Consider the following 46,611-nt stretch of genomic DNA (forward strand, 5'->3'; position numbering starts at 1 on the left):
AACGGGAGATCGGCACGGACTACCCGCCGCCCGGCGACCGGGTCGACCTGCTGAGGTCGGCGGACCTGGTGGTGCACCTGCACGAGATCCGGCCGAGTCTGAGACTCGCCCGTGAAGCGGCCGGACAGCGGCCCCCCGCATCGGCGACGTCCACCGGCCTGCTGCCCGCCCTGGAGAAGGCAGCCCATCCGCTGCGCGCCGTGGAGCCCACCGGCCCCTTCGACGACCTGCGCCCCCTGGGCGAGGCGGTGGGCGACGCCCGGCTGGTCGGCGTCGGGCAGGCCGTCCACGGCTCCAGCGACTTCCTCGCCCTCCAGCACCGGGTGTTCCGGTACCTGGTCGGGGAGAAGGGCTTCCGGACCCTCGTCCTCGAAGCCCCCTACAGCGCGGGCCTCCGTCTGGACGACTACCTGCTCACCGGGCGCGGCGACCCCGCCCGGATCATGGCCGAGGAGTTCCAGAACGCCTACCTCTTCATGCGGACCGGCGAGGTACTCGACCTGATCCACTGGATGCGCGCGTACAACGTCGCCCACCCCGACGACCCGGTCAGGTTCGCCGGCAACGACCACGGCTACGCCGGCCCGGAGCTGTACGACCGGGTCGTCGACCACGTCCGGCGCGCCCACCCCGGCCTGCTGCCCGCCGTCACCGAGCTGTACCGGGGGCTGCGCCCCACCCTGCCCGCTGGCGAACACATGGTGGCCTCCTTCGAGCTACCCGTGGCCGTGCGGCGGGAGAAGGCCGAACGCACCGGACGCGTCCTGCAACTGCTGCGCGCCCGGGACTCAGCCGGGCGCACCGTGGCCGGGGACGACCACGTCCGGGCGGTGCAGAACGCGGAGATCGTCCACCAGGTCACACGCCAGGACGCCTTCGACTACGACGACCCGGCCGACGAACGCGAGGGCCTGGCCTACCGCGACACCGTGATGGCGGAGAACACCCTGTGGTGGCTCCGGCAGACCGGCGCCCGGACGATGCTGGCCGCCCACAACGGCCACGTGTACCTGCAGGGCTACGACCCGGACTACCCGGTCATCCAGGGCGGTTTGCTCCGCCGCGCGCTCGGGGACGCTTACCGGGTCGTGGGCCTGGCCTTCGACCACGGCTCCTTCAAGGCCGTCGACGCGGGTGTCTCCAACCCCCGTGACGAGGACGTGAAGGTGTTCCGCTCGGGGCCCTCCGTGGCCGGTTCGGTCGAGCACACCCTGGACCGTGTGAGCCACCGGGACTGGTACCTCGATCTGCGCACCGCACCACCCGCGGTCCGCACCTGGCTGGACGTCACCCGTCCCAAACGGGAGATCGGCACGCACTGGCCCCGGAACCCGGACCAGGTCAACCTGCTGAGGTCCGCGGACGTGGTGGTGCACCTGCACGAGATCCGGCCGTTCCGTCCGCTCCCGCAGGGCTGAGCTCCGCCGGCCGGGCGGACGGGGCCGGGCCCACCTTTGAGCCGGGTTCTTACTGATCATTTCAGAATGAGGTTCGGAGTCGTCGCAAGCAGATGATGCTGCAGGCGAGTTGGAGCAGTCCGAGGTGGAGGTCGGCGCGTATCTCGTAGCGGGTCCGCCGGCGTTTGAACTGGTGGAGCCGGGCGAAGGTGCGTTCGACGACCCACCTGGTCTTGCCCAGGCCGGATCCGTGGGCGGTGCCCTTGCGTGCGGTCTTCGGTGTGATGCCACGAGCGCGCAGGAGGCGACGGTACTTGTCGTAGTCGTAGCCGCGGTCGGCGAACAGCCGCCGTGGTCGGTGACGGGGTCGGCCTACCAGGCCGCGGATGTGGGGTATCGCGTCCGGCAGGGGCATGAGCTGGGTGACGTCGTGACGGTTTCCGCCGGTCAGGGACACCGCAAGAGGTATTCCGTGCCGGTCGGTGATCACATGGTGCTTGCTTCCTGGGCGGCCGCGGTCGACCGGCGAAGGTCCGGTGTGAGCCCCCTTTCAGGGCCCGGACGTGCGAGCCGTCGACCGCGGCGTCCTTCATCTCCAGCAGACCCGACCCGTTCTGCGGAGTTCCGCGAGGAGGATGGCGTGCAGGCGGGGCCGGACGCCGGCCTCGGTCCAGTCCCGCAGTCGCCGCCAGCACGTCACCCCGCTGCAGCCGATCGTCTCGGCCGGCACGTCCGCCCAGGTCACGCCCGTGCGCAGGACATAGACGATCCCGCGCAGGGCGGCCCGGTCATCCGCCGGCAGCCGGCCCGGATACCGCCGACGCCGCGGCGGGCGAGGAGGAAGCAACGGGGCGACACGATCCCACAGATCATCAGGCACAAGATCATCCGACACTCGCAGAAGTCTGCCGTCGGCCCCGCCCACAGCCAAGCCCTACACCAAGCTCATTCTGAAATGATCAGTAAACCCCGCTGTCACCCAACCCTGCAGCAGTCCCTTCCGCTGCTGCCCTCCTCGAGGAGGGCAGCCGGTTCGAACCCCTTGGTGATGAGCCAGACGGCAAGACTCACTTCCCACGCGAACACGGGGAGCGCCGCTACCGACCCCGCCACGGAGATCTGCTCGTACAGCCCGAACATCACTCCGGTCGCCGAAGCGCAGATCAGTGCGCCCCCGACAAGACCCAGTACGGCAATGAGCCGTGGGACGAGCCCGGCGCGGTACATCAACCACGCGAGCACCAGCGAGTTCGCTCCCAAGATGAAGTTGGGCCCCATGAGGAACGTCCAGTCATGGATGGCCACCAGGGCCTTGCCAGCCGTGACGAGTGATGTGGCATCGCTGTCCGCCGCTCCTTCGAGCTCCGTCCGCAGCGTCACGATCGACAGAACGCTGATGATGCCGACGATGATGACAGCGGCTTCGAGAAGCCGGGCGCACACATAGCCCAGCGCGGCCCCCTCGTTGTGCTTTTTGAGGACTGGGTACAGGACGACCCCAGTGCCTACGACGGCCGCCGCCAGGACAATTTCGAACAGTGCGCCGAGGAACACCCGTGTGTCGGCACCGGGACCGGCAACGTAGTCCGCGTCCTGTAGGACAGGGCCGTACAGTGCCAGCCCGCCGATCGCTGCCACCTCGGTGACAAGGAAGAACACGCCTGCGACGACGGCAGTTCTTTTGGCTGATACCACTAGGAACCACACCCCCCAGAAGATGGTGTACGGCGTACACCTAGGACTCACGGTAGGTGTACGCCGTACACTCGTCAAGCCGAGACGCTGATACGGACATCCCAAGGGAGCTGGTGGCGATATGGCTCAACAGGCGGAGGCGGAGCGCCGCCCCCCTCTGAGCAGGGACCGGGTGCTGCGGGCGGCTGTTGCGCTCGCCGATGACATCGGGATCGAAGCGCTGAGCATGCGCAGCCTCGCGAAGGACCTGGGCGTGGTGCCGATGGCGCTCTACAAGCACGTCTCGAACAAGGAGCAACTCCTGGACGGCATGGTCGATGTCGTCATGGGCGAGATCGATCCGCCGGCACCGGGATCCAACTGGAAGAGCGCGGTACGCCACAGGATTCTCTCGGCGCGACGCGCTTTCCTCGGACATCCTTGGGCGGCCCGAGTACTCCAGTCACGAAGCAGCCCGACACCGGTCGTGCTTACGTACATGGACTCTGTGATCGGCATGTTCCGGAACGGTGGCTTTTCCATCGACCTGACGCACCATGTGATGCACGCTCTGGGCAGCCGCATGATGGGCATAACGCAGGAACTGTTCGACGCTCCACCCGGCCCCGGTCCGCGAGCGCAGACGGCCCCCTCCCAGAGGGACGCCGGGGAGTACCCGTACGTGATGGAGCTCGCTGGCGCGGTGGTTCATGACACGGAGTCCGTGGCGGGTCAGGGCTGTGACGATCAGTTCGAGTTCGAGTTCGCGCTGGATCTCCTCCTGGACGGGTTCGAGAGACTGCAGCAGCAGGGGTGGTCTTCCGTCGGCCATCGGAGAAGCAAGACCCATGACTTCGGGAACGCCGACTACTGAGTTTTTCGTTGGTTCTGTGGTGGTGGGGGCTTCGGCAGTGTGAGCATGATGGTGTGTCTTCCAAGCCGCAGGCGGCTGTTGCCGATGTCTCCGTTCTACCGCTGACGCGGCCGCAGTTGGCCGAGGCCCGAACGTTTTGCAGTCCCCCGCGCCTCATGCCGGAGTCCGGATGAGGCGCGGAGGCCGACCTTTGTAGTTGAAGGACGCGGTGTCTGGTTTTGTCGACGGGATCCAACACCACTTGTCGCTCGGGGCCGGGAACGCCTGGTTCCACCGGAGAGCGGTGTCTCCGAGTTCCGGCAACGTTCGAGGGCTTGCAGTGACGGTGTCGAAGTGCTTTGCGTTGGGCTGCGGGACGCCTTGTACGCGGCGATCGGACAGGCTTGCGCAGCCCGACTCCGGTGACCAGGTGGCACCCTGCCGTCATTCTGTGGTCCACCGTTCCATCGGTCCTCGGCCGGAGACGAGTTCAATCCACGGAGCGATCCTCGGTGGCCCCATGACTGGGATCTTCATTACTGAACGGGTTGGCCACCGATCCACCGAAACCGAGGACCGCATATGCATCCGCTCCTGCACGTCGAAGATCCGGCCGCCGTCCGGCCCGGACGGCTTCGCGCTGTGTGGCGGGCGGCCCACGCGCCCGTTGCCGGAGTGTCCCGACAGATTCAACTTGTGGCCTATGCGGTGCCCTTAACCGTCCTGCCATCGAGCATCTGGCGGCTCCCGGCCGCGTTCGACGACGGGGTCGGGGCCGGTGAGCGGGCGTACGTCGTTTTCCTGTCGATCACGTCTGAGATTCTTGCGTTCACCGCGATAGGCCTGATCGCCCGCTGGGGCGAGGTGTTCCCACGCCGGGTCCCAGTCCTGCGCGGCTGCCGGGTCCCGCCGAAGGCAGCGGTCACCCCAGCCGCCGTCGGGGCCACGATCCTCACCCTCCTGTTCACTCTGCTGTTCACCGCATCCGAGATCAAGGGCACCACGATCCGAGGCGACGACCTGCCGGACGGCTACCCGAGCCAGGCCAGCGGCTGGGAGGCTGCCTGGTTCTATCTCTGCTACGCGCCACTGATCCTCTGGGGGCCGCTGCTGGCCGTGCTGACTGTCGCGTACTGGAAGCGCCGTCACGCCGCCGAGAAGGCCATCGCACCGGCGTGATTCCAGGGAAACAGCGTCTGCCGACGACCGGTGCGGAGTGCACCAGAAGCACGAACCGGCAGTGGAGAAGGGCCTACCCCTCCGACAGCGTTGCGAGTTCTCATCGACATCTTTGAACCCTGCTGCCCGAAACCGTCGACAAACGTTGCTCACTCTCGAATACAGGGCCACGGTGTCACTCGGAGGGGGGCATGGCCGCTTCATGCGGCAGGTCGCAACACGCTCGACTTGACAGAGAATTGGACGGCAACCCGATCCCCGGACTGGTCATGACCGCCGCCAGCCAGGAACACGGCACCCTCACCGCCCGCGATGGTGCCCACCTGCCCGACCTGCCCACTGGCACCCGCCTGCGCATCCTGTCCAACCACGCCTGCGCCACCGCCGCCCAGCACCACGGCTACCACGTCATCGACAGCACCCGGAGCACAGGCGGCGCGCCCGTGATCGAGGCTTTCCGGCAACGCGTCACCGGCTGGTGACCGGCCTCGGCGTGCTCGGGAAGTGTTCCGGGTACGCCTCGGGATCGTCCGCCGGAGGACTGGGGACGCGGCGAGGTCCGGCCGGCCTCCGAGGCCCGGGCATCGCAGGCGCTGCCCGCGAGGCACGCCGGTGCGATCACCTGGTCACGGGCCGGTCTGGCCGAGGACCCCTGCCACGAGTCGGCGCGCGTACGTGGCGTCGAGTCCGTCCGGACGGAAGAGGATGCGGTACATCATGGGCGCGACGACGCGGTCGATGACCGTCTCGACCTCGGGCGTCTTCTCCCCGCGTTCGGCTGCTCGGGTGAGGACGAGGTTGATCTGGTCGGCGGCGTAGGCCGAGCACTGGCCGGCGTTGCTGCCGTCCGGGTCGCCGAGCAGGGCGTCGCGGATGTAGGCGCGGCCGGTGGGGGAGGCCATTTCGTCGAGGAACTGCTCGGCCCAGGCCGTCAGGTCGGACGACAGGGCACCGTGGTCGTTGGGTGCGGTGTCGGGCCGCAGGCGCTCGACCGCTACGTCCGACAGCAGTTCCTGCAGATCCCCCCAGCGGCGGTAGATCGTCGACGGTGTCACGCCCGCACGCTGGGCGATCAGCGGTACGGTCAGGGCGTCCCGGCCCGCTTCCGACGCGAGTTCGCGTACGGCGGTGTGGACCGATGCCTGGACCCGGGCGCTGCGCCCGCCGGGGCGCACCATCTGCCTGCTCATAAAACCCACCTTAAAGCAAAATCATTGCGTCTAGCGAGCCGCCCACCTCCGTGCGACGGTCTTCTTCTTGCGGCACCTGGCCGATCGGAGCCGAACGGCGCTTTCGGGCCCGGCCGAGTGGTGAGGCCGGGCTCAAGCGCGCGTTCACGCTGCGCGCGCGAGCTCGCGGGCGGGTTGGGTCTGCTCGTAGGCGTGGCCGACTCGCAGGAGCACACTCTCGCCGAGCGGTCGCCCGAGGAGCTGCATGCCGATCGGCATGCCTGCCGCATCGTGGCCGACGGGGACGGACAGGGACGGCACCCCGGTGATGTTGGCGGGGGACGAGAGGCGTACGTAGGCGTCGGAGACGCCCTCGACGGTGCCGTCGGCCCAGGTGATCGTCTCCTGGCCGGCCTTGACCGCGGTCGCCGGGACGGTGGGGGCGACGATCAGGTCGACCTCCTGCAGCATGCGCGCCCATTCCTGCCGCATGAGGGTGCGGGAGCGCTGGGCGCGCAGGTAGTCGCCGGCGGGCATCAGTTCGCCGGCCTCGAGGAGGATACGGACGTCGCCCTGGTAGAGCTCGGGGACCGTGCGCAGGGTGCTCTCGTGGTAGGCGGTTGCCTCGGGCACCATCAGGCCCCACTGGGTGGCCTGGATGTAGCGGGTCATGGGGATCTCGACCTCGACGAGGCGCGCACCGAGGGCCCGAAGCTGGTCGATGGCGCGCCGTACGGCGGCTTCCACCTCCTCGTCGACGTGGTCGAAGTAGTGGTTGCGCGGCACGCCCACGCGCAGCCCCGTCAGGCCCGCATCCGAGGCCGGCCGGTAGTCCGTGTCGGGTGTGGTCAGGGAGGCGGGGTCTCGGGGGTCGTGTCCGGCCAGGGCGGTCAGGACCAGGGCCGCGTCCTCGACGGTGCGGGTGATCGGGCCGACGTGGTCCAGTGACCAGGACAGGGACGTGACGCCGTGGCGGGGGACGAGGCCGTACGTCGGCTTGAGGCCGACGACCCCGTTCAGCGCGGCGGGCACCCGGATCGATCCGCCGGTGTCGGTGCCCAGGGTGAAGGTCGCGGTGCCCGCGGCGACGGCGACGGAGGATCCGCCGCTGGAGCCGCCGGCGACCCGGCCGGTGTCCCAGGCGTTGCTGGTCTGCGGGGTGGTCAGCCCGTAGGCGAACTCGTGGGTGTGGGTCTTGCCGACCAGGATGGCTCCGGCCGCGGCCAGGCGGGCGGCGACGGCGCTGTCGGCCTGGGCGCGGTGGTCGGCTCGGACGCGGGAGCTGGCCGACGTCGCCGCGCCGGCGACGTCGATCAGGTCCTTGAGGCCCATCGGGATGCCGTGCAGCGGACCACGGTAGCGGCCGGCCGCGATGTCGTTCTCGGCTTCGCGCGCGGCCCGGCGGGTGTGCTCGGCGGTGACGGTGACGTAGGCCTGAAGATGCGGGTCCACCTGTTCGATGCGCTCCAGGACGGAGTCAGCCAGCTCGACGGGGGACAGCTGCCGAGCCCGGATCGCGTCGGCGGCTGCGTTCAGGGACAGTTCATACGGCTGCATCGTGCATCTCCTGTTCCGCGCGGTAGGCGGGGGCGGGCGGGGTGTCCCCGAAGTTCAGCTCCCGCAGGACCGCGACGACGGAGTGGATGTGGTTGGCGGTGGCTGCGACCGCGGCGTGGCGGTCGGCAGGCAGCGGGAGCCCGGCGCGGGCGGCCCAGCGGGCCGCTTCCGGCGGGGTGAGTTCAGCGGAGGACATGGACGTTCTCTCCTCAGGGCTGGAGGGGCGGAGCAACCCCCGGCGCCAAAAGCTAAAGGTTTGCGTTAGTCGACCGTAGAGCCTACGGTGACTTAAAGCAAACTCGTTGCATTTAGCGCCACGGAGTCCCATGTCCACCGTCACGCCCCGCGCATCTGCGCAGTCCAGCCACCCGGGAGCCCGCACCCAGACCGCCCACCGCGCGGCGTCCTTCGTCCTGGACGCCTCGATCCTGGCCGCGCTCCTCGCGGCATCCAGTGCGCCGACGCCCCTCTACCCCCACTACCAGGACGCCTGGGACCTGTCCGCGCTCACCATCACCGTGGTCTTCAGCGCCTACTCCCTGACGCTGCTGCTGACCCTGCTCACCACCGGAGCGCTCTCCGACCACCTCGGGCGACGCCCCGTCCTGGTGGGTGCCCTGCTGCTGGAGGCCGCCTCCATGGTGCTGCTGGCCACGGCGGACGGCACCGAAGCGCTGATCACCGCCCGGATCCTGCAGGGAGCGGCCACCGGCGCGGCCACCAGCGGCGCGGGCGCGGCCCTCCTCGACCTTCACGACCCCCTGCGTCCGGGCCGGTCCGCCCTGACCAACAGCATCGCCCCGGTGGCGGGTATGGCCGCCGGCGTCCTGGCCTCCACCCTCCTCGTCCGCTTCGCCCCCGCCCCCACGGTCACCGTGTACGTCCTGCTGGCGGTCCTCTTCGCCGCCCAGGCGATCACGGTCGCATTCACCGCGGAGACGGCCCACCCGCACGCCGGCGCCCTGCGGTCGCTGCGCCCTCACCTCGCCGTGCCGCCCTCGGCGCGCAGCGCCCTGCTGGCGGTCGGCACCGCTGTCGCCGCCATCTGGGCCCTGGGCGGCTTCTACTCCTCCCTTGGACCGGCGCTCGTGCACCTCGTGGCCCCCGGTGCCTCACAGGCGGCCGGCGGCATGGTCTTCTTCGTGCTCACCGCCGCGGCCACGGTCACCGTGTGGGCACTGCGGCGCACGGCGCCGCGCGCCGCCGCCACCGGCGGCAGCCTGGCCGTCATACCGTCCGCGGCCCTGAGCCTGCTCGGTCTGCACGGCGCCGGCCTGCCCGCCGTCTACGGCGGCGCGGCCCTGGCCGGAGTCGCCTTCGGCGCCGTCTCCCAAGGGGCGCTGCGCATGACGCTCGCCTCGCTCGACGAGCAGGACCGCGCCGCGACCCTGGCCGCCTACTACGTCCTCAGTTACCTGTCCATGAGCCTGCCCGCCATCGCCGCGGGCGCCGCCACCCAGCACTACGGGCTGCGCACCACCGCCCACGCCCATGCCATCGTCGCCGCCCTGCTCACCGTCGCGGCCCTGGCAGCACTCGCCGTGTCGAGACGCAGGGCAGCCCACAGCGCACACAACGGCCTTCCGTAACGAGACACAAGGAAACGACCGATCATGAGCACCGCACCGGCCACCGACCCGACCGCCATCCCTTCCTGGACCGTGGGCGACGTCACCGTCCACCGCATCGACGAGGTCCTCCTGCCGCCCGCCACCGGACCGTGGCTGCTGCCCGACGCCACCCCGGAGGTCGTCGCCGGGCAGGACTGGCTGCGCCCCCACTTCGCCGACGACGAGGGCATCCTGCACATCGACAGCCACAGCTTCGCGTTCACCGCCGGCGGGCTGCGCATCCTGGTGGACACCGGCATCGGCAACGGCAAGGAGCGGGCCAACCCCGCCTGGCACAACCTGAACACCGGCTACCTTCAGCGCCTCACCGCCGCCGGGTTCCCCCCGGACTCCGTCGACCTGGTGGTCCTCACCCACCTGCACGCCGACCACGTCGGCTGGAACACCCACGAGGTGAACGGCGAGTGGGTTCCCACCTTCCCCAACGCCCGCTACATCACCTCACGCGTCGAGCGGGAGTTCTGGGCCGGGTACGACATGGAGGAGGCGCGCAAGCAGATGTTCCGCGACTCCGTGATCCCGGTGGAGGAGGCGGGGCTGCTCAACCTCGTCGATGTCCCCGCCGACGGCGTCGAGGTCGTCCCGGGCCTGCGCCTGATCCCCACCCCCGGGCACACCCCCGGCCACGTCGCCCTCGAGCTGACCAGCCGCGGAAAGACGGCTTTGATGACCGGCGACTGCATCCACCACCCCGTCCAGCTCGCTCACCCCACCATCGGGGCCTGCGTCGACATCGAACCCGAGCGGTCCGAGGCCTCGCGCCGCACGCTGCTCGGCTCACTCGCCGGCACGGACACCCTCCTCCTGGGCACCCACTTCGCGCCGCCCACCGCCGGCCGCGTCGTCACTCACGAGGGCGCCTACCGGCTCTCGCCCGTCCCCGCCGACTCGCACTGATCCGGCGGCGGCGCAGCCCGTGTCCGGCCGGCACTCCGCACGGCCGGACACGGCCCGCGCAGCGCTCACGTGGCGAGCCGATCTTCTCGGTCGATCAGCGGCTGGTGGACGAGAACACCCTGGTCAGCGATGACCAGATCCACGACACGACGTGGATCTGCGTCGTCGTCTCCGTCGACGACATCGGCGCCGAGCGCTTCGCGGGGTGCTGTCACGTTGGCTGACCGGGTGGGGTGATCTTCGGGTTGGTCATGGTGGAGGGGGACCGCCCGTGGACAGCGCGCCGTCGTACGGGGGCCACCGGTATCCGGTCGAGGTGATCTCGCACTGCGTGTGGCTGTGCTTCCGCTTCCCGCTCAGTTTCCGGGAGGTCGAGGAACTGATGCTGGAGCGCGGCATGATCGTCTCGTACGAGACCGTCCGGCGCTGGTGCCTGAAGTTCGGTCAGCAGTACGCCAACGGCCTGCGCCGCCGACAGCCTCAGCTCGGCGACAAGTGGCATCTGGACGAGGTCTTCATCAAGATCAACGGTGAGCGGAAATACCTGTGGCGGGCTGTGGACCAGGACGGGATGGTGCTGGACATCCTGGGGCAGAGCTGCCGGGACACGGCTGCGGCCAGGCGCTTCTTCCGCACGCTGCTGACGAAGACGGGAGGGGTGCCGCGGGTGATCGTCACGGACAAGCTCCGCTCCCACGGCGCGGCCCACCGCGAGGTCGTGCCCTTCGTCGAGCACCGTTCCCGCAAGGGCCTGAACAACCGGGCCGAGAACAGCCACCAGCCCACCCGGCAACGAGAACGGGCGATGAAAGGCTTCCGCAGCGTGGGCGCCGCGCAGCGGTTCCTGGCCGCGTTCAGCGGCATCACACCCCACTTCCGGCCCCGCCGCCACCTGATGACCGGCACCCAACACCGCGCCGGGATGACCGCCCGCTTCGCTGTCTGGGAGCAGGTCACCGGCGTCACCAGCCGGCCTGCCGCGGCCTGAGCCCAGGGCCGGCACCCGGCCCCACCACACCCCGACACGCCGTCAGACACCCGCACACCCAACAACGTGACAACGCCCCTACGAAGGCAGGCGGTGCAGCAACGTCGCCAGGAACGCGCGAGCATCCGGGAGAACCGAACCTTCTTGCCATCGAGTTGGCGCTTCAGCACCGTGATCTGACGCCGGAGGACGAGGGCCTCCGTGTCCTTGCCCCGGTCGCCCATGGGCAGCAGGCACAGCACGGCGAACGTGTTCGTCACGGTCAGGTAAGCCAGTCGCAGCAGCACGGCCAGCCGTCATGCCGGGGTGATCGCCAGTCCCGCGAGAGCACCGATCCCAGCGTCCGTGCTCGAGAACCCGCGCATCTCGCACACCGGCTCCCACCTCGGCGGATGAGGTTTTCGGCAAGGACAGCGGCCTGGTGGAGAAGGGAGTAATGCCTTGGGTCGGGCCATGCTGCGCAACTTCACGCCCATGGGCCTGAAAGCCGCCTCCTATGAACTGAGGCGTCCGGTGGGGTCTTCCCCACGGCGCGCGCTTCACGGACCGTCACCTGGTCGGTGGCCAGCTCGAAGGAGCTCACTGGTCCGTGATGTCGAGGGTGACCTCGGACAGTGGGCAGCCCACGCACGTCAGCACATAGCCGTCGGCTCTCTGCCGTGACGTGAGGCAGTTCGGCTCGTTCTGCGTGACGTCTCCGCTGCGGAGCCGCACCATGCAGTCGCCGCAGTTCCCGACCGTGCAGGAGTAGGGCATCGGTAGCCCTGCGGTCAGTCCCGCGTCGAGCAGTGTCTGGCCGGGCTCGATCACCACCGTGCCGATGGGGTGCCCGTACTGCTCGACAGTCATCTTCTGCGGCACGGTCGCCGCGGTCCCGGTGTCCGCTCCGCTGGTGTAGTGCTCCTGGTGCACCAGCTCGTCCGGGACTCCAAGCTCGTGCAGGACGTCCTGGACGGCGTCCATGAGCGGTCCGGGACCGCACACGTAGTAGTGGGCGTCCTGGGCCGGGGACAGACTGGTGACCCAGCGACGTATGCCGTCTGCGTCGAGCCGTCCGTCCCTCCGGGTCAGGACATGGGTGACTGAGAGCCGGTCGGGATGGTCTTTCGCCAGCCGGGCCAGTTCGTCACCGAAGATGATCTCTTCAGCGCTGCGGCTGCTGTAGAGCAGCGCGATCCGGTCGCGGCCCGGCTGGACGGCGAGCCGTGTGCGGATCATGCTCATCATCGGTGTCACGCCGCTGCCCGCTGCGACGAGCACGATCTGATCCGAGGGCTGCGGCTCGGCGTGGAAGGACCCGGACGGGCCGCGCACCGCGAGGCGGTCCCCGACGCGGAGATCCCGGTGCACGTGGGTGGAGAACCGGCCGCCCTCGATGTGCTTGACGGTAACTTCGAGCCGGGACGACCCGGGTGCGGACGAGGCCGAGTAGGCTCGCCGCACCGTGCGTCCGTCGATGTCAGCGACGAGCGTGAAGAACTGGCCGGGCCGGAAGCCGAACGTTCCCGGGCCTTTGCCGATGTCCTCCAGCGCCAGGGTGATCGTGCTCGGTGTCTCCCTGCGCATCTCGGCGACGCGCACCTCCCGCAGAGGGCTCCGTGTCCTCTCCGTCCCGCCGCCGTCGGCGGAACGGCGGCGCACGAGGCCACGGCGCCGGCCGCCCGCACCGGGCTCGATGTCCGCATAGCCCTCCTTGCGTAGTCCGGAACGGTAGACACGGTTCGTCACCAGCCGCAGCAACCGGTTCACCCCCGGGATCGCCCCGACGCGCTTGAGCAGGAACGCGGATGGACCGCCGTTGGTCCTGGCCAAACCGGCCGCGAGGTGTTCTCCCGCCAGCGCCAGCAGGTCCGGCATCGTGCCGCGGTCGATGTGTGCGCCGGGAGTCCACAGCCGCGAGCGCGCCATGGCGTCGCTGCCGGTCACCTCGGCGTGCTCGACGTCGATGAGCAGTGCCAGGTGCGGGGTTGTTCCGCGCAGCGCCATCGTTTCCAGCAGCGCGGGATCGTCGGTGATCGCGCCGCGTCCGCGGACCCGCAGTACATCGCTGCGCCCCGGAACGAGCGCGGCGAACGACAGCCGGTCGTCCTGCAGCAGATTGTGCAACGTGTCGGCCCGTTTGTTGCCCTTGCGGTCCGGGATGGCGAGCGTGCGGCTGTCGAGGATCCGCGCTACCGCCTGCCGGTCCCCGCGCGGACTCGTGTCGCTCCCGCCGCACGCGTCCCAGGTGGACAGTGCGAGGAACGGGGCCGTGGCCAGAAACTCGGTGACGCCGGGGCGGGACAGGGGCCCGTCGTCTGCGAAGACGGCAGCCGGCCCGGCCGGGGCGGGCGACTGCCACAGACGGGATCGAAGGACGGCCTGCGCGCAGTGCACGTACGCCTCCTCGATGTCGACATGGACGGCCCTCCCCGCGCCCTTGCGCACGGCCACCGTGCCATTGACGCGCAGGATCTCGCCGACGCCCGGCAGGAGAAAGAAGAAGGAGACCGGACCCTGTGGATCGCCGGACTCGGGCAGGGAAAACGAGATCCGCGTGGGCGAGTGGACGCGTGCGAACCCCGGCGTGCCGCCGATGAAGGTCGTCCTGCTGATGCCATCCATGTCCCGGTAGCCGAAAGCCGCGACCGGAGATCGGGCGAGTACGGACCGGCAGCCCTCGTCGAGGGCGCTGATCTGCTTGAGCATGACCGCCGACGCCGGGCGGCCGACGACCGTTTCGACCTCGTCCACCGCCGTCAGTCGGCGTGGGGCACCCAACCGGTTTGCTTGCACAGGAATTCCTCTCAGCCGGGGCTGGACCGGCCCAGGCGCCAGTAACCGAAGAATGAAATGTCACGCTTGGGCACGCCACGGTCGTTGACCAGATGCCGCCGCACCGTTGTGGCCAGCCGGGACTCGCCCGCGACCCACGTGTAGAAGCGGCCGGGCGGGAGCGGTGCGCGGCGCACCGCGTCCAGTACCAAGGCGCCGGGCCGCAGATCTTCGTCGTCGTGGCCGTCGCGGCTGAACCAGTGGACGCGGACGCCGGCGGGAGCCTCGACGGACCGGATGTCGGCTGCGGTCGCCACCTCCAGGTAGACCTCCGTGGTCAGGGAGGGCGGTCTTCCGTCGAGGATCGACAAGAGGGCGGGGAGCGCGGTCTCGTCCCCGACCAGCAGTTGCGCCTCCGCGTGCTCCGGCAGCCGGTACGTGGTGCCGATGTCGAAGATTCCGGCTGGGTCGCCCGGTTCGGCCCGGCGGGCCCAGGACGACATGGGGGAGTCACCGTGCAGGGCGAACTCGATGTCGATTTCGTCGTCTGCGGGCCGCGCGCGCCGGATCGTCAGGTTGCGCACCCACGGACGGACCGACTTCGGCATCAGCATCAGCTGGGCCATCCATGCCTCGTTCGAAACGGTCGGCATCCGCAATGCGGTCTGTCCCTCGCGTGGGAAGAACAGGCGGACCGCCTGGTCGTTGCCCGAGACGGCGAGGTTCCGCACCGCCGACCCGCCGAGCGTGACGCTCACGAAGCCCGGTGTGAGGAACTCGCGACGCCGCACCTCAAGAGTGATCATCGTGCGCGACTCAGGTAGGTGCACCTTGGGGATCACAGCTCGTCACATAGTTCAGACGGGGTCTTGTTTTTGCAGCTCATGGCACTATTCTGAGCAATAGCTCAGCTCTTTGGCTACTCGCTTTCGATGCCTTGTGGAGGCCTCACAGATGCCGTCGGCCGACCGCCGTCTTCAGCCACGTCGCAAGCCCAGCCAGGTGCGCGCCGAACTTACCCGCGAGCGCATCCTTACCGCCGCTGCTCACGTTTTCGCCGAGCACGGCTACGCCGCCGGCACCACCAACCGCATCGCCGAACGCGCCCGCATCTCCATCGGCTCGCTGTACCAGTACTTCCCGAATAAGGACGCCATCCTCGTCGAGCTGCTGGTACGGCACCTCGACCGTGGCACGTGGACCCAGGCCGACCAACTCGAGCTGTCCGCCGGGAGCCTGGAGACCACGGTGCGGGCACTGGTCGGCGATGCGATCGACAACCACCGCGACGACCCGCAGCTGCTCCGGATCATGATCGAGGAGGCGCCGCGCTCACAGGAATTGCTCGACACGATCGACCGGCACAGAAGGAACCGCGTCGGCCAGGTGCGCGACATCCTCGCCCGGCACCCGGATGTCCGCGTGCGAGACCTCGACACCGCGGCCGAGCTGATCATGTTCACCGTAGAGATCAACACGCACAGGCTCATGGCTCACCCGCGGATCGTCCCGGTCGAGGTGCTCGAGAACGAACTGGTGGACATGGTCACTCGCTATCTGCGCGGCGATCAGCATCCGCTCACCAGCGCGGACTGACGGCTCCTCCCTCCTTGTCCCAGGGACAAGGAGGGAGGAGCGGCGCGGGCCGTAACCCGTCCGCCGGCCGATGCTGGCCGTTCAGATACGCCAGGAGCGGAGTGTGTCCGCGATGTCGTAGATCTTCAGCCGGGTTTCGCGGGCCTTTCTGATCAGGTCGGACAGCGCTCCGTAGGGCGGGTCGATGCCTTCACCGGACTGGTCGAGGTACTGGGTGGTGACGAAGGCGGCGAAGAGGCTGTTGCGGTGGGGGAGCGGTTCGAGCCGCACGATGGTGTGCAGGAGCGCGGCAGCACGCCACGCGGCGTCGGGGTTGGACTCGGCGAGCGTCGGCGTGCGGGTCTTGTGGCGGGCGACGGCCGCGACGAGGGCCGAGTAGTCGGTGACGGACACGTCGTCGTGGCCGAGGGCGATGTCCTGAACGTCCAGGAGCCAGGAGACATCTACGTGCAGGGTCTCGCTCATCAGGCGGCAGTGGCTCCCCGGTCGCGCTCGGAGGAAGGAATCTCCTCCGGGAACGCCGCGTCGAACTCCTCGCGCAGTCTGTCCGCCCAGGACGCAGCGCCCGCCACGAACCGCTTACGGTGCATCTCGCGCACGCCCAGGTCGTGCAGGTACTGCTTGAGGCTCTTGCCCTCAGCGGCGGCGGCAGCACGCACGCCTTCCATCTCGTCATCGGTGAAGGACACATTCAGTGACGGCATACCCGCATGGTACCTACTTGGTGCCTGCCGAGGAAGCAGAGTAGACGGTGACGCCCCCGTCCCCGGTCCAGGACTGGCCAGGGACGAAGGCGCCGCCCGCCCGCTTACCTCCCGGCCGGTGCCCGCAGCCGGGAGGCCACCAGTGCCGCCCGCGGGCACCTGACCCGGACGCCGCTCCACGCCCGCCGGACGGCCGTCCACACGTCGAACAGCTGCGCCCACCGGGACCGCAGTACCGCGGCCGCCAACTCCTGGCCCTTGCGCTGCACGTCCCCGTCGGCGGCCATCGCATCGCACGCCCCGCTGACCGACGTCACCTCGCGCGCTGCGGGCGCCGCCCGCCAGCCAGCTCACCAGCGCAGCCTCGGAACGCTCCAGTACTCCCGACCACGCCTCAAGCACCTGCCGCGCGCCCGCACCGACCAAAAGGTCAGCCGTCCATGGCTCGAGCCCGCGGCGAACCTCCGCATCGCGGTGCCGGGCTGCCTCCCACAGTGCCCGCGCATGACCCTCCCAGGACCGCGGGCCCGCCCCCTGCTCCTCCAGCCTGCGCACCCGCCCATCAGACACCACGACATCGACCGCTGTGCCCGCCACAGCGCCTCCTCGCCCGGTTCCACCCCCACCACAGGGGCACAGTGACGGCACACCTGCTCACAGACATCCAGCAAAGCGAGCGGACTACCCGTCAGGTGCTCCGCACACCGGCAATGGCTCCGCCACTTCGCCTCCTTGGCAGGAGCGTGCCATTTCCCGCCGCCCGCACGCCCCAGCACCACGGTGATCCGCCGCAGCGGCCCGACGTCCACCCCGGCCGCCAACAGTCCCTTCTCCCGCAGCACCGGAAGCCCTCGGCCACGCCGCACGACAGCCCGCCTGGCTTTGTCCACGAGAATGGACAGCAGATGTACAGCACTTCGGGAGACACCCCGCCGCACACAGCAATCGAACTGTCCAGCAGACTCGACAGCAGCCAGCATCATCCCGACTTCTTGTGTGGTGGGGGCCGGCGGTGAGGGCGTCGCTGAGTTACTCGCGGATCTGGGCGTTCACTGGGGGATGTGCATTGCCGTCGTCAGCGCCCAGGCCGGCGAGCAGGCGCAGTCCGTCCTCGGCGGGGCTGCCGGGGGACGCGGACAGCACCAGTAGCTCGATGCCTGATTCGTTCGGCAGCGCGAAGTTCTCATGGTGCAGTTCCAGCAGGCCGACCAGGGGGTGCCGGTACGCCTTACGTCCATGTGTGCGGGCGCGCACGTCCGCGCGGGCCCAGAGGCGGCGGAAGCGTTCACTGCCCATCGCCAGCTCGCCGATGAGTGAGGCCAGGCGGGGATCCTCGGGGTATTTGCCGGCGGCCAGGCGCAGGTGCCCGACCACGTCGAGGGTGCAGTTCTCCCAGTCCGCGTACAGGCCGCGCTCGGCTTCCTCGAGGAAGATGTGCCGGGCGGTGTTCAGCCCCGGCATCGGGCGGCCGTAGAGGAGTCCGGCGAGGCGGTTCCCGGCGAGTACGTCCATGCGGTGGTTCATGATCAGCGCGGGTGCGTCGGTTACCAGGTCCAGGACGCGCAGCAACTCCGGCCGGACCCGCCCGCCTGGTGCCTTCGCGCGGTGGCGACGCTGCCGGGCGAGCCGGTAGAGGTGCCCGCGTTCGGTCTCGTCGAGGCCCAGGACGCGGGCGAGGGCGTCGAGGACCTGCTCGGAGGGCTGGGTCGCGCGGCCCTGCTCCAGGCGGACGTAGTAGTCGACGCTGACTCCGGACAGGTGCGCGACCTCTTCGCGGCGCAGTCCTTCGACCCGGCGGCGGCTGTCGGTGGGGATGCCGGCGGTCGCCGGGTCGACCCGGGAACGCCGGGTCCGCAGGAAGCCCGCGAGATCGTCCATGTGCCCAGTATGGCCCCGGCGGGTGCCCGTGAAGGTGGTCCTGCCGTTACCAGGAAGTCCCGTCCGACGGAACATGAGCCCCTGAACGCCGGGCGCCGTGGCGTCCAGGATCGGAGGCATCCGATCCGAAGGAGTTTCCATGAAGACGCTGATCGTCTACGCCCACCCGGAGCCGAAGTCGCTCAACGGCTCCCTGAAGGACCTCGCGGTGTCCACGCTGTCGAACGCCGGGCACGAGGTACGGGTGAGCGATCTGTACGCAATGAACTGGAAGGCGGTCGTGGACGCTGCGGACTACGGCCCCAACGCCTCCCGTCCGCTGAAGGTCGCCCTGGACTCGGGCCGGGCCTTCGACTCCGGGACGCTCACCGCGGACGTCCTCGCCGAGCAGGAGAAGCTGCTGTGGGCCGACACGGTCATCTTCCAGTTCCCGCTGTGGTGGTACTCGATGCCCGCAATCCTCAAGGGCTGGGTCGACCGGGTCTTCACGTACCACTTCGCATACGGCGTCGGCGAGCACAGCGACACCAAGTACGGCGAGCGATTCGGTGAAGGCACCCTCGCGGGCAGGAGGGCTCTGCTGTCGGTGACCGCCGGCGGCCCGGAGTCGCATTACGCCGCTCGCGGGATCAACGGCCCCATCGACGATCTGCTGTTCCCGATCCAGCACGGCATCCTCTACTACCCGGGCATCGAGGTGCTGCCGCCGTTCGTGCTGTACGGCGCCGACCGGATGACCGGCGAAGACTATTCGGACGTCGCCAAGACCTGGGAACAGCGCCTGCTCACCCTGGAGTCGACCGAGCCGATCGCATTCCGGCGGCAGAACTCCGGCGACTACGAGATCCCCTCGCTGCACCTGAAGGAGGGACTGGAACCGGCGGGACGCACGGGTTTCGGGCTGCACGTGCGCGGCTGACCACCAGCGATGGAACAGGACGAGCTGAGGCGCGGACCCGAGAGCAGTCCGAAGGCCGTGGTGACAGTGGTGGCCAGCTACCTGCTCTCGGCCATGGGCCACCCCCGCTCCGCAGCTGAATCGGAGCCGGCCTCGAGCCGCGCCTGACAGGCAGTCACGTCCGTCACTGCAATCGGACTGCGCCGGCCCTCCTCGGGGCGGTCACCCCTGCGCCTTCAGTTCGGAGACCCGCATGACGGCTCCCCGCCCGGACACAAGCACGCTTACGGGCGGTCGTCACGTGCGGACGGCGTGCTGCTCATTCCCGTGAACATCGAACAGTCGCCGATCGAGGTGCCTCCGGGAGCGGCGTATATCGGCTGTCCATTCTCGTGGACAAAGCCACCGGCGGGCCGCTCACGCTGTGTCGGCGGTGTAGTTGAGGAAGTCCGCGACGACGGGTACGCCGCGGCGGCGTCCGAGTTTTTGCCTCAGGTCGTGCAGGGTGCTGGTGCCGCGTGCGGAGGTGACGCCTCCCATGCGGGTGACGGCGGTGTGGGCGGTGTCGACGGCGGCGTCGATGTCTCCCAGGGCGAGATGAGCCTGCGCGAGACGTGCGAGGTAAATGGCGTGCCCCGCGGGAAGGCGTCGCCGTTGTACGCCTCGCCTTCGCTGTGGTGGGCGGTGGAGGCGTCCTGGAAGTGCTTGAGGGCTTGGCGGGGGTTGCCGAGGCTGAGGGCGGAGCTGCCCAGGAGCTGGTGAGTTTCGCCGAGGTTGAACCAGTAGACGCAAGCCGGGTCCGCTTCCATGGGGCCGGCCTGCGCGTAGGTGTCCAGGGCGGCGTTCGCGGCCCGGTCGGCGGCGCGGGCGTCGCCGACCGGGCGCGTGGGCCCGACAGGCGCGGGCGTGGAGCATGCCGGTCATGCGCGCGGAGCCGATGCGCGGGGCCTGGGCCAGTGCTGCGTCGATGAGGTCGATCGGCAGCACGGTGCCGTCGAGGATCACGTACGCCCTCTTCCGCACGGGTCTCCATGGCTCGTTCCAGCGTGGGCGCGAGGTCGGCCAGGAGGTCGACGGCCTCGCGTATGTAGCGGTAGGCCGTGGCGATCCCGATGCGGAAACCTGCTGCGAGGCGGGCGTAGGTGTCGCCGCAGCGCAGGTGGGCCAGGACGAGCAGGGCCTGTCGGCCGCAGGTCAGGCGACGCCACCGGGAGCCGATGCGGCGGCGGTGACCTGCGAGAAGACCAGAGAGGTGGCGCAGGGTGCGGCTGGACAGATCGATGGCGGACGGGCAGACAAGCACACGAAAGCTCCTGGCGGACTGGTGATCTCGGTCGTGAACCCGTCTACCAGGAGCTTCCTTCATGTCCGCGGCCAGGGACGCCCGTCCAACCTCCCGTCAGGTGGGAAACGGCTCACTGACTCTCACTACCACCGACACCAAACCGAGAGATCGCATCTTGATTCCTCACGCCTCGTCAAAGGTCTCGAGCAGGCGCTCGTACGCCGGCTTCGGCCGCAGGGCCGCGTCCCACGGCAGGGAATCGGCCGTGCGCGGAGGATAGATCTTGGTGTCGGCGGTGGAACCGTACCGGTCGGTGAATCCCCATGTGGAGAACGATGTGCAGTTCGGCTCCTCCAGGCAGACCCGCAGCTTGCCCGCCATCTCATCAGCCTGGGTCTGCCGCCCGTCCTCCTCGTCCTCACTTATGAGGACGTCCATCTCCGACACCCGCGCCTGAACCCCGAGCTCCGCCAGGTCCCGCACATGGCTGCGGAAGGTCTCCGGGTCGATGCGGTCGCCGGGTGCGTACTCATGGTTCTGGAAACCCACGCCGTCGATCGGTACGCCGCGTTCCTTGAGCCGCTTGACCAGATCGTAAAGGGCGTCCCACCGCTCGCCTTCCTCCTCGACCCCGTACTCGTTGAGGAACAGCCGTGCCTTCGGATCGGCCCGGTGGGCGGCCCTGAACGCCTCGTCGATGTACTCCTCGCCCATGGCCTCGAACCACGGGCTCTGTTCGGAGCGCAGACCGAGATCCCCGTTGGTGTAGCTCTCCTCGTCGTCGGACATGGGCTCGTTGACCACATCCCATTCCGCGACCTTTCCCTTGAAGTGCCCGGCGACCATGGCGATGTGCCGGAGCATGGTCCGGCGCACCTCCTCGGGGTCGTCGTTCTCCCGCATCCAGTTGGGCAGAGCCTCGTGCCAGACGAGGGTGTGCGCGTGCACCTTCATGTCGTTTGCGCGGGCGAAGCGTACGAGTAGGTCCGCGTCGCGGAAGTCGTAGACGCCCCGGCGTGGGTGGAGGAACTGTGGCTTGAACGCGTTCTCCGGAGTGAGCATGGAGAACTGGCTCCCCGCGAGCGCCCGGTAGCGTGAGTCGGTGAACAGCGGGTTCTCGGCCAGGGCGGCGCCGACGTCGAACGGCCGCCCCACGTCTGCGGCCCGCGCACGCAGCGAGTCGTCGGACTGCTCCTGGCGTAGCTGCGGCGCCTTGATCACGCGGAGCGAGTCACCGCTCTCCGCCCGCGCGATCAGCTGCGTCAGACGCCATCCCTCGCGGCGCTCGTCTTCGCCCGCGTCCGCCTCCAGACCGAACCAGACAGTGCCCTCGGCGAACACCCCCGGGTCCTGCACGGTTCCCAGCCGCCGCCCGTCGGCTTTCACGCGGAAGGTGTCACCGATGCTCGACACGGCGAGCGTCACCGTCCCGGAGCAACCGCAGTCGAAATCCTTGGAGGTGGCCGGCTCATCGCCCTCGCCGTCCCATATCTGTACCCTCACTTGTCCGTCGGCGGTCACGCCGACGCGGAGTGAGGGCCGCTCCTGCCGCCACTCGTCGTAGATGACCGGTACCCGTCCGTACAGCCGCAGCCATGAGCCGCCGTCATCGTCACCCACACCGGACATGCGCGCGGTGACGGTGAAGTCGCCCTCGGACCTAAGATGCGGGCCGGCCAGGTTCAGCGGGGGGTTGGGCTGGCCGCCGGAGGAGTCCTGCTCCACGATGTGCCGATCCGATGCGCTGACCCGCAGGATGCCGTTCCGCGCGGTGGTGCCCGGCATCTGCGTCCAGTCGTGGTTCCGCAGCAGGTCTTCGTCGTTTCCGCCGCCCGCGCCTTCGCCCTGCCCCGTACACCCGGCCGCCACCGCCATGACGAGCACCACGGCGGTCAGTCGCTGCCACGTCCCCCCACCAAGGTCCACGGTCCCTCCCACTCTCTTGTTCGAGACGAGATCAACGTCTCGAAACCGGGCCACAGTTCATCACACATGAGGTACGGCGGCCTTGTGTGGCACGTCCCAGCTCGTGTGGCGGAGCGGGCCCGGATCGTTGCGGCCTGCGCGGAAGGCGCATCAAACACGCGTCTGCCGGCGGACTTCAGGGTATCCACGGAGACGGTACGCAAGTAGCGCTCACGGTTCGCTGACCGGCGGATGGTGGGACTGGCGGACGAGCCGCGGCCGGGCCGCCACAAGTCAGAACTGGTACTCAGCAAGGCTGAGCGTACGGAGTTGACGCGCTGGTCGTGACAGGCGATGACGACCGGGCCGGGCGGCGGATATCCAGATCAGGCGCCCGTTCTCGTCGGTGAGGGCGAGGAAGCGCAGGCCGTGGCTGCGGTGCTTGCCGGAGTAGTTCCGCCGGTCGGCTTTGCCGGTGCGACGTTGGGTACGGATGAGGGTGCCGTCGATCAGGACGACCTCCCCGCCCTGCTTGGCGACCTTCTTCAAGGCACGGTCCAGGCGTGGGGCCTGCGCGGCGAGCAGGCCGATGAGCTCGTCCCGCCGGCGGCGGACGGTGGACTCGGACACGTCGTTGCCGCCGGCCATGTCGGCCAGGCGTTGGTCGTGCCGCAGCACGGCCAGGACGATCACCGCGATCTTTCCAGTCGGCAGGATCCGCCACCTGGAGCGGATCACCTTCAGATGCCGTCGCAGCAGACCGGCGAGGTGGCTGATGGTGCGCGTGGACAGCGACAAACGGCACTGGTAAGTAAGTGCGCAGGAATTCTCGGCAGGCTCTTCAGTTCTCGTCACATAGCCCCAACGGCACTTGGAACACCTCCAGTTACGTCACATCTCACCGGCTCCAACGGGGGAAGGTGGTCTTTGCCCCTGTCCCGGTGTCTGCTGGAGCCGTTAAACAAGAAGTGGGGCACGGTAGGAGGCGTGAGTGAAGGGTCCTGACCTGTCTCTCAGTGCTCGTCTGGCCGCCCATGGCGCAGTTTCCACATCGCTGGCGCTGCGCAGTGACCGGAGTCTGCGCGAGTTCGTGGACGCCGGAGCACCGCTGGGGTCGGGCATCGGCGGGAGAACGGTCCTGCTGGAAGTTGAGGGAACCCGGGTCTTCGTCAAGCAGGTGCGGCTGACCGATCTGGAGCGACGGCCGGAGCATGTTCACTCCACCGCGAATCTGTTCGGGCTTCCGGCCTTCTGTCATTACGGCATCGGTACCATCGGCGGCCCGGGGTTCGGGGCCTGGCGGGAGCTGGCCGCGCACACCATGACGACGAACTGGGTGGCCGCGGGAGACTACGAGGGTTTCCCCCTGATGTACCACTGGCGGATGATCCCAGACTCTGGCCAGCCGCTGCCCGAGGAACTGGCCGATGTGGACCGAGCTGTCGCCTACTGGCGAGGCGGATCAGCGGTACGCCGGCGGATCGAAGCTCTCCAGCATTCCACGGCAAGCCTTGTGCTGTTCCTGGAGTACATCCCGCAAAATCTGCACGACTGGCTGGGCGTCCAGATCGGGGCCGGCGACGAGGCGGCCGAGCGGGCCTGCGCCATGGTCGACAACGAGCTGAAAGACGGCATCGCGTTCATGAACGCCCGCGGGCTTCTGCACTTCGACGCCCACTTCGAGAACATCCTCACCGACGGCCAGCGGCTCTTCTTCACCGACTACGGCCTCGCGATCTCCTCACGCTTCGACCTCACACGGGACGAGGCCGACTTCTTCGACCAGCACCGCACCTACGACCAGTACTACGCCGTCACCCACCTGGTGAACTGGCTGGCCGTCGCTCTCTACGGACACACACCGGAAGAACGCAAGACGTTTGTGGACGCGTGCGCCCAAGGGGTGCCCCCAGAGAGGGTTCCCGCGTCGGTCGCGGCGCTCCTCGTCCGTTACGCACCCGTCGCCGCGGTGATGGGCAACTTCTATCGCGAGTTTCAGCAGGAGAGCCGAGCAGCTCCCCATCCGCTGGCAACGATCTGTCGGATGGGGCGAAGTACGTGATCAGCAGCCGCCGGTCACAGGCGTGCGGTGAACCGGCCATCGGATAGCTTCCGCAGCCAGTCCCGGTCGACCAGTCGGACCAGCTTTCCGCGCAGCGGTTCCAGCTCGGATCGGATGTTGACGTCCACGCCCAGCACCTCGCCGACCTGCCGAGCCATGACCGGTCCAGCGGCCTGTCGCACGGCGGCACCCGAGCTGGAACGACTGCACGGTTTCGAAGTAGCGAGAACACCCTTGATCTATGAGAGGCCGCAGCCCGTTTTCGGTGGCTCGGTCATGCAGTCTGCCCAGATGCCGGGCCCGCTGTGAGCGGAGGGACTCAGCGCAGCCGTCGCGCACGCAGCACCAGGTCGTCGGTGTGGTGCGCGCCGGCGCCGCCGTCGGGTGCCACGCGTGGTCGCTGCTCGTTCACCTCCACCTTCCAGTCGTCGGTGAGCAGGGCGGCGACCATCGAGGGCCAGACGTAGTCAGCCGGGTCGAAGCCGCTGTCGTGCGCCTGCTGGGTGTCCATCCCCGCGTGGTGTACGAGCAGCAGCACGCCGCCGGGCGCGACGGCCGCGAGCAGCGCTCGCTCGGCTGCGGCGTCGGGGGTGCGCAGCAGGGCTGGATACTGCGCGGAGACCAGGTCGAAGGAGGCCGGCGGGAGCGCCGCTTCCGTCAGCGCGGCGTGTACCCAGCGAACGGCGACGCCTGCGTCCCGCGCGTGCCCGGCCGCCCGCTCCAGCGCCACGCCCGAGACCTCGAGCGCGGTCACGTCCCAGCCGCCGCGCGCGAGCCAGACGGCGTCCGCGCCCTCGCCGCAGCCGACGTCGAGCACCCGCCCGGGCGTGAGCCCGGCGACCTCGGCCACGAGCGCACCGTTGGGCCGGCCGCTCCACAGCTGTTGCCGGTCGGCGTACCGGTTGTCCCACTCCGCCCGCACCGCGGGGTCTCCTGCGTATCCGTCGCCAGGCAAGAATGTGTCAGACGCGGGCGATCCTGCTGTGATGTTGTCGGTCATGGGCCCAACGTCACCCATCGTGGCCCGGTCACGCCACTCCTGTTGCCGCTCCGGCAAAACAGCGTCCAAGGGGCGAGGAACAGCCGGGCGTAGTCGCACTGGACGTCATCGAAGCAGGCCGGCCGCGGCATCCTTGACCTGCGCAGTCAATCTTCGATGGCACAAACCGTCGTCAATCAATCCGCGGTGTGAGGTTCCCCCGGGATGCGGGGAGAGGTGGCAGCAGATCAGGTGGGGCTCATGAGAGGAGCCCAGACGATGCCTGCCCCGAGGAAGTACCCGCTGGAGTTGCGTGAGCGTGCGGTGCGGATGTACCGCGCTTCCGAGCCGAAGCCTGTGATCCGCCGCATGGCCGAGGAACTCGGCGTGCACCACGAGGCCCTGCGCGGCTGGATTCGCCAGGCCGAGGCCGATGCCGGCGAGCGAGGCGACATGCTCACCACCGCGGAGCGTGAGGGGCTTGCCGCCCTGCGCAAGGAGAATGCCCAGCTCAAGCGGGCGAAGGGGCGTTGTCACGTTGTTGGGTGTGTGGGTGTCTGACGGTGTGTCCGAGGTGTGGTGGGGTCGGGTTGCGGGCCGGTGCTCAGGTCGTGGCAGGTCGGTCCGTGACGCCGGTGATCTGTTCCCGGATGGTGAGGCGGACGGTCATTTCGGCTCGGTAGTGAGGTGCGGGCATCAGGTGGCGACGAGGCCGGAAGTGGGGTGAGATGCCACTGAACGCGGACAGGAACCTCTGCGCCCCGCCCACGGAGCGGAAGCCCTTCATGACCCGTTCGCGTTGCCTCGTCGGCTGGTGGCTGTTCTCGGCCCGGTTGTTCAGTCTCTTGTGCGAGCGGTGCTCGACGGAGGGCATGGCCTCGCGGTGGGCGGCGCCGTAGGAGCGGAGCTTGTCGGTGACGATCACCTTCGGCACTGCCCGGGTCTTCGTCATCAGCCTGCGGAGGAACCGTCTGCTGGGGGCGGCGGCGTCCCCGTCCCGCCGCACGGCAGCCCACACAGTCCGGGTGGCCCTGCGCGGCCGCCCGGTCTCGTGTGCGCCAGTGCTGTTCGACGGGCGGGCGCGGTCCGGTCGGCTTCCCCCAGCCGCTCAGATGGAGCGCCCAGGTGACGACGGCGGCGAGCGCGACCGCACCGAGACCGAGCCAGAAGCCCAACGGCCAGGCGGCGACCATCGCGGCGCCGGAGAACGTGAATCCGACGAGGGCGAGGCACGCGCCCGTCCATCCGGCGACGGTGTGACCGAGGTCGTGGTCACCGTGTATGCCGCTCATGCGTCTCCTCAGGCGAGTTCCGTCTTGTATCTTCACAACGGAAGCTGAATCTTTTATCTCACGAGCTAAGTAACTTAGACGCTAAGGGGAAAATCGGTGAAGGGCAAGCCCCGTCCCGAGGCGACGCCGAAGCAGGCGCTGGACGCGATGGACCAGATGATCGCGTTCGCCCTCGTCTCGCAGCACGACATCGCCCAGCGGCTGGGCCTGAACGTCACCGACCTGACCTGCCTCGGCCACATCATCGGCGCAGGGGAACAGCACCTGAGCGCGGGTGACCTGGCCGGGCGCGCCAACATCACCACCGGTGCCGTCACCGGCGTACTCAACCGCCTCGAACGCGCCGGATACGTCCACAGGAAGCCCGATCCCAACGACCGCCGACGCGTCCGAGTCGTCCTCGGCGAATCGGCGGCCACCCGCGTCCTCGCCGTGTACGGCCCGCACTACGAACGGCTCGGCGCCCTCTTCGCCGACTACACCCCCGACGAGACGGCCGTCCTCGCCGACTGGTTCGCCCGTGCCCGGGAGGCGATGCAGCTCTCGCTCGACGAGATCAGAGGGGCGTGACCGAGGAGGCCGGAGCGCGACGGGACCCGGTGCCGCGGAAGGGCGAGGGCCCCTTGCGGCGGCTGCCTCGTCGGCGAGCCCCGGCTCCGCCGGCCGGCGGCCCACCACCTCGGTGACCACGGGCAGGGGAGGGGCGGGCGCACGGCGGGCCTCTTGGGTCGAAAGTGGGCCTCGCGGGAGGTGTCCAGCAGTCCTTGACCAGCGCGTCCGTGGATCCGCTGCGCCGTGCCCGGCAACCGGCCAACCCGGCATGCGCCCTGGAGACGACCGGACGTCGGGATCGGGCTCTCACCCTGCTCGACCAGGCGGAAGCCCTCGCACGCGCCCGCACCGACAGCCCCGACGGGGAGCGGGCAGGGCACTGGCTGGGCGGAGCACTACTCAGGGCGGGGGCGCCGGAACGGGCCGAGGCCGTGCCCGTTCCCTGCCCGATTCACTGTGGCGCGTCCGAATACTCACAAAGGCAGGGCGGGCGGCGGCCACCGGCGCGGACCGGCCACGCGCCATCCGAGTTTGGAAGAGGCGGCGGAACCCGCTGCCTCGCTCGCCGGTACGACCTCCCGCGCGTACGGGCCCGGCGACACCGCCGTCGCCCTGGTGACTGCGGGCGCGGAGGAGCGGGGCGAAGCGCCGGCGCGTTCAGTCGAGTCCCCCGGAGACCACGGGAACCCGGCGCTCGATCGGGTGGGCAAGGAGCTCGGCGCCCGAGGGCGGCACACCGAAGGCGCGTCCATGCCCACCCAGTGCGGGACGGAGGCTCGGGAACTGGGGGCCACCGGCCGTCGCGCCGGCGTCTGGCGCTCGCTGCCGAGGGTCTCGCCGCCTGCGAGCACCGGGAGGGCCGCTCGCCTGCTCGCCGGCCCGAGGGCCGAAAGGGCTCCGGCTCGAGGACCGTGCCGCGCACCTCACCGGCGTCGGCGTGGCTCTCACGGCTTGCGGGGACCACACGAGGGCGCGCTCCCTTCTCACGGAGGGCACGGAGATCGGCCGTGCCCTGCCGGACCCGCACGACCGCGACCGCGCCCTCGTCGATGCCGAAACGGCCCTGGTCTCCACCGGTACGCACCGGGAGGCCCCGGACCAGGACCAAACGCGTCCCGCGGAATCCCACCCGGACAGGTTCACCGGGAAACGCTCCGGGACGGCCCTGAACGTCACGCTCGACCCGGCGGTTTTCCGCTCTGCGGGTCAGGACCTGACCACTGTCGGGCACCTCCATCGAGATGGTCTCCCGCATGACCGAGCCCGTCCTGCCGGGCCCGGCCGTCCGCAACCACGTCGAACGCTGACACGAGCTGGGCCGCAGCGCCGTCTACCGAAGTCATCCGTGCCCCACGGTTCCTGGCGCAGCAGCTTGGATCGCGCCCGCGCCGAGGCGCGCGGGTCCGCGGAATCCCGGATTGGGCACATGGCGAACCCGCGCGTCGGCCGCCGGTCAGGAGGGCGGCGCGGGCGGGTTCGCTCAGGAGCCGACCGCGGGCGCAGCCGTCCGAAGCCTTCGCGTGCCGTCGGCGCCGATGCGACTGCACCCCGGTGGCGTGTGATCCGTGTCCTCGGCGACTCGTGGTCGTTAGGCCATTCGGGTTACGGCCGGTCCAGGTCTACGAGGGGGGAGACAGGCGTGGATGTCAGGGATGTGCATCATGCCTACCGTCGGCGTGTGGTTTTACGGGGCGTGGACCTGCGGCTCCGGGCAGGCACACTGTGCGGGATCGTCGGGGAGAACGGCGCCGGCAAGTCAACGCTGCTGAAGGTCATCTCCGGCGAACTACGGCCCACGCGCGGCACGGTCCGCCACAGCGGTCGGTTCGGCTATTGCCCGCAGCACGTAGTCCTCAACGAGGCTCTGACCGTCCGGCAGCACCTGACGTTCTTCCAGACGGCTTACCGCCTGGCCGATGTGCGGTATGCCGAGGAGGTCATGGAGGTACTGGGCTTCACCGGATACGCGGATGAGCGGGCCGGGGTGCTCAGCGGCGGCACGCGGCAGAAGCTGAACGTGACGCTGGCGCTCATGCACGATCCGCAGGTGCTGTTGCTGGACGAGCCGTATCAGGGGTTCGACTGGGACACCTACCAGCGTTTCTGGGATCTGGCCGTGCGGCTGCGGGATGCCGGGCGTTCGGTCCTGGTCGTCTCCCACCTGGCGTATGACACCGAACGCCTGGACGAGCTGTGGCGCCTGGACGGCGGGCTGCTCCGCCCGGACGAGGCGGGGGCCGCCGCGTGAGGTTCCACCTGACCCGCTTCGCCGTCGCCACCCGGTTCACGCTCATCGAACACGGCCGCAACCGGTTCGCCATGATCCTGGTGGGCCTGTTCGTCCCGGTGTGGACGACTCTGGCGTACCTGGCGATGCCCGATACCCCAGCCCGGATGCGTCTTCGCGCCACCGGGGAGACGCTGGCGCCGCACGGCAACGAACTGACCGAGATCAGCGGCGCGCTCAACGCCGTCACGCTGATCACCGGTTTCATGATGTTCGCCGCCACGTTCTCCGGCAGCGGCTTCGACCGCAGGCTGGCCATGGCCGGCTACCCCCGAGCCCACCTCGTCCTGGCCAAGGTCACCGCCCTGGCCCTGGTCTCGGCGGCGGTCGCCGCCTACGCCACCGCGGTCACCTGCCTGGCCTGGACACCCCGCCAGCCTCTCCTGCTCGCCGCCGCACTGTTCTGCGCCGGGCTCACCTACGGTGCGCTCGGTGTCGGTTTCGGCTCCCTGCTGCGCCGGGAGGTCGAGGGCATGTTCGCCATCGTGATGACCAGCATCATCGACCTCGCGCTGCAGAACCCCATCACCAGTTCCGGGGCCGACAACCCGGTCATGCGCTACCTGCCCTCCTACGGGGCCATGCAGGCCAGCACAGCGGCCGGGTTCTCCACCGCCCCGGTGCCCGGTTACCTGGTCATCCAGCTCGCCTGGTTCGCGGTGGCCTCCCTGATCGCGCTGGTGGGCTTCCGCCGCAGCACCCGCAGTTCCCTGCCGTCGACCGCCCGGACCACGCTGCCCGGAGCAGGAAGCGACAAGGGCGGCCCTTCCGCGCCGCATCAAGCTGCCACGCCGTCGGCTGCGGCGTCCGACACGGAAGCACACTGAGGTCCCGGTCCCCCATGCGCGTCATATCCCAGTCCACGACGGCAGACCTCGATGCGGCCCCGCGAGCACGGCGGAGGCGACCCGCCGCCCGGTCGCTCACCGGCGAAGACCTGACCCTACGGGCGGCGTACCGGCTGTGCCGACGCACCACGCGACAGCACGATCCCGCGATCCACGCCCTCATCCAGCTGATGCCCGCCGTGCTGCGTCCGGCCGGGTGGGCCCTGTGGGCGGCAGCGAGCGTCCTGGACGACCTGGCCGACCAGCGGGATGCGGAACCGGCCGAGCGTGCGGCCCGCGTCGAAGCCTGGACGGAAGCCCTGCAACACGACCTGGCGGCCGGCACCAGCACGGATCCGGTCCGGCACGCCCTGGTGCACACCGCCCTGCGGTGGCGTCTGGACTTGTCCGGCCTGCAAGGCGCCATGATCAGCACACGCGACGATGTCCACGGCCGGCGCTTCGCCGATTGGACCGAGTGGCGGGCCTGGTGCAACGAGGGAATCACGCCCTGGGTCGACCAGGTACGGCACCTGTTCGAACAGGCCGGAGCGCCGATGACGCTGAGGCTGGACCGGCGGGTGGACTACGAGCGGTTCATCGACGGTGCGCAACTCACCGACATTCTCACCGACCTGGGCCCCGACCTCGGCCAGGGCCTCCTGCTCCTGCCGCAGGAGGCCCTGGACGCCTGCCCCGGTGCGGAAGGCGATCTGCGGCAGGGACGCTGGAGCCCGGCCACAGCGGCTTTGATCGGCGCGATGACCGACCTGGCCCGCCAATGGGTGACCAGGCCCGCGATGACCACAGGCATGCACCCGGGCGCCGCCACCGTGCTCGACACGTCCGCCTGCCTGCTGCGCGCCCAACTGGAGGCCGTCGACGCGGCCGGCCCCGCCCTGCTCAAACGCGCCCCGCGCCCCTCCCTCGTGGCCCGCGCGCGCATCCTCACTCCCGCCCGCATCCGCTCGCGCCTGGCCTGGAGCCTGACGCCCCTGACCGTGCCCGGACCCCGACGACCCGCGGTGAACGCGAGCGGTCCGAGCCCGGCAGCCGAAGACACCGCCCTGCGGCCCCCGCCACCGCGCCCTGACGGTGCCCGGCCCCCGCAGATCGACGCCGACCGGATGCCCTCCCACGTGGCGATCATCATGGACGGCAACGGACGCTGGGCCGAGCAGCGTGGTCTGCCCCGCTCCGAAGGCCACCGCGCCGGCACCGCCGCCGCGCACGAGATGGTCTACGGCGCCCTGGAGATCGGTCTGTGCCACCTGACCCTCTACGCGTTCTCCACCGAGAATTGGAAACGCGGCACCGAGGAAATCACCACGATCCTGGAAGCGATCCGACGCGACCTCGATGAAGGCCCCATCCGTGATCTCGACGTACGCCAGCGCTGGTCCGGCCGTCCCGGCAAACTGCCCGAGGAACTCGTCCGAGCCCTCATGCGCGAGGAGCGCCGCACCCACGCTCGCACCGGACTGACCCTCACCGTGTGCATCAACTACGGCGGCCGCGACGAGATCACCAGGACCGCCGCAGCCCTCGCCCAGGCAGCCCAAGCAGGCGATGTGGCCCCCCACCTCATCAGTGAGGACGACTTCGCCCGCCACTTGCCCCACCCCGACATGCCGGATGTCGACCTGCTGTGGCGGACCGGTAACGAACAGCGCACCTCCAACTTCCTCCCCTGGCACGCCACCTACGCCGAGCTGCACTTCACCCCCGACCACTGGCCCGACGTCGACCGGCGTGATCTGTGGCGGGCCATCACCGAATACAGCCGGCGCCAACGCCGACACGGCGCCGCCCTCCCATCTCCCCCTCTGCGCCGGTCCCCACGAAACTGACGTGGGAGTTCGTCACGCATGCCACCACCGATCGCTGCGGATGGTCAGCAGTGGTGGGCACGCGGGGCTTTGCGCCGTATCTCGCGCGCCTTGGGCAGGAAGTCGTTCCTGATGCCCCGGGCCGTCGTCTCGGCGCTGCTGTAGCGGGTGCAGCCTCGGGACTGGTGGGCTCGCATGTTGAGGTGTCGCGTACTCCTCGTTGAGGCCGTGCCTGGTGTCACCGTGTGTGGTCGCCGGAGGCGTATCGGCTCCAGGTTCCATTGGCTTCAGTGACCAGGTGGGTGGGACGAGTCGGCGGATCGCGGAGGTTCCGTCGCTGCTGGAGGCGCTGGCCGAACGCGCGGCTGCCCGCGCGGAGCGGCACCTTCATCTCGATGCTCCTGGCCCGCTCCTGCCACATCTCCGTCCTCTCCCTGGAGCGGAACGCCCGCCCCGGCGTCGACGCGGTCGCCCGGCAAGTCGCCCAGCCCGGCCCCACCGCCCGACGGAAGCGCTGACGCCTCAAGATCATTACATTGCCGGGCGTGTCTGTGCCCGTCACAGCGTCATCCACCTGACGGGTGCAGGGCTCGACGCGCCGCGAGTCGCACTGACACAGATCGTCAACTGATTGATTCTCACGGGTCTGGTCGCTGTCCCGGTCCTGCGTAGGGTTTCAAGAAGACGGCAGTGCGGCATTTGCGCACTCGATCTGCTGCAGCGCCGAGTGTTCAGGCGTACCCACGAGAGAAGGAAACACATCCCTTATGCGCGCCCTTGTGGTCGATCACAGTGGGGCCGGACCCGTCCGGTTCGCCGATGTCGATGAGCCCGTACCGTCCGCCGGTGAGGCACTGGTGGAGATACGGCACATCGGTCTCAACTTCGGAGAGCTGAATTACGTGGACCAGTGGCCAGCCGGCGCTGTGCACGGTCACGACGCGGCCGGCATCGTGGTGCGCGCCGCATCCGACGGCTCGGGGCCGCCCGAAGGTACGCGCGTCGCGGTGGGAATGGCTCCCCACGCATGGGCGGAGCGGGTGGCAGTCAGTCCCGCCTCGCTCGGCACCGTCCCAAAGAGCGTGGATCTGGCCGACGCCGCCGCGCTGGGGATCGCCGGCGTCACCCCATTCCGGGTGCTGCGCACGCGTTCCCTGCTGGCGCGCAACGTGCTGATCACCGGCGCCAGCGGGGGCGTGGGGCACTTCGCCGTCCAACTGGCAGCGCTGGCGGGCGCCCGGGTGACGGCACTCGTCGGTTCGCCGGAGCGGGCCGCCGGACTCCGCGAACTCGGCGCCGACAAAGTCCTGACCGACCTGGCCGAGACCGGGGACCGGTTCGACCTCGTCCTGGACACGGTCGGCGGACCACTGGTGGCCCAGGCGTGGAGTTCCCTCGCCGAGGGCGGCACCCTCCACCTGGTCGGTTACTCCTCGGGACAGGAGACCACGTTCCCGTCAGGTGCCTTGTTCGGGTTCGGCGAACCCCGCAGCATCGCCACCTACGGCGACATGACACCGACCGGCGGGGAGCTGACGGACCTGCTGGGCCTTATGGCCGCCGGGAGGCTCTCGGCGCCGGTCGGACTGCGAGGCCACTGGCACGAGGTGGGCGACGCCGTCCAGGCGCTGTTCGCGCGGAAGGTGCACGGAAAGGTCATTCTTGACGTGGCCTGACGCTGTGGACCAGGACACATGCGCCGTCGCCCGCCGGGGGCGGCTCGCGGCGGTGGACGAGAATGGACCCATGGATGTACTGGCGGAGGTCTTGCGTGTTTCGGGTGCGCGTGGGGCGCTCGGGGTCATGCTGAAGGCTGGAGGAACCTGGGGCCTGTGGCTGGACTCCTATCCAGGAGCGGCACTGCACGTGGTGTCCCGCGGCACTATGTGGCTCCACGTCACGGGCGAGAAACCTCTTCAGGTGCAGGCCGGGGACGCCGTCCTGGTGCCGCCGGGCACCGCACACGGGATAGCCGGCGGCGCCGACGTGACGATGGGCTCCTGCGACCGTGAGGAGGCGGCCCGGGCTTTTGGCGACGGCCGAGCCCTGAGGCTGGGCTCGGCGCCGGTGCAGACGGAAGTGATCATCCTGCACTACGAGCAGGACCCGGAGGTGCGCACACCGGTGCTTACCTCCTTCGCTCGGCCGATGCACGTCACAGCCCGGGAGAACGCGCAGCTCAGAAGGACCGTCGAACTTCTCGCTGCTGAGCTCGCGCAGCCGCAGTTCGGCACCACCGCCGCCATCAACAGCATCGTCGACCTTCTGCTCGTCCAGTTCGTACGCGCCTGGCTTGCCCGCCATCCGCAGGAGCAGTCCGGCTCATGGCTGGGAGCGATGCGTGATCCGGTCGTGCGCGACGCTCTCGCGTGTGTCCACGCCCAACCGGGACACCCCTGGACCACGGAGACCCTGGCCGCCGCGACGAGCGTCTCCCGGGCGACGCTGTCCAGGCGTTTCCGGTCCGCCCTCGGACAGACGCCGGGCGCGTACGTGACGCAGTGGCGCATCGACCTGGCGTCCGTCCGGCTCCGAGATACCGATGAGCCGGTCGAGTCGATCTCCGGCGCGGTCGGATACGGCTCTCCGCACGCTTTCAGCCGTGCCTTCAGACGTGTCCGAGGCACGGCCCCGGGCGAGTACCGTTCTCGACTTCGCAAGTGACCGGCCTCGGGACTGGTGGGCCCGCTTGTTGAGATGTCGCGTATTCCTCGTTGAGGCCGTGCCTGGTGTCACCGTGTGTGGTCGCCGGAGGCGTATCGGGCCCAGGTTCCTCCGGCTTCAGTGACCAGGCGGGTGGTGGTCTTGTCGTGGTAACCGAGGGCCTTCGCGATGACGGCGGCCGGGGCCTGGAGGACGAGTTGTCGGATCGCGGAGGTCCTGCCGCGCTGCGGCGGGACGCCGATCTCCCGCAGGTGGACTTGGAGGCTGACCGGGTTCATTGGCTGTCCGGGTTGGCGGCCGGGGAAGAGCCACTGTGAGCTTCTGCTGCTGGCGTAGGGCAGGAGCTGGCGGGACCGGATATAGGCCCGCACGAGGTCAGTGACAGGCTCCGGCAGCGGGGACGGCGGATCTCCCAGCCGGACGGCGACGGTGGCCCCGTCGTCGAGGACGTCGTCGACTGTGAGGCGGACGACGCGGGTGACGGGTTGCGCGTAGAGGAGAACGAGCGCGGCGGCGACCCGGGCCCGCAGGGGCAGAGAGTCGTCGTTGAGGGCCCGCCGGAGAATGGCGAGTCGGCGATGCTGGTGCAGCGGCGCTTGGTCCTGGTTGACGACCTGGGGTGGCAGGAGGAGGCGGGACATCCGGCTCGTCCTCATGCACCAGCGCAGGAACGTCTGCGCCCGGCGCCGGGTGGCCAGCTTCTCCGTGTGCCAGGCGTCGAGGTCGGCCTGCTGGCAGTGTTCGATGGTGCGACCTCGGTCGGCAAGCCAGGTGAGGAAGGCGCCGGCCTGGGTGATCTCCTGTTTCGTCTGGCTGGTCTGGGAGCGTCCAGCGGTCCCTTCTCCGCCGACGCTGTCACATTATTGGGTGCGTGGGTCTCTGACCGCGTATCGGGGCGTGGGGAGGGCCGGGTTTCGGGCCGGTGCTCAAGCCTTGGCGGGCTGGCCGGCGGCGCCGGTGATCTGATCCCAGATCGCGAAGCGGATGGCCATTTCGGCTCGGTAGCCGGGAGCGCTCATCAGGTGGCGGCGGGGTCGGAAGTGGGGTGAGATGCCGCTGAACGCGGCCAGGAACCGCTGGGTTCCGCCGACGCTGCGGAAGCCTTTCATGGCGCGTTCACGCTGCCGGGTGGGCTGATGACTGTTCTCGGCCCGGTTGTTCAAGCCCTTGTGCGAGCGGTGCTCGACGGAGGGCATGACCTCGCGGTGGGCCGCGCCGTAGGAACGGAGCTTGTCGGTGACCACCACCCGCGGCACCGAGCAAGTCTTCTTGAGTAGTTTACGGAAGAAGCGCCTGGCCGCAGCGGTGTCCCGCCGGTTCTGGACCAAGATGCCGAGCACGTTGCCGTCCTGGCCGACGGCCCGCCACAGCTACCGCTGCTCGCCGTTGACCCTGACGAAGACCTCGTCCAGGTGCCACTTGCCCCCGGGCCGGGGCCGGCGGCGCAGGCCGTCGGCGTAGGACTGCCCGAACTTCGCGCACCAGCGGCGGATCGTCTCGTGGGTCACCATCACGCCGCGCTCGAGCATCAGCTCCCCGACCTCGCGGAAGCCGAGCGGGAAGCGGAAGTACAGCCACACGCAGTGCGCGATCACCTCGACCGGGTACCGGTGCCCCGTGTACGACGGCGGTGCGCTGCCCACGGACGACCCCTCCCAGCACGACCAACCAGAAGATCATCCCACCCGGTCAGCCAACGTGACAGCGCCCTCTGCGGTCAAAGGTGTTGCGACGATCAGTTGAATTTGCCCTGCGACCCGCGATCGGAATGAACCAAGCATCCGGCGACCTGGCCGCGGCGGGCGACCGCGGATTCAAGGGCTCTCACCGCGAGGCGGGACTTCATCCTCGAGTCGATGGAGTAGCCAACGATCCGGCCCGGGTACACGTCCTTGACGGCGCACAGGTAGAGCTTGCCCTCGCCGGTGGCGTGCTCGGTGATGTCGGTCAGCCACAGCCGGTTCGGCGCCGGGGCGGTGAAGTCGCGCCGGACCCGGTCGTCGTGGACCGGCGGGCCCGCCTTGGCGTTCTTGCCACGGCCTTTGCGTTTGCCGAACACGCTCCACCAGCCGTTGTCGCGGCAGATTCGCCATCCGCTCCGCTCGGCCATCGCCTGACCGGCGGCCCTTGCTTCGTCGAGGAGGAAGCGGTGGCCGAACTCGGGATCGTCGCGGTGGGCGTCGAACAGGGCGTTGGCCCGGTGGGCCTCGGTCAGTTCCGCGTCGGTGACCGGACGGGCCAGCCACCGGTAGTAGGGCTGGCGGGCCAGACCCAATACCCGGCACGTCACCGCCACCGGCACCCTTGCAGGGGCATCGGCGGCGACCAGCTCGCGGACGAGCGGGTACATCATTTTGCCGACAGGTTCGCCTGCGACAGACAGGCCGCGGCCTTCCGGAGCACCTCGTTCTCCTGCTCGAGCATCCGGATCCGCTTGCGGGCCTCGCGCAGTTCGGCCGACTCGGCCGGCGCCGTCGCGGACCTGGTGGCGGTGCTGTCCTCGGTCCCCGCGCGGCGCAGCCACTTCGTCAGCGAGACCGGGTGGACCCCAAAGTCAGCGGCCACCTGCTCCAGCGTCACGCCAGGCTCACGGCTGCGCACGACACGCACGACGTCCTCGCGGAACTCCTTGGGATACGGCTTGGGCATTGCTCCATCCTTCCAACCCGCCTGACGGCGAGCCAGGTCAGATGTCACCCAACCCTGCAGCAGTCCCAACAATCACGCACCCGACAACGTGACAACGCCCGCGATCGGCCAGCACGTGGGCGTGGACCTGTGGGGCTACGAGGGCCCGGACGGACAGAGCCTGTTCCAGGCCGTCGACTACCTGCTCCCCGCCGCCACCGGGGCCGCCGCCTGGCCGCACCCGGAACTGGAGTTCCACCGCTACGCCGCGACCGACGTCGTCCACGCAGCCGCCGACGCGGGAGACAGCCGGGCCCTTAAGGCCCTCGCTTCCTTGGAAGCGCCGCCGGGAGGCGACCTGCGGCTGCTGCGCCCGGCGCCGGAGCAGCTGGACTCGATCGCCGGATGAGCGTCGGAGCCCGCCGTCCGGGCCCCGAACCTCGTCACTGGCTGCGCATCACCACACCGTCCAGCAACGCCCGCAGGTCGCGGGCCGGCCGGGCGGGAGCCCGGATCCGGTCGAGCTCCGACAGGGCCGAGACCCTGCACCGCCGCGCCACTGCGAGCGCCGCCGCGCGTCCCCCCGCTTCCTCGGCCAGCTCCGCCGCCCTGGCCACGTCCCCGTCCGCTTCGAGCAGAGCGGCGAGACGACGGGCGGCGGGGCGGCCGCTCTCCAGGGCGGACACCACCGGCAGGGTCTTCTTCCGCTCGCGCAGGTCCCCGTGCACCGGCTTGCCGGTGACGGCGGGATCGCCCCACGTGCCCAGCACGTCGTCCGCGATCTGGAAGGCGACCCCCGCCTGCCGGCCAGCCCGGTCGAGGCCGGCCACCACGGCGGGGGACGCGCCGGCGATCAGCGCCCCCAGGGCCAGCGAACAGCCCAGCAGCGAACCGGTCTTGCCCTCGGCCATGTGCCGGTACTCCGTGCTCCGCACGCGGCGTGGCCCGGTCCACGGGCGCCCCGCGAACAGCAGGTCGTCGGCCTGTCCGCGCACCAGGTCGCCCAGCGCCGCCGACAGCAGCCGTACGCCCTCGATCCCGCCGACGGATGTGGCGAGGGTGTCGACGGCGAGCGCGAAGAGGGCGTCGCCGGCGAGGACGGCGGGGCCGGTCCCGTACGCCCGCCAGACGGCGGGACGGCCCCGCCGCACCGGGTCGCCGTCCATGATGTCGTCGTGCAGGAGCGAGAAGGTGTGCACCAGTTCCACCGCGACGGCGGCGGGCACCCCTGTCTCCGGGGGCGCTCCGGCGATCTCCGCACCGAGCACGGCCAGTGCCTGCCGTAGGCCCTTGCCACCGGGGGCGGTGACCGGCGCGCCGCCCACGTCGCACCAGCCGAGGGAGTAGGCGGCCACCTCACCGACCCAGGGGTGCAGTCGGCCGACGGCCTCCCGCAACGCCGGCCGGGTCAACCGCGCGCACCGGTCGACGATCTGGGCCGGTGCCGCCGGTACGGCCGTCACCGTCACGCGGAGACCTCCCCGTCCGGGACGAACTCCGCCTGGGCCTGGGCGACCATCTCCCGGGCGTGCCGCAGTCCGATCCGCTCGGTCAGACGGGCGAGTTCGGCGAGTTCGGCCGCCGTCGCGGCGCGGTCACAGCCAAGTCGGGCCAGTGCCTTGGCCAGCCCGAGCCGGGCCAGCGTCTCACCGCGCGGCTCGGTCATCTCACGGAACTCCGCCAGCGCGTCCCGGTACAGGTCACGCGCCTCGGCGTAGCGCCCGGCGCGGTAGAGGACGTTGCCCCGCATCTTGAGGTTGTAGGCGAGAGCGCTCTTCAGTTTCATCTCCCTGCACGTGGCCTCGGCCTGCGACAGCAGGGACAGGGCCCGCTCGGTGTCGCCGTCGCGCACGGAGACGACGTCGGCGAGGCCGCGCAGGGCCCAGGCGTGCCCGCGCCGGTCGTCGGCGCGGGCGGATATCTCGGCCGCCTCGGCGAACAGTGCGTGGGCGCTGTCGTACTGGCCGGTGTTGCGCCGCATCTGGGCGATGCCCTCCAACGCCCAGACGGTGTGGCGGGCCTCCCCGCGCTTGCGGGCCTCGTCGAGCAGTTGCTCGTGCAGCCGGCCCACGGCCTCGTAGTCCCCCTGGATGCGGCCGGTCTCGGCGAGACCCGCCAGCGAGTACCCGCGGACGACGACGTCCCCCGCCTGCTCGCCGAGCTCGGCGGCGAGTGCGAGCAGGCGGCGGGCCAGCGGGAACGCGCCTCGTTGGCGGGCCAGGGTGCCGCCGCTCCAGAGAGCCCAGGCCATGCCCGCGAGGTCTCCGGCCTCCCGGGCCGTGCGGTAACTCGCCTTCCAGGCCCGCTCGGCCTCGCGTACCTGCCCGAGGCGCCGGTGCGCTTCGGCGACCGCCAGGCCCGTGCGCGCCGCCTCGGCGGTCCGTCCGGCCCGTAGGGCCTCCTGCATCTGCTCGGTGCCGGCCGCGAGCACGTCCGCCAGCGGTGCGTTGACGGACAGGGTGGTGAGGGTGCCCTGGTACTCCGGGGCGAATGCCTTGCCGTACATCGAAGCCTTTCCGTTCGGTGGCCCGGACCCCCCTGTATACACATCGCGTATACGTTGGGTGTATAGTCCGGCGGCCGTCAGCCCCTCTGCTGAGGGAGGGGAGAGAGGGCTGCGGCCCGTTCGTCGTCCGTCAAGACGGAGGATCTCGGTCCGGAGTTGCCTCCGCTGATCGACGAAAGGCGCGACGACACCGAGCGCACACACCAGCCGGGCGGTGGGCCTCCTCCGCGAGCAAGGAGGCCCACCGCCCGCCGTCCTGCGTCAGCGGCTGCTCGTCGTCTCGATGTCGATGATGCGGTTGTACCGCTCCAGCAGCACGAAGAGCTTGGTCGTCCAGGTCGTCCCATCGCTGCCGAACGTCAGGGTGACCACGACCTCGTGGCCGTTGCCCACGGCGCCGTTGTCGCTCACGGTCCACCGCGTCGGGACGTTCTGGGCGCGCAGGACGCCGTCGGCACCGTTGCCGTTCTCCCAGGCCGCGAGCCGTGCGGCGAAGTCGGGCGTCAGGCAGTGCGCGCGCAGCGCCGTGGCCGGCGTCGCGTCCGGGTCGGTGTAGTCGCCCTTGGCGTCGATGGACGCGCTGAAGTTCCCCCCATTACCTTCTTGATGGCCCCGCAATGGGGCGCCCGGCCTTCGGAGTTGGCATGACTTTCTCCCCCTGTCGAACGCATGGCCTGGGGGTGGTGTCACCGGCTCCGGAGGCATCGACAGACCGCTGATTAGGGGCATGACCACCGGCCTTTCCGCAGGTCGGGAGGCTCTTCGTAATGTGGATGTGGCGATCGGTGCCGTGGGACGGCCGGGCGGGGACAACCGGAGGAAGCACGTGATCGACGTCAGCGACATCGGCGTCTTCCTCGGCCTGGACGTCGGCAAGGGCGAACACCACGCCACCGCCGTCACCCCGGCCGGGAAGAAAGCCTTCGACAAACGGCTGCCCAACAGCGAACCGAAGCTCCGCGAGGTCTTCGGAAAGCTGCAGGCCAAGCACGGGAGCGTGCTCGTCGTGGTCGACCAGCCGGCATCGATCGGCGCCCTGCCGCCGGCGGTCGCGAGGGACATGGGCTGTCCCGTCGCCTATCTGCCCGGACTCACGATGCGGCGGATCGCCGATCTCTCTGCCGGTGAGGCCAAGACCGACGCCCGCGACGCGTTCGTCATCGCCGACGCGGCCCGCGTCATGCCTCACACCCTCCGCTCGGTCGAGCTCGAAGACGAGACCATCGCCGAGCTGGAGATGATCGTCGGCTTCGACGACGACCTGGCCGGGAAGGCCACCCGCATCAGCAACCGCCTGCGGGGGCGCGACCTCGTCACCCATGCACTGAACTGGTCGGCCTGGAGAAGACGCCGCCAGGCCGTCGCCCGCCACTGCCACTACCGAAAACGCAGCTCAGGACACGAACCGCTGCTGGAGTACTAAAGCGCTCCGCAGCGAACGCGCGCTTGCCGGCCGCGGTCCTCATCGTGGCCGATGGGGCGCCGGTGGAGTGGGGACCTGCGTCGGTGCGGCGTGTCGCGGTTTACCACGAAATCCGGTGGAGTCTCAGCGGCCGGAAGTGGTTGGGTCCTGCTCAATGCTTCGCTGACACGGCCCGGCACAGTGCTGGGCGCAAGGTCCGAATCGCAGGCGCAGTCTAGCCCGCGTGTCGTCGAGTGATGGAGGTTATCGCGGTGGCTGGTTATGGGGCGCTTTCCGACGTATACGAGTGGCTGATCGGGGACGACAGGTTGACCCCCGCCAAGGCAGCCGCGGTTTACTACAGCGATGTCGTGGGCTCTCTTCCGCCCAACGCGCGCGTCCTCGACTGCGCGTGTGGAACCGGCCAGCTCGCCGTCGGTCTCGCGAGTCTTGGCCTTGACGTGGTCGCCGCAGACGCCAGCAAGGGGATGGTTCGCCGGACCGAGAAGGCCGCCGACGAGCAGGGTGTCTCGCTTCGAACCCTCCGCGCGAGCTGGGACGAGCTGCCCGACCACCTGGAGGACTCTACGTTCGATCTGGTGTTCTGCGTCGGCAACTCGCTCGGGCACGCCGAGGGCGCAGCCGGGCGCCTGACCGCACTGGAAGCGATGTCACGGCTGCTGAATCCGCGCGGACGCCTCGTGCTCACGTCCCGCAACTGGGAGCTCGTGCGCTCCGCCGGCTCACGGGTAGACGTCCGCGATCGACTCATCCGCCGCAACGACCGCGATGCGGTCGTCAGCTACTACTGGCAGATCGAGCAGCGCTGGGAGCAGGAACACTTCCTCGAGATCGTGGTCGCCCAGATCGAGCCGGATGGGGCAGTGCGAGCCTGCTCGGAGCGGTTGTCCATCTGGCCCTACCGGTACGAGGACCTCGTGGCGCAGTTGCAGAGCGTTGGGCTCACGGTGCAGTCCACCACCTTCGACCCCGAGAGCGATGGATACCTGGTGGTCGCCAGCCGCGACCAGGCGCGAGGCACGTCTGATCCGACGCGCTGATCCGCCTTTCGTCGTTGTCGACCTGCCAGCTCGCGACCGCCTGCAGCGGGTTCTTCGCGAAGTGTTCAGCGCTTGAAGCGGTTGCTGCGGGTGCGGTCCTCGCCGCGTCGGCTCCCAACCTGCGGACCGCGGCCTGCACCGCCTCCACCGAGGCATTCGTGATCCTGGACGGCACGCTGCTGCCGATCGACCGAATCGCGGCCGACCGGCCCTTCTACTCTGGAAAACATAAGACGCACGGCATGAACGTGCAGATCATCACCGATCCCGCCCGGGCGACTGGTGTGGGTATCGCCTGCACTGCCCGCCGCGGTCCACGACATCAAGGTCGCGCGAATCCACGGCATCATCGACGCCCTGGAGGAAGCCGGCGTGGAGTGCTGGGCCGACAAGGGTTACCGGGGCCTCCGGCGGCACCATACGGCTGCCTTATTGGGGTCGCTGGGAGACACTTTCCGCAGGTTCAGCAGGCTGTCAACCGCTCGCATGCGAGGATCCGTGCGCTCGTCGAGCAGGCCATGGCCACCCTCAAAACCTGGCGGCTCCTGCGCGAAGCTGCGATGTTCCACGACTCGCATCACCAGCCTGGTTCAGGCCGCCCTCACCTTGCATCTGACCTGCTCAAGCTGAGGTTGGAAACAGCTCACGGACTATCTTACCGTCAGCGCACGTCAGTAGCTGGGGAATTACGCGAACTTCCGTCTGGGGAATTTCGCGATCGTCCACAGAAATGACGACGCGCACGGTGTCCGCCACTCCGGGTCCATCGGCAGCTGATCGACGGCATACGGTGGCGGATCCGGACCGGTGCGCCGTGGCGTGATCTCCCTGAACGCTACGGGCCTTGGGAGCGGGCCTACGACCTGTTCCGTCGATGGCAGCGTGACGGCACCTGGAAACAGATCTTCGAGCAGCTGCAGGCCGAGGCTGACTCAAAAGGGCTGATCACGTGGGATGTGAGCGTGGACTCCACGATCACCCGCGCTCACCAGCACGCCGCTGGCGCGCGTAAAAAGGGGCTTCCCAGAAAGAGCCTCCGGGCGGCGTCTTCACCGAGCCGGAGGATCACGGTCTCGGGCGGTCGCGCGGCGGGCTGACCACCAAGCTGCACCTGGCCGTGGAGCAGGGGCAAAAGCCACTGTCGCTGTTTGTCACCGCTGGCCAGCGCCACGACAGCCCGCAGTTCCAGCCGGTCTTGGAGGGCATCCGGGTGCCCCGCACGGGTCCAGGGCGGCCGCGCACCAAGCCGGACAGGGTCCGTGCGGACAAGGCGTACGGCTCCCGCGCGAACCGTGCTTACCTGCGCAGACGCGGGATCGGCTGCACGATTCCGGAGAAGGCGGACCAGGTCCGCAACCGCAAGAGGCTCGGCTCTCGTGGCGGGCGCCCGCCTAAGTTCGACATGGACGACCACAAGGAGCGCTACGCGGTGGAGTGCGGGATCAAGCGCCACCGAGCCGTCGCCACGCGGTACGACAAGCTCGCCGTCCGCTATGAGGCGACCGTGCTGGTCGCGGCCATCAACGAGTGGCTGTGACCAGCGCAGTCGGAACACTCTCGGTGATCAGCACCTTGGGAGCGGTTCTTATGTCCGCTGGCTCCGTGTGCTCAACTGGTCGATCTCGGCGAGCACGCGGTCCACATGCGGACGGACCTGTGCCTGCAACGTCTCGCTCCAGATTTCCTCGGAGTAGCGGCAGTTGAGATAGAGCTGCCTGGCGTGTTCGAGAACGGGGCGGTGTTCGGGAGGAAGCTGGGCGAGGGCCCAGCCGGCGGCAGCGTCCTTCGGTCTGATCTGGCCGGTGGTGAGCGTGGTCCAGATGCGTGCGAAGGTCAGCAGGACGTTGCGGGTGTCGCCGTCCAGGTTGTCGAGCAGGTCGGGGATGCCCGCCACGCTTGCCCGGACCAGGTCGGAGTGCGGGACAGGAGCAAGGACCAGTGCCGGCCGCGGGCCGGCGAGGGGGTAGTCGCCGGTCCGCGCCATCGTGATCAGCAGGGCGAGATCGGGCATCGGCTCCGGACGGGGGACCTTCCCGGCCTCGTACTCGGCGCGCAGCCACTCGCCGTACAGGAAGTCGCAGGCCGGAGGGTGTCGCCATGGCTTGACCTCGGACTGGACGACCACGGTGAGCTCGACCGGGCGGGCCTTGTTCCGGGAGCCGGAGATCCCGAGCAAGCCACCGAGAAGCGCCTGTCGTTCCCGCTCACCCATCGGCCTCCGGGAGACGAGCAGTACGTCCACGTCGCTGGCTGGTCTGAGGCCTCCGAGCACGGAAGATTCGTGTAGGTAGGCGCCGATGAGATCCCCGCCCAGCACACCACCGGCCAATCCCACGATCTCCTGAACCTGATTCACCGCGCCAGTGTCTCCCGTCGCCCGGCCCGACTGCACGGCACTATGGGGAGGCTCACGGTCCGCCGGCACGCGAGCGTGCTGGTCGCAACCGTCAATGAGTGGCTGTGACCTGTGACCAGTACTTTCACAGCAGGCCCTAGTAGTGCTTCGTTAGGTTCTGGCTTTGGTTCTGCGTGTGGTGCAGGTGCCGGTCCAGCACCTCAGCAGGTCCTGGAGTGCGTCCAGGACTTGGTAGAGGGTCAGGCCGGCGTGGGTGCTTTTGGGTCGAGCCGCCGCAGGGTGAGGAAGGCCTGGGCGGCGGTGACGAGTGTCGGCGTACTCCTGTGAGTGCTCCACCAAGTACGGAGATACGTGCGCCAGCAGGGAGGCTGTGAGCCAGTCACGTCATCCCACGGGCATGGCGGTGGCAGGGCGATGAACCTCCAGGATGACTGCGGTGCCGGCCACGGTTCGGTCCTCGTGCATGGCGATCTGCCGGCCGGGCTGGAGGTGCGTCCAATGGGAGGGAGTGAGGGGCACGAGCCGAACCGTGGCTCGCCCGCCGGGCTCCAGATAGGGCATATCCTCAACCCAAAGCGAGGCGATGCTGACCGCACGTCCACCGGTGGGAGACAGATGTCCGATGTCCCACATGGGTCGCAGAACACCGGCGCCGGAGATTGCCGTGGTGCGTCGCGCCTCAGCGGCAGGACGGAGCGTCAGATCCGCCCGGATTACGCCGTGACGAATCTCGGAGCACCGCCAATGGCACCAGGCCGCGCTCCGCTCAAGCCGGAGCTGCTCAGCCGCGTCGGCGAGCTTCTCCCAAAACGCCAGCGGAAGCGAACGACCGTCCCCAAGTTCCTCTAGCAGGCCCAGGGCGATCTCCCACTCGTCGTGAACGAGGTAGTCCCAGATGTCTCGCACCGTGATGTCGTTCTCGGTGGCGGTCTCTTCTGGAACAAGCAAAGAAGCGGATTCGAGCAGCTCAGGGACGTCCATGCGCTCATTGTCGACCACATGAACTATTAGGCTGCGCTTTCCTGGTCTCGCTCGATGGCAGCGAGCCGGTTCTTGAGCCGGTAGCTTGGGCCGTTGATGGAGATCACGTCGCAGTGGTGCAGGAGGCGGTTGAGGATGGCGGTGGCCAGGACCTCGTCGCCGAACACCTGTCCCCACTTGCTGAAGGTCTTGTTCGAAGTCAGGATGATCGAGCCCTTTTCGTAGCGCTTGAGATGACTTGGAAGGCCAGGTTGGCCTCCGCGCGCTCGAGGGGCTGGTAGCCGACCTCGTCGACCACGAGAACAGCAGGCCGCAGGTAGCTGCCGAGCTTGCTGGTCAGCCGCCCTGTGGCCTCGGCGGCCTTGAGGTTGCGGACCATGTCGTCGAGGCTGGTGAAGTAGATCGAGTAGCCGGCCCGGCAGGCCGCGACCGCGAGAGCGACGGCGATATGCGTCTTGCCCACTCCCGGCGGCCCGAGCAAGGCAGCGTTGGTCTTGGCCTCGACGAACGACAATGTGGCGAGGTCCTTGACCTTGCGAGGGTTGAGCTCAGGCTGGAACGAGAAGTTGTAGTCGTCCAGTGTCTTGTGGTGCGGCAGCTTCGAGATCCGCAGCCCGGTGCGGAAGCGGCGGTCCTCACGGACAGCGAGTTCTTCGGAGAGGACCAGGTCGATGAAGTCGAGGTAACCCATCTTGGCCTCGTCAGCCCGCTGAGCGTACTGAATAACGAGTTGGTGCGTGATAGTGGGTGAGGCGTGTTTGGCCTGATCGTGGCCTGTAGTCAGGCGGTGATGGTGCGGTCGGAGACGAGGCTGGCGATG

General features: G+C 69.3%; 42 protein-coding genes and 11 pseudogenes. 25 read left to right on the forward strand and 28 right to left on the reverse strand.

Annotated elements, in window-relative coordinates; genetic code table 11:
• Window positions 1-1,418: erythromycin esterase family protein (locus tag ACF07S_RS32275; protein ID WP_391975815.1), on the forward strand; the 1,418-nt coding region annotated here is incomplete at its 5' end.
• 61 nt (window positions 1,419-1,479) lie between these two features.
• Here ACF07S_RS32275 and ACF07S_RS32280 read toward each other — a convergent pair.
• Together ACF07S_RS32280 and ACF07S_RS32285 are read right to left on the reverse strand one after the other, a co-directional pair.
• Window positions 1,480-2,292, reverse strand: a pseudogene (locus tag ACF07S_RS32280) (IS5 family transposase).
• Between the two features lie 80 nt (window positions 2,293-2,372).
• Complete coding sequence (locus ACF07S_RS32285; protein WP_391975816.1) at window positions 2,373-3,056, reverse strand: DUF4386 domain-containing protein; 684 nt, start codon at window positions 3,054-3,056, stop codon at window positions 2,373-2,375.
• A 157-nt stretch (window positions 3,057-3,213) separates the two neighbouring features.
• On the opposite strand from ACF07S_RS32285, the gene ACF07S_RS32290 reads away from it, so the two are divergent.
• From ACF07S_RS32290 to ACF07S_RS32300, 3 genes and pseudogenes are all read left to right on the forward strand, one after another.
• Window positions 3,214-3,945: a TetR/AcrR family transcriptional regulator gene (locus ACF07S_RS32290; protein WP_391975817.1), complete on the forward strand. Its 732-nt coding sequence runs from the start codon at window positions 3,214-3,216 to the stop codon at window positions 3,943-3,945.
• A 561-nt stretch (window positions 3,946-4,506) separates the two neighbouring features.
• Window positions 4,507-5,103, forward strand: a complete 597-nt coding sequence (locus ACF07S_RS32295) for a hypothetical protein (RefSeq protein WP_391975818.1) — start codon at window positions 4,507-4,509, stop codon at window positions 5,101-5,103.
• 236 nt (window positions 5,104-5,339) lie between these two features.
• Window positions 5,340-5,585: pseudogene (locus ACF07S_RS32300) on the forward strand (DSD1 family PLP-dependent enzyme); the annotation flags it as partial.
• 144 nt (window positions 5,586-5,729) lie between these two features.
• Here the strand turns inward: ACF07S_RS32300 and ACF07S_RS32305 are convergent.
• The 3 genes from ACF07S_RS32305 to ACF07S_RS32315 all read right to left on the reverse strand — a co-directional run bounded on the left by ACF07S_RS32305 (window position 5,730) and on the right by ACF07S_RS32315 (window position 8,025).
• Window positions 5,730-6,293 carry a TetR/AcrR family transcriptional regulator gene (locus ACF07S_RS32305; protein WP_391967195.1) on the reverse strand — a complete coding sequence of 188 codons (564 nt, stop codon included), beginning with the start codon at window positions 6,291-6,293 and terminating at the stop codon, window positions 5,730-5,732.
• A 144-nt stretch (window positions 6,294-6,437) separates the two neighbouring features.
• Entirely contained in the window at window positions 6,438-7,829 is a 1,392-nt protein-coding gene (locus tag ACF07S_RS32310) for an amidase (RefSeq protein ID WP_391967194.1), read from the reverse strand.
• On the reverse strand, window positions 7,816-8,025 hold the full coding sequence (locus tag ACF07S_RS32315) for a hypothetical protein (protein WP_391967193.1): 210 nt from the start codon (window positions 8,023-8,025) through the stop codon (window positions 7,816-7,818). The genes ACF07S_RS32310 and ACF07S_RS32315 overlap by 14 nt, the downstream gene beginning before the upstream one ends.
• Before the next feature lie 130 nt (window positions 8,026-8,155).
• Here ACF07S_RS32315 and ACF07S_RS32320 point away from each other — a divergent pair, with 130 nt between their 5' ends.
• The 3 genes from ACF07S_RS32320 (at window position 8,156) to ACF07S_RS32330 (ending at window position 11,345) form a co-directional block, all read left to right on the forward strand.
• Entirely contained in the window at window positions 8,156-9,418 is a 1,263-nt protein-coding gene (locus ACF07S_RS32320) for an MFS transporter (protein ID WP_391975819.1), read from the forward strand.
• A gap of 24 nt (window positions 9,419-9,442) precedes the next feature.
• A complete protein-coding gene (locus ACF07S_RS32325; protein WP_391975820.1) occupies window positions 9,443-10,357 on the forward strand; it encodes an MBL fold metallo-hydrolase in 915 nt (304 codons plus the stop codon).
• 271 nt (window positions 10,358-10,628) lie between these two features.
• Complete coding sequence (locus ACF07S_RS32330; protein ID WP_391967190.1) at window positions 10,629-11,345, forward strand: IS6 family transposase; 717 nt, start codon at window positions 10,629-10,631, stop codon at window positions 11,343-11,345.
• Between the two features lie 579 nt (window positions 11,346-11,924).
• On the opposite strand, the gene ACF07S_RS32335 is transcribed toward ACF07S_RS32330, so the two are convergent.
• Together ACF07S_RS32335 and ACF07S_RS32340 are read right to left on the reverse strand one after the other, a co-directional pair.
• Window positions 11,925-14,078 carry a 2Fe-2S iron-sulfur cluster-binding protein gene (locus tag ACF07S_RS32335; protein WP_391975821.1) on the reverse strand — a complete coding sequence of 718 codons (2,154 nt, stop codon included), beginning with the start codon at window positions 14,076-14,078 and terminating at the stop codon, window positions 11,925-11,927.
• Between the two features lie 53 nt (window positions 14,079-14,131).
• Complete coding sequence (locus tag ACF07S_RS32340; RefSeq protein WP_391975822.1) at window positions 14,132-14,905, reverse strand: siderophore-interacting protein; 774 nt, start codon at window positions 14,903-14,905, stop codon at window positions 14,132-14,134.
• 148 nt (window positions 14,906-15,053) lie between these two features.
• Here ACF07S_RS32340 and ACF07S_RS32345 point away from each other — a divergent pair, with 148 nt between their 5' ends.
• Complete coding sequence (locus ACF07S_RS32345) at window positions 15,054-15,695, forward strand: TetR/AcrR family transcriptional regulator (RefSeq protein ID WP_391967187.1); 642 nt, start codon at window positions 15,054-15,056, stop codon at window positions 15,693-15,695.
• An 81-nt stretch (window positions 15,696-15,776) separates the two neighbouring features.
• On the opposite strand, the gene ACF07S_RS32350 is transcribed toward ACF07S_RS32345, so the two are convergent.
• The 4 genes from ACF07S_RS32350 to ACF07S_RS32365 all read right to left on the reverse strand — a co-directional run bounded on the left by ACF07S_RS32350 (window position 15,777) and on the right by ACF07S_RS32365 (window position 18,277).
• Window positions 15,777-16,160, reverse strand: coding sequence for a toxin Doc (locus tag ACF07S_RS32350; RefSeq protein WP_391967186.1), 384 nt, complete (start codon window positions 16,158-16,160; stop codon window positions 15,777-15,779).
• On the reverse strand, window positions 16,160-16,399 hold the full coding sequence (locus ACF07S_RS32355) for a hypothetical protein (protein WP_391967185.1): 240 nt from the start codon (window positions 16,397-16,399) through the stop codon (window positions 16,160-16,162). The genes ACF07S_RS32350 and ACF07S_RS32355 overlap by 1 nt, the downstream gene beginning before the upstream one ends.
• Before the next feature lie 104 nt (window positions 16,400-16,503).
• A complete protein-coding gene (locus tag ACF07S_RS32360) occupies window positions 16,504-16,686 on the reverse strand; it encodes a hypothetical protein (RefSeq protein ID WP_391975823.1) in 183 nt (60 codons plus the stop codon).
• A gap of 742 nt (window positions 16,687-17,428) precedes the next feature.
• Window positions 17,429-18,277, reverse strand: coding sequence for a helix-turn-helix transcriptional regulator (locus ACF07S_RS32365; protein WP_391975824.1), 849 nt, complete (start codon window positions 18,275-18,277; stop codon window positions 17,429-17,431).
• Between the two features lie 139 nt (window positions 18,278-18,416).
• Between ACF07S_RS32365 and ACF07S_RS32370 the strand changes: the two genes are divergently transcribed.
• Together ACF07S_RS32370 and ACF07S_RS32375 are read left to right on the forward strand one after the other, a co-directional pair.
• Window positions 18,417-19,196: an NAD(P)H-dependent oxidoreductase gene (locus ACF07S_RS32370; RefSeq protein ID WP_391967182.1), complete on the forward strand. Its 780-nt coding sequence runs from the start codon at window positions 18,417-18,419 to the stop codon at window positions 19,194-19,196.
• A 306-nt stretch (window positions 19,197-19,502) separates the two neighbouring features.
• Window positions 19,503-19,937: a hypothetical protein gene (locus ACF07S_RS32375; protein WP_391967201.1), complete on the forward strand. Its 435-nt coding sequence runs from the start codon at window positions 19,503-19,505 to the stop codon at window positions 19,935-19,937.
• A 198-nt stretch (window positions 19,938-20,135) separates the two neighbouring features.
• On the opposite strand, the pseudogene ACF07S_RS32380 reads toward ACF07S_RS32375, so the two are convergent.
• The 3 genes and pseudogenes from ACF07S_RS32380 to ACF07S_RS32390 form a co-directional block, all read right to left on the reverse strand.
• Window positions 20,136-20,478 (reverse strand): annotated as a pseudogene (locus tag ACF07S_RS32380) (transposase family protein); the annotation flags it as partial.
• A gap of 165 nt (window positions 20,479-20,643) precedes the next feature.
• Complete coding sequence (locus ACF07S_RS32385) at window positions 20,644-22,386, reverse strand: endo-1,4-beta-xylanase (RefSeq protein ID WP_391967181.1); 1,743 nt, start codon at window positions 22,384-22,386, stop codon at window positions 20,644-20,646.
• 273 nt (window positions 22,387-22,659) lie between these two features.
• Entirely contained in the window at window positions 22,660-23,163 is a 504-nt protein-coding gene (locus ACF07S_RS32390; RefSeq protein WP_391975825.1) for a transposase family protein, read from the reverse strand.
• Window positions 23,164-23,356: 193 nt separating this feature from the next.
• Between ACF07S_RS32390 and ACF07S_RS32395 the strand changes: the two genes are divergently transcribed.
• Window positions 23,357-24,427, forward strand: coding sequence for a protein kinase family protein (locus tag ACF07S_RS32395; protein ID WP_391967179.1), 1,071 nt, complete (start codon window positions 23,357-23,359; stop codon window positions 24,425-24,427).
• A 14-nt stretch (window positions 24,428-24,441) separates the two neighbouring features.
• Here ACF07S_RS32395 and ACF07S_RS32400 read toward each other — a convergent pair whose 3' ends face one another.
• Together ACF07S_RS32400 and ACF07S_RS32405 are read right to left on the reverse strand one after the other, a co-directional pair.
• On the reverse strand, window positions 24,442-24,585 hold the full coding sequence (locus tag ACF07S_RS32400; protein WP_391975826.1) for a hypothetical protein: 144 nt from the start codon (window positions 24,583-24,585) through the stop codon (window positions 24,442-24,444).
• Between the two features lie 161 nt (window positions 24,586-24,746).
• Window positions 24,747-25,427: a class I SAM-dependent methyltransferase gene (locus ACF07S_RS32405; protein WP_391967177.1), complete on the reverse strand. Its 681-nt coding sequence runs from the start codon at window positions 25,425-25,427 to the stop codon at window positions 24,747-24,749.
• Between the two features lie 258 nt (window positions 25,428-25,685).
• Here ACF07S_RS32405 and ACF07S_RS32410 point away from each other — a divergent pair, with 258 nt between their 5' ends.
• Complete coding sequence (locus ACF07S_RS32410; RefSeq protein ID WP_391967176.1) at window positions 25,686-25,967, forward strand: transposase; 282 nt, start codon at window positions 25,686-25,688, stop codon at window positions 25,965-25,967.
• Window positions 25,968-26,010: 43 nt separating this feature from the next.
• Here the strand turns inward: ACF07S_RS32410 and ACF07S_RS32415 are convergent.
• Window positions 26,011-26,409, reverse strand: a pseudogene (locus tag ACF07S_RS32415) (DDE-type integrase/transposase/recombinase); the annotation flags it as partial.
• Window positions 26,369-26,698 (reverse strand): annotated as a pseudogene (locus ACF07S_RS32420) (HGxxPAAW family protein); the annotation flags it as partial. The pseudogenes ACF07S_RS32420 and ACF07S_RS32415, both read right to left, overlap by 41 nt.
• A 96-nt stretch (window positions 26,699-26,794) precedes the next feature.
• Here ACF07S_RS32420 and ACF07S_RS32425 point away from each other — a divergent pair.
• From ACF07S_RS32425 to uppS, 4 genes are all read left to right on the forward strand, one after another.
• Window positions 26,795-27,268 carry a MarR family winged helix-turn-helix transcriptional regulator gene (locus ACF07S_RS32425; protein ID WP_391967175.1) on the forward strand — a complete coding sequence of 158 codons (474 nt, stop codon included), beginning with the start codon at window positions 26,795-26,797 and terminating at the stop codon, window positions 27,266-27,268.
• Window positions 27,269-28,889: 1,621 nt separating this feature from the next.
• Entirely contained in the window at window positions 28,890-29,498 is a 609-nt protein-coding gene (locus ACF07S_RS32430) for an ABC transporter ATP-binding protein (protein ID WP_391967174.1), read from the forward strand.
• Window positions 29,495-30,364 (forward strand): ABC transporter permease, encoded by an 870-nt coding sequence (locus tag ACF07S_RS32435; RefSeq protein WP_391975827.1) that lies wholly within the window; start codon window positions 29,495-29,497, stop codon window positions 30,362-30,364. Before ACF07S_RS32430 ends, ACF07S_RS32435 begins: the two co-directional genes overlap by 4 nt.
• Before the next feature lie 14 nt (window positions 30,365-30,378).
• The gene (gene uppS, locus ACF07S_RS32440; protein WP_391975828.1) at window positions 30,379-32,214 is read left to right on the forward strand and encodes a polyprenyl diphosphate synthase; all 1,836 of its coding nucleotides are present in this window, start codon (window positions 30,379-30,381) and stop codon (window positions 32,212-32,214) included.
• Between the two features lie 44 nt (window positions 32,215-32,258).
• Here the strand turns inward: uppS and ACF07S_RS32445 are convergent, their stop codons facing one another.
• Window positions 32,259-32,390 carry a hypothetical protein gene (locus ACF07S_RS32445; protein WP_391975829.1) on the reverse strand — a complete coding sequence of 44 codons (132 nt, stop codon included), beginning with the start codon at window positions 32,388-32,390 and terminating at the stop codon, window positions 32,259-32,261.
• A gap of 198 nt (window positions 32,391-32,588) precedes the next feature.
• Here ACF07S_RS32445 and ACF07S_RS32450 point away from each other — a divergent pair, with 198 nt between their 5' ends.
• The 3 genes from ACF07S_RS32450 (at window position 32,589) to ACF07S_RS32460 (ending at window position 34,857) form a co-directional block, all read left to right on the forward strand.
• Window positions 32,589-32,711, forward strand: coding sequence for a PmrA (locus tag ACF07S_RS32450; protein ID WP_391975830.1), 123 nt, complete (start codon window positions 32,589-32,591; stop codon window positions 32,709-32,711).
• Between the two features lie 249 nt (window positions 32,712-32,960).
• On the forward strand, window positions 32,961-33,869 hold the full coding sequence (locus tag ACF07S_RS32455) for a zinc-binding dehydrogenase (RefSeq protein ID WP_391967170.1): 909 nt from the start codon (window positions 32,961-32,963) through the stop codon (window positions 33,867-33,869).
• Window positions 33,870-33,939: 70 nt separating this feature from the next.
• Window positions 33,940-34,857: a cupin domain-containing protein gene (locus ACF07S_RS32460; protein WP_391975831.1), complete on the forward strand. Its 918-nt coding sequence runs from the start codon at window positions 33,940-33,942 to the stop codon at window positions 34,855-34,857.
• A gap of 68 nt (window positions 34,858-34,925) precedes the next feature.
• Here the strand turns inward: ACF07S_RS32460 and ACF07S_RS32465 are convergent, their stop codons facing one another.
• From ACF07S_RS32465 to ACF07S_RS32475, 3 genes and pseudogenes are all read right to left on the reverse strand, one after another.
• Entirely contained in the window at window positions 34,926-35,498 is a 573-nt protein-coding gene (locus ACF07S_RS32465) for a hypothetical protein (RefSeq protein WP_391975832.1), read from the reverse strand.
• A 285-nt stretch (window positions 35,499-35,783) separates the two neighbouring features.
• Window positions 35,784-36,500, reverse strand: a pseudogene (locus tag ACF07S_RS32470) (IS6 family transposase).
• A 107-nt stretch (window positions 36,501-36,607) separates the two neighbouring features.
• A pseudogene (locus ACF07S_RS32475) lies at window positions 36,608-37,506 on the reverse strand (IS3 family transposase); the annotation flags it as partial.
• A 100-nt stretch (window positions 37,507-37,606) separates the two neighbouring features.
• Between ACF07S_RS32475 and ACF07S_RS32480 the strand changes: the two are divergent.
• A pseudogene (locus tag ACF07S_RS32480) lies at window positions 37,607-37,894 on the forward strand (alginate lyase family protein); the annotation flags it as partial.
• Window positions 37,895-37,928: 34 nt separating this feature from the next.
• Here the strand turns inward: ACF07S_RS32480 and ACF07S_RS32485 are convergent.
• The 3 genes from ACF07S_RS32485 to ACF07S_RS32495 all read right to left on the reverse strand — a co-directional run bounded on the left by ACF07S_RS32485 (window position 37,929) and on the right by ACF07S_RS32495 (window position 40,609).
• Window positions 37,929-38,948: a polyprenyl synthetase family protein gene (locus ACF07S_RS32485; protein WP_391967399.1), complete on the reverse strand. Its 1,020-nt coding sequence runs from the start codon at window positions 38,946-38,948 to the stop codon at window positions 37,929-37,931.
• Window positions 38,949-38,950: 2 nt separating this feature from the next.
• Window positions 38,951-39,991: a tetratricopeptide repeat protein gene (locus tag ACF07S_RS32490; protein ID WP_391967394.1), complete on the reverse strand. Its 1,041-nt coding sequence runs from the start codon at window positions 39,989-39,991 to the stop codon at window positions 38,951-38,953.
• Window positions 39,992-40,252: 261 nt separating this feature from the next.
• Window positions 40,253-40,609, reverse strand: coding sequence for a hypothetical protein (locus tag ACF07S_RS32495; RefSeq protein WP_391967393.1), 357 nt, complete (start codon window positions 40,607-40,609; stop codon window positions 40,253-40,255).
• Window positions 40,610-40,817: 208 nt separating this feature from the next.
• On the opposite strand from ACF07S_RS32495, the pseudogene ACF07S_RS32500 reads away from it, so the two are divergent.
• From ACF07S_RS32500 to ACF07S_RS32520, 5 genes and pseudogenes are all read left to right on the forward strand, one after another.
• Window positions 40,818-41,294 (forward strand): annotated as a pseudogene (locus tag ACF07S_RS32500) (IS110 family transposase); the annotation flags it as partial.
• Between the two features lie 356 nt (window positions 41,295-41,650).
• Complete coding sequence (locus tag ACF07S_RS32505; protein ID WP_391967392.1) at window positions 41,651-42,454, forward strand: class I SAM-dependent methyltransferase; 804 nt, start codon at window positions 41,651-41,653, stop codon at window positions 42,452-42,454.
• A gap of 95 nt (window positions 42,455-42,549) precedes the next feature.
• Window positions 42,550-43,084: pseudogene (locus ACF07S_RS32510) on the forward strand (transposase family protein); the annotation flags it as partial.
• Window positions 43,085-43,251: 167 nt separating this feature from the next.
• The gene (locus ACF07S_RS32515) at window positions 43,252-43,551 is read left to right on the forward strand and encodes a transposase (protein ID WP_391975835.1); all 300 of its coding nucleotides are present in this window, start codon (window positions 43,252-43,254) and stop codon (window positions 43,549-43,551) included.
• A complete protein-coding gene (locus ACF07S_RS32520) occupies window positions 43,548-43,991 on the forward strand; it encodes a transposase (protein ID WP_391975836.1) in 444 nt (147 codons plus the stop codon). Before ACF07S_RS32515 ends, ACF07S_RS32520 begins: the two co-directional genes overlap by 4 nt.
• Before the next feature lie 48 nt (window positions 43,992-44,039).
• On the opposite strand, the gene ACF07S_RS32525 is transcribed toward ACF07S_RS32520, so the two are convergent.
• From ACF07S_RS32525 to istB, 3 genes and pseudogenes are all read right to left on the reverse strand, one after another.
• Window positions 44,040-44,810, reverse strand: a complete 771-nt coding sequence (locus tag ACF07S_RS32525; RefSeq protein ID WP_391975833.1) for an aminoglycoside adenylyltransferase domain-containing protein — start codon at window positions 44,808-44,810, stop codon at window positions 44,040-44,042.
• Between the two features lie 384 nt (window positions 44,811-45,194).
• Window positions 45,195-45,791, reverse strand: coding sequence for a hypothetical protein (locus tag ACF07S_RS32530; protein WP_391975834.1), 597 nt, complete (start codon window positions 45,789-45,791; stop codon window positions 45,195-45,197).
• A gap of 26 nt (window positions 45,792-45,817) precedes the next feature.
• Window positions 45,818-46,533 (reverse strand): annotated as a pseudogene (gene istB, locus ACF07S_RS32535) (IS21-like element helper ATPase IstB).
• Window positions 46,534-46,611: the final 78 nt, after the last annotated feature.

This window comes from Streptomyces sp. NPDC016640 (genome assembly GCF_043076215.1).
Taxonomy (GTDB): domain Bacteria; phylum Actinomycetota; class Actinomycetes; order Streptomycetales; family Streptomycetaceae; genus Streptomyces.

Bases quoted from the DNA above. Each gene is read 5' to 3' on its own strand.
- ACF07S_RS32310 (WP_391967194.1), bottom strand. From the start codon at position 7,829: ATGCAGCCGTATGAACTGTCCCTGAACGCAGCCGCCGACGCGATCCGG.
- ACF07S_RS32350 (WP_391967186.1), bottom strand. From the start codon at position 16,160: ATGAGCGAGACCCTGCACGTAGATGTCTCCTGGCTCCTGGACGTTCAG.
- ACF07S_RS32400 (WP_391975826.1), bottom strand. From the start codon at position 24,585: ATGGCTCGGCAGGTCGGCGAGGTGCTGGGCGTGGACGTCAACATCCGA.
- ACF07S_RS32465 (WP_391975832.1), bottom strand. From the start codon at position 35,498: ATGTCCCGCCTCCTCCTGCCACCCCAGGTCGTCAACCAGGACCAAGCG.
- ACF07S_RS32345 (WP_391967187.1), top strand. From the start codon at position 15,054: ATGCCGTCGGCCGACCGCCGTCTTCAGCCACGTCGCAAGCCCAGCCAG.
- ACF07S_RS32325 (WP_391975820.1), top strand. From the start codon at position 9,443: ATGAGCACCGCACCGGCCACCGACCCGACCGCCATCCCTTCCTGGACC.
- uppS (WP_391975828.1), top strand. From the start codon at position 30,379: ATGCGCGTCATATCCCAGTCCACGACGGCAGACCTCGATGCGGCCCCG.
- ACF07S_RS32295 (WP_391975818.1), top strand. From the start codon at position 4,507: ATGCATCCGCTCCTGCACGTCGAAGATCCGGCCGCCGTCCGGCCCGGA.
- ACF07S_RS32290 (WP_391975817.1), top strand. From the start codon at position 3,214: ATGGCTCAACAGGCGGAGGCGGAGCGCCGCCCCCCTCTGAGCAGGGAC.
- ACF07S_RS32355 (WP_391967185.1), bottom strand. From the start codon at position 16,399: ATGCCGTCACTGAATGTGTCCTTCACCGATGACGAGATGGAAGGCGTG.
- ACF07S_RS32450 (WP_391975830.1), top strand. From the start codon at position 32,589: ATGCTCCTGGCCCGCTCCTGCCACATCTCCGTCCTCTCCCTGGAGCGG.
- ACF07S_RS32305 (WP_391967195.1), bottom strand. From the start codon at position 6,293: ATGAGCAGGCAGATGGTGCGCCCCGGCGGGCGCAGCGCCCGGGTCCAG.
- ACF07S_RS32410 (WP_391967176.1), top strand. From the start codon at position 25,686: ATGCCTGCCCCGAGGAAGTACCCGCTGGAGTTGCGTGAGCGTGCGGTG.
- ACF07S_RS32365 (WP_391975824.1), bottom strand. From the start codon at position 18,277: ATGGACGATCTCGCGGGCTTCCTGCGGACCCGGCGTTCCCGGGTCGAC.
- ACF07S_RS32490 (WP_391967394.1), bottom strand. From the start codon at position 39,991: ATGTACGGCAAGGCATTCGCCCCGGAGTACCAGGGCACCCTCACCACC.
- ACF07S_RS32455 (WP_391967170.1), top strand. From the start codon at position 32,961: ATGCGCGCCCTTGTGGTCGATCACAGTGGGGCCGGACCCGTCCGGTTC.
- ACF07S_RS32315 (WP_391967193.1), bottom strand. From the start codon at position 8,025: ATGTCCTCCGCTGAACTCACCCCGCCGGAAGCGGCCCGCTGGGCCGCC.
- ACF07S_RS32370 (WP_391967182.1), top strand. From the start codon at position 18,417: ATGAAGACGCTGATCGTCTACGCCCACCCGGAGCCGAAGTCGCTCAAC.
- ACF07S_RS32530 (WP_391975834.1), bottom strand. From the start codon at position 45,791: ATGGACGTCCCTGAGCTGCTCGAATCCGCTTCTTTGCTTGTTCCAGAA.
- ACF07S_RS32445 (WP_391975829.1), bottom strand. From the start codon at position 32,390: ATGCGAGCCCACCAGTCCCGAGGCTGCACCCGCTACAGCAGCGCCGAG.
- ACF07S_RS32340 (WP_391975822.1), bottom strand. From the start codon at position 14,905: ATGATCACTCTTGAGGTGCGGCGTCGCGAGTTCCTCACACCGGGCTTC.
- ACF07S_RS32405 (WP_391967177.1), bottom strand. From the start codon at position 25,427: ATGACCGACAACATCACAGCAGGATCGCCCGCGTCTGACACATTCTTG.
- ACF07S_RS32505 (WP_391967392.1), top strand. From the start codon at position 41,651: ATGGAGGTTATCGCGGTGGCTGGTTATGGGGCGCTTTCCGACGTATAC.
- ACF07S_RS32360 (WP_391975823.1), bottom strand. From the start codon at position 16,686: ATGGCCGCCGACGGGGACGTGCAGCGCAAGGGCCAGGAGTTGGCGGCC.
- ACF07S_RS32320 (WP_391975819.1), top strand. From the start codon at position 8,156: ATGTCCACCGTCACGCCCCGCGCATCTGCGCAGTCCAGCCACCCGGGA.
- ACF07S_RS32460 (WP_391975831.1), top strand. From the start codon at position 33,940: ATGGATGTACTGGCGGAGGTCTTGCGTGTTTCGGGTGCGCGTGGGGCG.